We start from the raw sequence: 54986 nt of genomic DNA on the forward strand, positions 1-54986 counted from the left end.
GCTCGGCGTCGCAGAGCGTCGTCAACTGGACCCAGTCCGACGTCAACGACCAGTTCATGGCCGGCAAGACGGCGATGATGATCAACGGCCCGTGGCAGATCCCCGCGCTCACCGAGTCGGGCGTCGACTACGGCATCGCGAAGCTCCCCGCTCCCGAGGCCGGTGGCACCGCCGTCGCCCCGCTCGGCGGCGAGGTGTGGACCGTGCCGCAGACGGGCGACAAGGAGAAGCAGGCGACGGCCGCGAAGGTCGTCGAGTGCCTCAACTCCGACGAGAACCAGCTCGACATGGCCACCAAGCGCTTCACCATCCCGTCGAAGACGGCCGTCGCGACCGCGTTCGGCCAGCAGGTGCCCGCGGAGCAGGTGTTCGTCGACCTCGTCGCCGACGCCCGCGCGCGCACCGGCGAGCTCGGGGCCGAGTGGCCGAAGGCCGCCACGAAGATCTACACGGCCGTGCAGTCGGCGCTCACCGGGCAGTCGTCGCCGGAGGACGCGCTGAAGAACGCCGAGCAGGGCTGATGGCGACGACCGCCGTCCCCGCCCGCCCGACCGCGCAGGCGGCCGGGCGGGCCCGGGGCGCCGGGGACGCCGCCGTCGCGCGGGGTCCCGTGCGCCGCCGTCCCCGCTTCCGGTGGGAGCGCTTCTTCCAGGTGATGTTCCTGGTGCCGGCGGTCGTCTACCTCGTGCTCTTCTTCGGCTTCCCCGTCGTGAAGAACATCGTCATGAGCTTCCAGGAGTACACGACGACCACCTTCTACACGGGCGAGGCGCCGTGGGTCGGGTTCGCGAACTACGCGTCGGTGCTCTCGTCGGGGATCTTCTCGACGGCGCTGCTCAACACGTTCCTGTTCACGGCCGGGTCGATCGCCGGGCAGTTCGTGATCGGGCTCGTGCTGGCGCTGTTCTTCCGCCGGTCCTTCCCGCTCAACGGCCTGCTGCGGGCGCTGCTGCTCCTGCCGTGGCTGCTGCCGCTCATCGTCTCGAGCGCGGTGTGGAAGTGGATCCTCGACCAGGACTCCGGCGTGCTCAACCAGGCGCTCCTCGGCTCGGGCCTCGTGCAGGACCCGGTGCCGTGGCTCACGAGCCCGGCCTTCGCGCTGATCACGGTGATCGCCGTGAACGTCTGGATCGGGATCCCGTTCAACACGACGATCCTCTACGGCGGCCTGCAGGACATCCCGCCCGAGCTGTACGAGGCCGGATCCCTCGACGGGGCCACCGGCTGGCGCGGGTTCAGGTACATCACCTGGCCGCTGCTCCGTCCCGTGGTGGGCGTCGTGCTCGTGCTCGGCGTGGTCTACACGATCAAGGTGCTCGACATCATCCTCGGCCTCACGAACGGCGGGCCCGCGAACTCGACGCAGACCATCGCGACGCAGTCGTACACGCTCTCGTTCCAGCAGTTCGACTTCGGGTCGGGTGCCGCCCTCAGCAACATCCTCATCGCCATCTCGGCGGTGTTCGCGGTGGTCTACCTCCGCGCGAACAGGAAGGCCGTCGATGACTGACACCGCCGAGCGCCTCGCGCGACCCGCGCCGCGCCGCCTGCCGCACCCGGTCGGCTCCCGCCGCCCGCGCGCCGACCGCAGCTGGATCGGCACGGTCGTCGGGATCCTGCTGCTCGCCGTGATGCTGTTCCCCGTCTACTGGATGGTCAACATCTCGCTGCAGCCCGCGGGACCGGCGATCCAGGCCGCGTGGTTCCCGTTCGAGGCGCAGTTCGACGGCTACGCGACCGCGCTCTCGGAGCAGGGCCGGGCGCTCGGCACGAGCCTCGTGATCGCGCTCGGCAGCGTGGTGCTCAGCCTCGCCGTCGCGACCCCGGCGGCGTACGCGCTGGCGCAGTTCCCGTTCCGATGGATCGACGTGGTGCTGTTCGGGATCCTCATCTCGCAGATGATCCCCGGCATCGTCGTCGCGAACGCGCTCTACGCCGCGTACAACGACCTCGGGCTGCTCAACTCGATCCCGGGCCTGATCCTCGCGGACTCCACGGCGGGCATCCCGTTCGCGATCCTCATCATGCGGGCGTTCATGGCGGGCATCCCGCCGTCGATCATCGAGGCCGCGAAGGTGGACGGCGCCGGGGACTTCCGGGCCTTCCGCTCGATCGTCCTGCCCGTGAGCGTCAACGCCGTGATCACGGCCGGGCTCTTCACGTTCCTCTTCACCTGGAGCGACTTCCTCTTCGCGCTGACGCTCACGACGACCGACGACGTGCGCCCCATCACGCTCGGGATCTACCAGTACATCGGGACGTACACCGCGGACTGGAGCACGGTGATGGCGACGGCGGTGCTCGCGTCGCTGCCGGCGATCGTGCTGCTCCTCGCGGCGCAGCGCTTCATCGCGGCGGGTGCGACGGGCGGCGCGGTCAAGTGATCCGGCCCGTCAGCATCCGGGCGCCCGACCCCGACGCGGCCCGCGCCCCATCCGACCCTCCGCACGACCCCTCCGAGAGAGAGACAGCATGACCGACACCGCATCCCCGCTCCGCGTCACCGTCTGGGGCGAGAACCGCCACGAGCAGATCGAGCAGCACGTCCGCGACCGCTACCCGACCGGGATGCACGGCGCCGTCGCCGAGGGCGTGCAGGAGAACCTGCCCGAGGCGCACGTCGAGGTCGCGACCATGGACCAGCCCGAGCACGGCCTCACCGAGGAGCTGCTCGCCCGCACCGACGTCCTCACCTGGTGGGGCCACGCGGCCCACGCCGAGGTGGACGACGAGATCGTCGCGCGCGTGCACCGCCACGTGCTCGACGGGATGGGCCTCATCGTGCTGCACTCCGGGCACTGGTCGAAGATCTTCACGAAGCTGATGGGCACCACGTGCACGCTCCGCTGGCGCAGCGAGCACGACCGCGAGCTGGTGTGGACCGTGAACCCGCAGCACCCCATCACGCGCGGGGTGCCGAACCCGATCGTCATCGACGAGCAGGAGATGTACGGCGAGTACTTCGACGTTCCCACGCCCGACGAGCTGGTCTTCATCTCGGGCTTCACGGGCGGCGAGGTGTTCCGCAGCGGCATGACCTACCGCCGCGGCTTCGGCCGGATCTTCTTCTTCTCGCCCGGCGACCAGGACTTCCCCGTGTACCACCACCGCGACGTCCGCCGCGTGATCGCGAACGCGTGCGAGTGGGCGCGGCCCGACCGCCGCGAGACGCCCACGCTGCTGCGCTACGAGCTCGGCGAGTACTACGACGGCACCGACTACGCCGGGGCACTCGAGCGATGACGGCCATCGAAGAGCGCACGGGCCCGGCTCACCGGATCGTCGCGCCCGCCGACGGCGCGCGCCTGCGGGTCGTGCAGGTCGGCGCCGGCGGCATGGGACGGCAGTGGCTGCAGACCATCGCGGAGGATCCCGACGTCGAGCTCGTGGGCGTGGTCGACCTCGACGAGGAGGCGGCTCGGGCGGGCGCGTCCGCGCACGGGGCGTCGGCCGAGGCGTCCACCGACCTCGGCGAGCTCATCGCGCGCGTGCGACCGGATGCGGTTATCGACGTCACGATCCCGCGCGCCCACCACCCCGTCACCACGCAGGCGCTGTTCGCGGGGATCCCCGTGCTCGGCGAGAAGCCCGTCGCGCTGACGGTCGCCGAGGGGCTGTCGCTCGCGGCGGCAGCGGAGATCACGGGCGAGCTGTTCATGGTCAGCCAGTCGCGCCGGTACAACGACCACCTCGTCGCCCTCAAGCGGCGGGCGGCCGACCTCGGCGGCGTCGGCATCGTCACGACGGAGTTCTTCAAGGCGCCGCGCTTCGGCGGGTTCCGCGAGGAGATGGACGACGTGCTCCTGCTCGACATGGCCGTGCACCAGTTCGACGCGGTGCGGTACCTGCTCGACGCGGATCCCGTGAGCGTCTACTGCGAGTCGTACGACCCGGCGTGGAGCTGGTACCGCGGCGACGCGGGCGCCACCGCGGTCTTCGCGTTCGAGGGCGGCGTGCGCTACGTCTACACGGGCAGCTGGTGCAGCCCGGGCGCGGAGACGTCGTGGAACGGATCCTGGCGGCTGAGCGGCGCGCACGGCACCGCGCTCTGGGACGGCGACCACGACCCGACGAGCGAGATCCCGGACGCACCAGGCGGCCCGCCCGCGGAGCCCGCCCCGGAGGAGTCGGTGGGCGTGGAGATCGCCGGCTCGCTGCGCGCCTTCGTCCGCGCGCTCCGCACGGGCGAGCGACCGCACGGCGAGGTGCACGGCAACGTGATGAGCCTCGCGATGGTCGAGGCGGCGATCGAGTCCAAGGACACGGGCCGACGGCTCGTGATCGACGACGTGCTGGAGCGCGCCCACGCGACCGCGCTCGCCGACGAGCGGCGCGACGACGTGCGCGCGCGGCTCGAGGCGTGGCGCGAGCGCGGGGTGCGGGAGGCGCTCCAGGGGCCGTCGACGTCCGCGGGCGTCGTGGGCGCCGCGGCCGTCGCCCGCCCGGCCGCCGCCGGGTAGCCTCGTCGGGTGGGGATCCAGTGACCGGCGACGAGGCGGGCGACGCCGCGCGCGCGCCCGAGCTGCCAGCCCCGGTCCCGGGCCCCGCCCGGTCCGTCCCCCTCGCGCCGGATCCCCGCTCCCGCGGCACCACGCCCGACCACGTCCGCCGCTCCAACCTCGCGACCGTCCTCCAGATCGTGCACGAGACCGGCCCCGCGTCCCGCTCCGAGCTGACGCGCGAGACGGGCCTCAACCGATCCACCATCGCCGCGCTCGTGGGCGAGCTGCAGGAGCTCGGCCTCGTCGTGGAGTCCGAGCCGCCCGGCACCAACCGCGTGGGCCGGCCGAGCCCCATCGTCTCCGCGGATCCGCGCGTGGTCGTCTTCGCCGTGAACCCCGAGATCGACGCCGTGACGGTGGGGCTCGTCGGCCTCGACGGCGTGGTGCAGGAGCGCGTGCGCCGCGACACCGACGGCGTGCCCACCGCCGCGCAGGCCGCCGAGCTCGCCAGCACGATCATCGCCGAGCTGCGGGCGGACCTCCGCGCCACCCGGCCCGACGCGCGCGTGCTCGGCATCGGCGTCGCGGTCCCCGGCCTCGTCCGCTTCGACGGCGGGCTCGTGCGCCTCGCGCCGCACCTCGGCTGGGTCGACGAGCCGTTCGCCGCGCTGCTCGCCGAGGCCACCGGGCTGCCGGCGCTCGCCGCCAACGACGCGAGCCTCGCGGCCGTCGCCGAGGGGCGGTTCGGATCCGGCCGGGATGTCGACGACCTCGTCTACCTCAACGGCGGCGCGTCGGGCGTCGGCGGAGGCGTGCTCATCGGCCGGCGCCCGTTCGGCGGCGCGGAGGGCTACGGCGGCGAGCTCGGCCACACCCTCGTCGACTCCGGCGGCGAGCTCTGCCACTGCGGCGCGGTCGGCTGCCTCGAGACCACGGTCGGCCAGGACGCGCTGCTCGCGGTCACGGGCCTCGAGCGCGCCCGCGCCGACGAGCTGGGCGAGGTGCTCGCGGCGGCGCTCGCGGCGGGGGATCCGGCCGTCACCGCCGAGGTCGAGCGGCAGATCGACAACCTGGCGGTCGCGCTGCGCAACGTCGTCAACATCTTCAACCCGTCGCTCGTGGTGCTCGGCGGGTTCCTCGGATCGCTGCACGCGGCGGATCCCGACCGCATCCTCGCCCGCGCCACGGCCCAGGCGCTCCCGGGCGCGCGCGAGGCCCTGCGCATCCGCCGCGCTGCCCTCGGCCCCGACCGCCTCATGATCGGCGCGGCCGAGCTGGCCTTCGCCCGCGTGCTCGTGGATCCGTCCGCCGTGATGCGCGCCGCCGCCGACGCGGAGCGCACGACGGCGTGAGCGCACCGGTCGACCTCGTGATCCTCGACTGCGACGGCGTGCTCGTCGACAGCGAGGTGCTCGCCGTCGAGGTCGACAAGCGCGTCCTCGCCGAGCTCGGCTGGGACATCACGACGGAGGAGATCGTCGAGCGCTTCGTCGGGAAGTCGCACGCGACGTTCACGGCGGAGGTCGCCGCGCACCTCGGCCGCGACCTCGCCGACGACTGGGATGCGCCCTACGTGCACTGGTACGCGGATGCCTTCGCGGCGCACCTGCGCCCGGTCGACGGGATCGCGGATGCGCTCGACGCCATCGCCCTGCCGACGTGCGTGGCGTCCAGCGGCGGGCACCCCAAGATCCGCGCGAACCTCGCGCGCACGGGCCTGCTCCCGCGCTTCGACGGTCGGATCTCGAGCGCCACGGAGGTCGCGCACGGCAAGCCCGCGCCCGACCTCTTCCTCCTGGCGGCGTCGCGCATGGGCGTGGATCCCGGGCGCTGCGTCGTCGTGGAGGACAGCCCGTACGGCGTGCAGGGTGCGCTCGCCGCGGGCATGCGCGCGCTGGGCTACGCGGGCGGGCTCACGCCGGCCGACCGCCTGCGCGACGCCGGTGCCCTCGTCTTCGACGACATGCGCGACCTGCCGCGGCTGCTGCGCGACCTCGCGGCCTAGGCCGGACGAGCGCCGGCGCGCCTAGGCTGGATCCCATGACGACCCCGACCCCGGGGCCCGCGCCGGAGCGCCGGCGCCGCATCTCGCTCCTCCTCCTCGCCGGCGTGTTCGCGTTCATCGCCGTGGCGAACGCCGTGCGGGCCGCCATCGACGGGACCGCGGGCGCGAGCTGGGTCGTCGCCGGCCTGTTCGCCCTCGGGGCGATCTGCTTCCTCGCCGCCCACCTCGTCGAGCGTCGGGCGGCCGCGCGCGACGGCGGCACGCGCGGCGACGGATCCCCTCGCGTGCGGGGATGACGGCCGCGTCGCGCGCCCGCTGGAGCGCCGCCGCCGCGGTGCTGCTCGTCGTCGGCGCGCTCGCGATCGGCGTCTGGTCGGGCACGTGCGTCGACTACGCGGCCTTCCCGGGGGAGTGCACGTCCGAGCCGGCCCTCGGCTGGCCCGGCGCGATCCTCGCGGCCGTCGTCTGCGCCGCCGCCGCTGTCCTGTGCCTCCGCCGCGCGGCCCGGCGGGGCGTCCCTCGCGGCGGTGCGGCCGCCGATCGTGACCGGTCGGCCGACGAGGATCCGGTCACCCCGCTCTGACGGCCCGCCGCCGCACCAGGCGGACGACGAGCGCGCCGAGGATCCCGACCAGGACCAGCACCGCGAGCTCCGGCAGGACGCGCGTCCACGGGCCGAGGGCCGCGACGAAGACTGCGCTCGCGAAGTCGGCCAGCTCGAGCGGGTAGCGGAGGAGGGCGCGGGAGCCGAGCGCCGAGGTCACGCCTGTGACGGCGGCCTGCCCGAGCCAGAGGAGGACGGCCGCGAGAACCGCGCCGACGATGCGGCCGACGCTGCGGAGCCCCGTCGCGGCGATGGCGAGGCCGAGCACGACCGATGGGATCCAGCGCGCGACGACGAGCAGGGTCGTCCCGGGTGGCCGGACGAAGCCCTCGACGGGCGGGACGGCGCCCAGGATCCACGCACCCATCAGCACCGCGGGCAGGGCGACCGCGACCACGGCGACCCCGGCCGGCGCGAGCGCCAGGAGGAGGGCGACGACCGCGGCCACGAGGATCGCGGCGATCGTGCCCGCGACGAACGCCACGAGGTAGACCTGCGCCTCGCTGATGCCGGCACCCGTGCGGTCGACGCCGGCCGGCTGCGGGTCGTCGACGCCGAGCCCGTCCGCCGTGACCGCCGCGGTCTGCACGAGCGCGACGACCTGCACGAGGAGCAGCCCCGCGAGCACCAGCCAGGCGCCCGCGCGGGGGAGCCGCGGCCGTAGCAGGCGCGCGGCGGTGCCGGCGATGCCGCCGCCGACCACGATGACCGCGGCCAGCAGCCCGGCCGTGTACGGGTCGAAGGGCAGCAGCGCGATCGGCATGTCGGCCGCGGACGCGACATCCTCCGCCCACAGGTCCGTCGGCAGCACGCGCACCCCGGCGATGATCCACGGCAGCAGCCCGAGCACCGCGGCGGCGATGCCGACGACCAGGGCGAGGAGCGCGCCGCGCACGCCGGGGATCGCACGATCCGCGGGCCGGTCGAGGGTCGTGCCGGGCGCGGTGTCGGGCGTCGTCATCCGCCCACGCTAGCGACGCGGTCGTCGCGGGCGCGCGCCCCCGATCGGGACGGCCTGTGCACTCCGGGGTCCGCCCGGGCGCGTCGTCTGCCTATGCTCGCGGCACCCGACCGACCGACCCGATCGCCTGACCCGATCGCCGCGCCCGACCCCATCCGCCCGCTCCTGAAGAACGGATCCGCCATGCCCCGCCGTGCCCTCCTCACCACGTCCGCGTTCGCCGTCACCCTCGCCGCGCTCCTCGGCGCGGCCGCCCCCGCCCAGGCGTGCCCGCGCGACCCGGCGGAGCAGCAGGCGGTCACCGCCGTCGCGTCCGCCGCGCTCGACCGCCTCGAGATCGCCGACGACGTGGCCGCGTCGAAGTACCTGTCGGGCAAGGCCGTGGCGGATCCCGCGCGCGAGCAGGCCGTCGTCGACGCGACGATCGCCGCCGCGAAGGCCGACGGGGTCGACCCGGTCGCCGCCGAGCGCATCATGCGGGCGCAGATCACCGCGAGCAAGCAGGTGCAGAACGCGCTCATCGCCTACTGGCGCGCGAACCCCGCGCAGGCGCCGACGACCGCGCCCGACCTCACCACGAGCGTCCGCCCGCGCATCAACGCGGTGGATGCGCGCCTCGTCCCGGCCATCGGCGCCGCGTCCGCCGCCCTCGCCGACCCGGCGTGCGGCCACCTCGTGAAGGACGCCCGCGGCGAGCTCGGCCAGGGCCTCGACGACGCGCACCGCAAGGCCTTCCGCACGGCTCTCGCGACCGTCTGCACTCCGGAGTCCTGAGCCGCCCCACCGACCCGGTCGGGCCAGCTGCCCCGATGCGCTGACCCGGCCGACCCACGTGACGCGCGCGTCCGCCCACAGAGGCGGACGCGCGCGTCTGCGCGTGGTCCGCGTCAGGCGCCCTGCCCGCGCGGGCCGAACATGATCACGGCGACGCCGAGCAGGCAGACGACGGCGCCGATCACGTCCCACCGATCCGGACGGTAGCCGTCCACGACGGCGCCCCAGACGAGCGAGCCCGCGACGAACACGCCGCCGTAGGCCGCGAGGATCCGCCCGAACGACGCGTCCGCCTGCAGCGACGCGATGAAGCCGTACGCGCCGAGCGCCATGACGCCGAGCCCGGCCCACCACCAGGGCCTGCCCTCGCGCACCGCCTGCCAGACGAGCCACGCGCCGCCGATCTCGGCGACCGCGGCGAGGGCGAACAGGATCACGGTGCGCAGCAGCATGCTCCGAGCATGGCGGAGCCGGACGCGGATGCGGACGCGCGGGTCGGTCCGTCGGGCCGCCGTCAGGCGGTCGATGCGATGTCCGCCGCGAACGCCGCCACCCGGTTCCGCAGGTCGTCGATGAGCTGGGCCGTGGCCGCCGCGGGGTCGAAGCCGAGGTAGGGGATCGGCCGGGGCTTCCGCACGTTCGCGTTGCACTCGAAGTCGGTGCAGACGAGCGTGCCGACGGTGTTGCCGTTGCGGCCGGCCGCGCCTGCCCGCCGCGCGCCGTAGAACACGACCGGGTTCGGCAGGCGCACGTCCTGGCACCACGTGCACTGGGCGCGGGATCGCGGCGCGGTCGCGGACTGCTGCAGCAGCACGCCGATCAGCTCGTCGCCGACGGGCGCGACGACGATGCCGCGCTGCGGCGCCTTGGGGTCGCGCCAGCCGAGGAAGTCGAGGCGGTCCCAGGCGAGGTCGGCGAAGCCCTCGGGGAGGTGGATGTCGCGCTTCTCGCGCTGCGAGGCGTTGACGAGGGAGTCGCGGATGTCGGATTCGGTCAGGGGGAGCATGTGGTGCCCTTCGTGCGGGGTCGCGGCGGTGCCGCGGGAACGGGTGTCGGGGGTGCGGCCGGATCCTCGGGATCGACGGCGCGCCGGGTGCGGCCGGCCCTCGCGGGGCACGGCGACGGATCCGGTGGCTACCTGGTGCCGACGGACGTGCCGCCGACGACCTCCCCACGCCCCGAGGGCGCCGTGCTGCTCGTGATGCTCACGCGGCAACGGTACCCCGGGCGGGGGAATCGATCACGCGCTGGCGACCGGCCACACGTAGTCGAGGTCGTCCGGATCCCCCGGGAACGCCGGCCGGTACAGATCCGGCGCCTTCGCCAGCAGCTTCGAGCGGTGGGAGAGGTGCAGCTCCGCGCGGCCCCACCACGGCGGCCGGACGATGCGGCCCTCCGAGTAGGCCGCGAGGTCCGCCGGCACCTCGGCGATGATCGCGAGCGTCTTCTCGAAGCACGTGTCGGCGAACCCGCGCCGCATCCACTCGGCGCACGTCGCCTCCTGATACTCCATGAGCGCGGGGCGGTAGCCGCGCCACATGCGCGTGACGGGGTGGCTCTGCCAGCCGTAGCCGGCGACCGTCACGGCCTTCATCACCTGCAGCGTCTCGACGCGCTGCTTCCCGAGCCGCTTGTCGTCGAGCACGGCCATGCTCGCGTCGAGCTCGGGGTAGGGGAGGAACGTCTGCACCCGGCCAGTCAACTCCGACGGGCGCGGGGAGGCCGGCGCGGAGCGGTCAGCGCGACCAGGCGTACGGCGTGGTCGTGGAGCAGGCGATGAGGCCGGAGCGCTCGAGGATCGGGCGGGAGTAGTCGGTCGAGTCGCTGTGCATCAGGGTGCGGCCGGCCGCGAGGGCCGAGCGCGCGCGGGCCGCGGTGAGGGCGCGGTAGATGCCGCGGCCGCGCCACTCCGGCAGGGTCGCGCCGCCCCAGAGGCCGGCGAAGTCGGATCCCGCGACGGGCTCGAGCCGCCCCGCGGAGACGATCCGCCCGTCGGCCTCGGCCACCCAGAGCTCCATGCCGTCGTCGAGCCGGAGGCGGCGGAGGATCGCGTCGGCGTGGTCGGAGGAGACCTGGTCGCCGAAGACCTCGTCCTGCATGGCGCTCATCGCCCGCACGTCGGCCTCCGCGGTGATGCGCCGGAGCGTCACGCCCGCGGGCAGCGGCACGTCGACCGCGAGCGTCCGGGCCTCGCCCAGCATGATCGACTCGCGCTCCTCGGGCACGAAGCCGTTCTCCCGCAGGATCCCGTCGAGCCCGGGCGCGTGGTCGTGTCCGCGGGTCTTCCACTCCACGGTCGTGATCGCGGGGTCGTCGCGGAAGCGCGCGAGCGCGGCGGGGACGAGCTCCCGCAGGCCGGCCTCGTCGAGGCCGCCGAGGTCGGCGTACGTGATGAAGCCGCGTCCGCCGAGGAAGACGATGAGGCGCAGCGGTCCGAGCAGCCGCACGTCGAGCGCGCTCGGCGTCTCGGCGTCGGTGCGGAGCTGGGCGTCGTAGGCGGCGAGGAGGGCGGCGGCGGATCCGGCGGCGGGGGTCACGGGGTTCACCGTACGGGCTCGTGCAGCCACGCGAGGTCGACGCGCACGGCGTCCTCGCCGAACGCGATGCGCTCGGCGGCGTGGTGCTCGCGCCCGTCCACGCGCACCGACGCCGCCCGCGGCAGCCGCAGCGCAGTCCCGCCCGCGGGCGCCAGCCACTCCGCGCCCGGCACGCGCCGCACGACGAGCGAGGCGCCGTCGGCATCCCAATCGAGCCGGTCGACGACCAGCCCGCCGCGCGCGCGGAGCCCGGTGGCGGATCCTCGCGCCCACGCCGCCGGCAGCGCAGGGAGGACCGCGAGCGCGGCGGCATCGGAGCCGAGCAGCATCGCCGCGACGAGCGCGGGCAGGCCGCCGCTCGCGTCGAGGTTGAAGAGGCGACCGGCGTCGTGGCGGCTCGTGAGGGCGGGGCTCCAGTGGTCGACGGCGAGCCACTCCACGCACGTGAGCGCCGCCTCGCCGTCGCCGAGGGCCGCGGCCGCGAGCCCCACCTGCACCAGGCCGAACGCCATGCCCATGCGGCCGGGCGGCGGGGTCGGATCCTCGGCGCGCCAGGCGATCTTGGCGGCGACGGTCCGCGCGGCCGCGGCGCGGAGGCGGACGGACTCGTCCCCGTCGCCGACGAACGCCGGATCGATCTCGTCCCAGAGCGGGTGGAGCTGCGAAGCGTGGCGGTGCTGGATCCGCTCCGGCCAGCGCGGATCCAGCCACTCGGCGAGCGTGCCGTCGTCGGCCACCCGGTAGGGCGGCAGGTCGCGGATCACGGCGGCCCAGCGCGCGTCGAGCGAGGAGTCGCCGCGGGCCCGGCCGAGCAGGGCCGTGGCGCGGGCGGCGTCGCGGAGGATCGCGACGTCCATGGTCGCGTCGGTCGCGGCCGGGACGCGCTCGCCGGCGGGCGTGTTCTCGGGCGAGTAGGAGGGGACGAGGCGGCGCACCCCGTCGACCAGCACGGTGGCTGTCTCGGCGAAGCGCAGCACGCCCTCGGCGAGCTCCCACAGCCGGTCGTCGACGATGCCGCGGTCGCCCGTGGTGGCGACGGCGTCGGCGGCGACGCGGAGGATCCAGCCGCCGCAGCCCTGCCAGAACGGCATCGGGTAGTCGGCGTCGAAGTGGTCAGCCCGGCCGTGCGTGGACATGCGCGCGGGCAGCAGCATCCCCTCGGCGCCGTGGACGCGGCGCGCGTTCTCGCGGAAGTCGTCGAGGTGGGGGAGCACCAGCTCGAGCAGCGTGCGCGCGAGCTCGGGCGTGCCGGTGGGGATCAGGCTCGCGATGCCGCCGTTCTGCACGTTGCCATCGAGCGTGTAGTCCGCCGACCAGGCCGGGCGCCAGGTGCCCTGCCACACGCCCTGCAGCGTGGCCGGCAGCTCGCCGGTGGAGGAGATGATCGCCGCGCGCCCGCTGAGGTACGCGATCTCGACGACGCGGCGGCGGGCGGCGGGGTCGCCCGCGCGGGCGGCGGCCCAGATGTCCTCGGTGGTGGGGCGGGGGTCCGCGTCCGCGTCGCGCGCGGGCGCCTGGCCGTGGAGGTCGAGGGCGGATGCGGCGACGAGCCGGCCGTGCGTCGCGCGCTGGGCGTCGCGCAGGTCGTCCCATGCGGGCGTCGTCGCCGGAGTGGCGTCGGGCGTCGGTGCCGCGGATGCGGGTCCGACGGCCACCGCGAGGCGCAGCAGCGGGGTCGCGCCCGGGCCGGTGCGGACGATCGTGCGCGCGGATCCGCCGTCGACGTCCCACGCGCCGCTCGCGTCGCCCGCGCCGCTCGTGCCGCCCGTGCCCAGCGCGTCGACCGCCGTGACCGACCGCAGCGCGTCATCGCCCGCGCCGGCCTCGGCCGTGAGGATCCCGCGCGCACCGCCCGCGACGGACGCGCGCACCGCCGCGGAGGCGTCGGGCCCGCCCGTGTGCAGCGCCGTCGTGTCTCCCGCGCCGAGGCCGAGCTCGACGGCCGTCACGGAGTCCCGGTCGGACTCGAGCGCCAGCCAGCAGGCGGATCCGTCGCGCGGCGCGACGAGGCGCAGCGCGTGCCGGCCGCCCGCGAGATCCGTCCACGAGATCGCGGACTCGCCGCCGGCCGGGTCCATGGTGCGACGCATGTCCGCCACGCCACCCGGCGTGCGGATCACGAGGGTCGCGCAGATGCCCAGCGGATCCGTCCAGACGAGGTCGTCGCCGTAGCCGCTGTCGCGCGCGCCCGCCATGAGCTCGGCGCTTGCCGTGTCGGGGTCGCCCGCGAGGAGGGCGCGGCGGATCGCGTCGAGTCGGGGCCGGAGGTCGGGCGCGTGCGGCCGCGGGTTCACCGGCGGGAACCAGCGCTCGTGCGCGAGGGAGACGGTGATCGCGTCGGCCGGCCCGTGCGCGACGGCGCCGACGCGCCCGCTGCCGACGACGATCCCCTCCTCCCAGGTCGGCGCCGCGGTCGCGGTCGTGAATGAGTGGGTGAGGTGCGCGTCGTCGCGCGAGATCGAGCGGATGATCGGGTCCTTCCGGTCGGTCGGTCGGCCGTGCGTCGTGGGCGGTACCACGGTAGCGAGCGGCGCCGCGGCGGCGGGCGGGCCGTCCCGGGCGGAGGGCGGGGGCGGATCCCGACGGCGCCCTCCCCGCTCGCCCTAGGATCGCGGGATGCTCGGACCTCTCCAGCGCCTCGATCCCCCCGCCCGGCGCATCCTCATCGGCGCGCCGGCGGGAGCGGGCAAGACCACGCTGGCCCGGCGGATCCAGCAGCGCACGGGCCTCCCGCACACCGAGATGGACGCCCTCTTCCACGGTCCCGACTGGACCGAGCTGCCCACCTTCCGCGACGACGTCGAGGCCTTCTCGTCGCGCGACGCCTGGGTCGCCGAGTGGCAGTACACGACGCAGCTCGGGCAGCTGCTGCCGTCGCGCGCCGACACCCTCGTCTGGCTCGACCTGCCCGTGGCGGTGCAGATGGGGCGGCTGATCCGCCGCACGGTCGTCCGCCGCTGGCGCCGCGAGCGGCTGTGGCACGGCAACGTCGAGCCGCCGATGCGCACCGTCCTCACCGATCCGGACCACATCGTCCGCTGGGGGTGGCGGGGGCGCGCGAAGACGCGGAAGCGCGTCGTGCTCGCGGCCGTCGAGCACCCGCACCTCCGGATCGTGCGGCTGCGGTCGACCCGCGAGGTCGACGTGTGGTTGCGCGGGCTGCCGGGCGCGGGTCAGCCGCCCGTGCCGCCGTCCGCCGCGGGGTAGAGGTCGCTGCAGCTGAGGCCGATCGGACCGGGGCCGTCCATCGTCAGGGGCGGGAACGACTCCAGCGGTGGCGCGGCGGAGACCATGTCGGATCCGTTGACCGCCGCCCAGATGGTGCCGGCGAAGTCCTCGCGCGTCGGATCCTGGTCCGTCGCCCACAGCGCCACGAACCGCTCCGGCTGCACGCCGTCCTCGATCGGCGGCACCACCTGCCCCGCCAGGGTCCAGACCTTCTGGTCGTCGTCCCAGACGGTCTCGAGACCGTCGAGCTGGAGGTCCGGATAGGGCCCCGGATCCGCCGCGATGCTGGCGTTGACGGCCGCGAGCGCGGCGGGGGAGGCGTCCGCGCAGTCCGTGACGCCGCCCGCGTCGGGGTCGGCCGTCGGCGTCGGCGTCGCGACGGACGTCGGCAGGTTGATCGGCGGCTCCTCCGGCGCGAGCCCGCCCGCCCCGCCGGGCACCGCGCACCCGCTCAGCGTGAGGACGGCGGCGGCGCACAGTCCCGCCCAGGCGACGGTCGTCCGCGGAGCGCTCATGCCCCGACGCTAGGGGGTCACGCGGCGCGGACGGAGGGCTCGCGGCGATCCGCACCCGGACTGGGGTGGTCCGCGTCGGACGCCGCGCCCGCCCGCCGCCCCTCCGTCACCAGCACCGCCGCCACGCCCGCGCCGCACAGCACGAACCCCGCGAGCGTGACCGGCGTGATCCGCTCCCCGAGCAGCAGCGCGCCCGCTGCCGCGGTCGTCGGCGCGACCAGGAACAGCAGCGCGTTGAGCGCCGTGATCCCGACCCGCTCGAGCAGCCACCAGTACAGGCCGTAGGCGCCGAGGGTCGGCACGAGCGCGGCGACAACTGTCGTGATCCAGAACACGGCATCCGCGGGCGGCACCAGCGTCCCGGTCGCGACCGCGGCCACCACGAGCGCCACCGTCGTGACGTCGACGTGCACGGTCAGCGTCACGAGCGCGGGAGGCCGTCCGTGCGAGCGGCGCTCGAGGAACGTCCCCGCGACGAGGCACGCCATCGCCGCCGCGGGAAGCAGGTAGGCGACCGGATCCGCGTCCGCCGCCCCCGCCTGCGACCGCACCACGAGCACCACGCCGACGGCGCCGAGCGCGAGCCCGGCCCACTGGGCGCCGCGCACGCGCAGCCCGAGCAGCGGCCCGACGAGCGTCGCGACGACGAGCGGCTGCACCGCGTCGATGAGCGCCGTCGTGCCGGTCGCGATGCCCGCGCCGATCGCCGCGTACACGAACGCGCAGTAGCCGAGCTGCGCGAACGCGCCGATGAGCGCCTGCCGCCCGAGCGTCCGCGGCGCGATCCCCCGGGCCGCGCCGGTCGCGCCGACGAGCCCCACGAGCAGCACGGCGAGCGGCGCGAACCGCCAGACGAGCAGCGTCGTCGCGGGCACCTCGACCGTGCCGACGGCCGCGATGAGGAACCCCGAGCTCCACGCGAGCACGAACCCGGCGGCCGCCACGACGGTCACGAGCGGTCGAGGTAAACCGATCTGTCTACTGCGCATGGGCCCGACTATACAGAACGGTATAGTCGGCGTGTGAAGACCCCCGTCCCCGACCTCGCCGCGCTCACCCCCGGCGCCCGTCGCGTGCTCGACGCGGCGTCCGAGCTCTTCTACGCGCGGGGGATCCACGTGGTCGGCGTCGACGCGATCGCCGCGGCCGCGGGCGTCACCAAGAAGACGATCTACGACCGCTTCGGCTCCAAGGAGCAGCTGGTGGTCGCGTACCTGCAGCACCGCGACGCGCGCTGGCGCGAGCACCTCGCGGCGCGGCTCGCGGGCACGCCGGAGCCCGGGATCGACCGGGTGCTCGCGGTGTTCGACGCGGCGATCACGTGGGCCGTCGCGAACACGCCCAAGGGCTGCAGCGCGATCAACGCGCGCGCGGAGCTGGGCGCGGGCCACCTGGGCGACGAGGAGGACGGCCATGACGTGCTCCCCGAGGTGATGCGGCAGAAGGCGTGGCTGCACGAGCTGCTGCGCGACCTGTGCCGCGAGGCCGGGATCCCGGATGCGGCGTCCACCGCCCGAACGCTGATGCTCGTCTACGAGGGCGGCCTGGTGACGCTCGGCATGGGCACCTTCGCGCACCCGATGGCGGTCGCGCGCGATGCGGCGCGCGCGCTGCTCGAGGCGTCGTCGTCGATGGGAGCGGGACGGTGAGCGAGGAGGCGCCCTGCCCCTTCTGCGCGCTGCTCCGCGACGAGCCGCTGGTCGCGCCGCTGCCGCAGGACGTCGTCGCCGAGCGCGATCGCGCGGTCGCCGTCATCGCGCCGCGCTGGTGGCCGCGCAATCGCGGGCATGCCCTGGTGATCCCGCGGGCCCACGTCCGCGACCTCTACTCCGTGACGCCCGACGACCTCCACGCCGTGATGGACCTCGTGCAGGAGGTGGCCGTGGCGATGCGCGCGGCGTACGGCTGCGCGGGCATCTCGATCCGGCAGCACAACGAGTCGGCGGGCGGACAGGACGTGTGGCACCTCCACGTCCACGTCTTCCCGCGCGCGGAGGGCGACGACCTGTACGGATCCGCGCCGCTGCCCGGCTTCGCGTCGCCCGAGGAGCGCCTGCCGTTCGCGCGCCTGCTGCGCGAGGAGCTGTCCGCTCGTCGGCGGGGAGATCCTGAGACCCGGACGCCGCAGCCCGACCCGGCCTAGCGTCGGAGGCACGAGCCGAGCGCGCACCCGACGCCCGGCCGCCCATCCGTCCGATCCGCAGGAGGAGAACCATGACCACCATCGCCATCGTGGGGGCCGGTGCCGGCCTCGGCGCCGCCGTCGCCCGCCGCTTCGGAGCCGAGGGCTTCGCCGTCGCGCTCATCTCCCGCAGCCAGGAGCGCGTCGACGAGCTCGCGCGCACCCTCGCCGACGAGGGGATCACCGCCCGCGGGTACGTCGCGAACGTCCGCGACCACGCGGCGCTCGCCGCCGCGCTCGACCGGGCGGCGCAGGAGCTCGGCCCTGTCGAGGTGCTCCAGTACAGCCCGCTGCCGCAGAAGGAGTTCCTGCGGCCGGTGCTCGAGACCACCCCCGGCGACCTCGTCGGCGCGTTCGAGTTCTCCATCCAGGCGCCCGTCGCCGCGGTGCACCAGGTGCTGCAGGGCATGCGCGTGCTCGGCCGCGGGACCGTCCTCTTCATCAACGGCGGCACCGCCGTGCAGCCGCTGCCGAAGTACGCCGGCACGTCCATCGCCTTCGCGGGCGAGAGCGCCTACGGGCAGATGATCCACGAGGCGCTCGCCGGCGACGGGATCCACGTGGGCCAGCTGATCATCCCGGGCGCGATCATCCCGGGCCACGAGAAGAAGGACCCCCGGGTCCTCGCGGACACGCTCTGGTCCATGCACGAGGAGCGCGGCGACTTCCGCCGCTTCGCCGCCGACATGGACGACGAGTAGGCAGCGACCGGTCGCGTGAGTCGCCCTGACGGGGGCCTGCGCGATCGACGCCCGGCTGGGATGCTCGGAGCATGGACGCCACCGCACCCCTGCTGACCTGGACCCTGGCCGCCGAGATCCCCGTCCCCGCCGACGTGCACGAGCTGCTCGTGGAAGGAGAGCAGGCGGTTGCCTCGTTCCGCACCTTCCGCGACTCGGCCACCTTCACGACGAAGCGCCTCATCGTGCGCGACGCCCAGGGGATCACGGGCAAGAAGGTGGAGCTGTACTCGCTGCCGTACAGCGCCATCAACATGTGGTCGACCGAGAACGCGGGCACCTTCGACCTCAACGCGGAACTCGAGCTCTGGACCCGCGCCGGTCACATCAAGGTGAAGCTCGGCAAGGGCGCCGACATCCGGCGCATTGACGGCCTCATCGCCTGGGCCGTACTGCACGCGCACTGACCCGGGCACGACGAAGGGGAGGGGGAGCGACCCGGATGCGCTCCCCCTCCCCTCGGCCGTGCGGCCCCGAGGGCCGCGACGACGCCTACTTGGTCGGCGTGGCCTTCACCAGGAACTCGACCGTGCCCTGGTCCTCGACGCTCACGAAGCCGAGGCTCGGGGCCTGGACGCCGTAGTCCGAGAAGGTGACGGGGATGGATCCGCTCACCTGCACGCCGTCGCCCGAGAGCGCGGCCTGCAGCGGCACGGTGACCGTCTGCGTGACGCCGTGCATGGTCAGCTCGCCGGTCGCCTGGACCGTCGCGACCTGGCCGTCGGCGGGCACGGCCGCGTCGACCGGCTGGGTCAGCGTGAAGGTCGCGTCGGGGTACTTGGAGACCTCCATCGCGGTGCCGCGGAAGTACTCGTCGCGCGGTGCCGCGTCGGTGGCGATGCTCGCGACGTCGACCTTCACGGTCGCGGCCGAGAGGGTGGATCCGTCGACCGTGATGGATCCGGTCACGTCCTCGGTCTTGCCGACGACGGTCACGTCGGTGCCGTTGAGCACCTCGGCGACGCGGTAGCCGGCGGTGCTGCCGGTGCCGATCTGCCACTCGCCGGACAGGTCGCTCGTGTCGAGCGTGGAGTCGGCGGGGGCGGCCGAGACGGACGGGGCAGCCGCGGGGGCGCCGACGATCACGTCGCGGTAGAAGGCGGGGCCGAACGCGGCGGCGCTGACACCGAGCACGACCACCACGGCCGCGCTCGTGCCGAGGATGATCTTGGTCTTCTTCTGCATGGGGGTCTCCTGATCCGGATGGTGCTCATCTGATCGCCGCGAGAGGCTGCGCCGACATCAGGGACGACGGACCAGCGAGGAGGATCGTTCACGGGCTCAGCGTCCTGCCAGGTTCGCGGCCTCGGCGGGCGCGTCAGCGGGTGCGCTCCCCACGCACGGGACCGCCCGCCGACGTGCGTCGGCGGGCGGTCCCGGTCGTGCTCGCGAGGCTCCGCGGATCAGCGGCCGGTGGGATTCCAGCCGTCCGTGCCCGCGAGGTAGCGCTGCGTCGTGAATGCCGCCGCGTCCGCGTCCGACAGCTGCGGGCGCGTGGCGGGATCCACGATCGCGGCTCCCGCGCCCGTGTTGCGGTGCTCGGAGAAGCGGCCGGCGGTCCAGAGCGTCACGGCGTCCCAGTCCTTCCAGGGCCGGGCCGTGTTGATCCCGGCGCCGAGGACGGTGTCCCGCACCACGACCTGCGCCTTGCCGGTCGTGGAGTACGGGCGACCGAGGGCGATGGATCCGGCGGCGCCGTCCGTCACGATCTCGCTGTCCGCGATGAGGAACCCGTACGTCGAGCCCGCCGCGATGGACGAGTCCGTCAGCGATGCGCCCGGGCGGTCGAGCACGTGGATCGTGCTGCGCTCCACCACGGTGACGGCGCGGCCGAGGATCAGGTCGGCCCCGCCCTCGAGGTACGAGTCCTTCACGTACACCCGGCTGTAGGTGGTGACGTTGGCGGTGGAGACGAGCAGGGTCTGCTTGTCGCCGAGCAGGCGCACGTGGTCGAGCACCTGCTTGTCGCCCGACTTCACCTGCACCGCGGTCGCCTGCGCGCCCGCCGCCGTCGCGACGCTCTGGAGCGTCACGTCGCGGAGGGTCCACAGCGGGGCCGAGATGGTCAGCGTCGCGACCGCGCCGCCGGGAGCGGTGAGGACGACGTCGGCCGGGTCGCCCGTCGCGCCGACGACGTTGACGCCGTAGCGGTTGCCGGACACGACGGCGCCTGCGTAGGTGCCGGGCTTCACGAGGATCGTGCGGAAGCCCTGCACCGAGTAGTCGGCATTGTTCGGCAGCGTGCCGGTGGCGGGATCCGTGGATCCGAGCACCTGCGCGAGGCTCGTGGCGTCGCCCGAGCCGTCGGCCGCCACCACGATGTCGACCTTGATCGGCGTCGCCCTCGCGACCGCGGAGGCCGCGGAGGAGTTGGCGGAGCCGTCGGTCGCGACGACCGTGTACGCGTACGCGGTGCCGATCGTGACCGCCGAGTCGGTCCAGCTCGTGGTGCCCGGGCCGACGGTGCCGACGACACCGGGGGCGCCGTCGCCCGTCGAGCGGAGCACGTCGTAGCGGGTCACGTCGTCGTCGGGCGACGCGGTCCAGCGCACGGTCACGGATCCGCGGCCGAGCTCGGTCTGGACCTTCGCGGGCACGGCCGGGGCCACGGCGTCGCCGGCGCGCGGGGTGCCGGTGGCGACCGCGGAGGCCGCCGAGACGAGGCCGGTGTCGTCGATCGCGGTCACCGTGTACGCGTACGCGGTGTCGTTGACGAGGCCCGTGTCCGTGAAGGCGGGAGCCGTGAGCGGGGTGCTCGTGAGCTTCTCGCCGTCGCGGTAGACGTCGTATCCGGCGATGTCGGCGTCGGCGTTCGGGGTCCAGGAGAGGAGGACCTTGCCGTCGGCGCCGGTCGCTAAGACGCCGACGGGTGCCGCGGGCGGCGCCGTGTCGACGGGGCGCACCTCGGCGGTGGCGGGTGCGGAGGCGTTGCCCGCCGCATCCACCGCGACGACCGCGTACCGGTACGTCGTCCGGTTCGCGAGGTCCCGGTCGGCGAAGGCCGGCGTGGTGCCGACCGTGCCGACGAGGTTCGCCGCTGCGATCGAGACCGTGGCCGATGTGGAGCGGTACACGCGGTAGCCGGCGATGTCGGCGGCCGTCGACGCGGTCCAGGCGAGCGACGCCGAGGCGTCCCCTGCCGTGGCGACCAGGTCGGCGGGCACGCCGGGGGCGGTCACGTCCGCCGGGGCCGCGGGATCCGCGACCGCCGGGTACCACGTGGGCGCCCCGAGCCACTGCGCCACGGTCGCACCGAGCGACTCCGCGGGGGAGAGCTGCGGGCGGGTGGCGTCCTGCGCCGCGCCCTCGCCCGTGTTCGCGTATTCAGCGAAGCGGCCGAGGGTCCACGGCTCGCCGGACGGGCCGGTGCCCCAGGGCTGGCTCGTCTTGACGCCGGATCCGAGCACCGTGTCGCGCACGACGGCCTGGCCGATCGAGCGCGGCGTGAACGTGTCGGCCCACGCGCGGTACGGACGTCCCAGCTGCACGTTGGTCGCGCCGGTCGTGTCGACCCGGCTGCCGATGAGCAGGAAGCCCTTCGCGTTCTCGGCCGTGCTCGGGGTGAGGACCGTGCCATTTGTGCGGACGGAGATCGTCGTGTCGTGGACCACGAGGGATCCGCGGCCGAGGATCACGTCGTTGCCGCCGGCGATGGTGGAGCCGGTGATCATCTGCCGTGCGGCGACGGTGTAGGTCGACGTGTCGGCGAAGACCGTTCGGCCAGCGGAGCTCGAGATCGCGGTGCCCGCGAGGAGCACCTTGTCGCCGGTCATCGACACCGCGGGGGCGTTGCCGGTGGCCGTCGTGTTCGCGATCGAGAGGTTCCGAACGGTGACGCTCGAGCCGGTGATGCCCAGCGTCGCGGTCGCCGTGGCGTTCGTCAGCACGGTGTCGGCTGCGGTCGCGCCGGATCCGACGATCGTGACGTTCGACTTCGCGACCGTCGTGGTGCCGGCGTAGGAACCGGGATCCACGCTCACGACCCACTCGCCGTTCCCGGGAGCGGCGTCCACGGCCTTCTGCAGCGTCGGGTAGTCGCCGCTGCCGTCGGCGTGCACGGTGGCGTCGACCTTGAGGGCCGGCGTCGCGGAGGCGCTCGCGGAGGCGGGCGACTCCTGGCCGGCCGCGTCCACCGCGCGCACCGTGAAGGCGTAGGCGGTGCCGTTCACGAGGCCCGTGATGGTCGCGGAGGAGGTGGCCGTCGTGGCGACGAGCTGCCCGTCCCGATAGACGCGGTAGGCGCGCACGTCGGACTCGGTGCTCTCCGCCCAGTCGAGCGACACCTGCGCGGCACCCGGCGCGGCGACGAGGCCGGCGGGCGCGACGGGGGCCGCATCCATGGCCGGGGCGCCGGTCGGGTCCCAGCCGTCCGTGCCGCCGAGGTAGGCGGCGGGCGTCTGGGCGAGGGCGTCGGAGGCGCTCAGCTGCGGGCGCTTGTCGTTGACCGTCGCCGCGGGTCCGGTGTTGCGGAACTCGGCGAGGCGGCCGTCGGTCCACACGTTGGGCGCGAAGTCGGTCCACGGCTGCGCGACGGCGATGCCGCCGTCGAGCCAGCTGTCCCGGATCACCGTCTGGCCGCGCGAGGTGTCGGCCTGCGTGCCGTCGCCCCAGCCGCGCCACGGGCGCCCGAGCGCCATGGTGGGCGCGTCGTTGTCCGCGGTGATGCGGCTGTCGACCACGAGGTAGCCGCGGCTCTTCGACGCGGTGCTCGGGGCGAATACGGTGCCGCCGTTGCGGGTGGTGGCGTGGATCGTGACCCGGTCGAAGACCGCGGCGGCCCGCCCGAAGACGAAGTCGACGTTGCCCGCGATGTAGCTGTCCACGTAGTACTGGCGCGGGTAGCCCGCGCCGTCGGCGGTGATGTTGCCCGAGGCGTCCGCGTTGAGCGTGTCCTGCGTGCCGAGGAGGCGCACGTGGCGGTACGTCTGGCGGTCGCCGAGCGCGCGGAGCGCGACGGCCTGCGTGTTGTTCGGGCCGATCTCCGGGTGCGCGGCGCTCGAGAACGAGTTCTCGATGGTGAGGTCGCGCACCTGGACGCCGGATCCCGAAAGGGTCGCGGTCGCGCTGCCGGCGGTGCCGCACGTGGCGGCGACGACGGCCGGGCACGTGGTCGCGCCCTTGGCGGTGCCGTTCGCGTTGTCGTACGTGATGACGACGTCGCGCGGCTCGCCGGTGGTGCCCGCGATGACGATGTTCGCCTTGGCCGACGACACCGCCTCGCGGTACGTGCCGGGCTTCACGAGGATCACCTTCGGCGCCGCGGCGGTGCCGGCCGGGATGGCCGCGAGGGCCGCCTGCAGGGTCGTCACGTCACCGGATCCGTCTGCCGCCACCGTGATGTCGGCGACGAGCGGCTTCACCGCGGGCGTGCCGGTCACGACGGCGGACGGGGCGGACGCGTTCCCGGCCCGGTCGACCGCGACGACGAGGTAGCGGTAGGCGGTGCCGTCGACGAGGCCGCGGTCGAGGAAGACGGGCTTCTGGACCTCGGCCACGAGGTGCGCGGCGTCGGCGACGAGCGCGTCGGATCCGGTCGCCCGGTGGACGCGGTACCCCACGACGTCGCTCTCCGCGCCGGTCGACCAGGAGAGGCCGACCTGCTTCTCGGCGCCCGTGGCGACGAGGCCGGTCACGGCGGCGGGGGCCGCGTCGGCGTCGAGCGGGGCGACGGGGTTCCAGCCGTCGGATCCCGCGAGGTAGGCCGCCGACGTGCTCTCGGCCGCCTGCGCGTCCGTCAGCTGGGCGCGGTCCGCGCCCGTGCTCGCGCCCGGGCCGGTGTTCGCGTACTCGGCGAAGCGCGCGGACTGCCACTTCGTCGTCACTCCGCTGTTGACCATGTCGGTCCACGCGGTCTTGCTCACGACCGGGCCGAGCCAGGTGTCGCGCACGACGACCTGAGCGTTCGCGTCCGGGTCCGCGATGGATGTGCCGTCGGCCTGCTTCTTGCCCGGCTGCCAGGGGCGGCCGAGGTTCTGCGAGCCGTCGGGCGCGGTGCCGATGATCCGGCTGCCCGTGATGAGGAAGCCGTGCGCGTTGCTCCGGTCGGTGCTCGCCGCGGTGACCGCGCCGTTCGGGGTGGTGCCGTGGTCGAGCGCGTTGAGCGTGCTGCGGTCGATGACCACGGTGCCGCGGCCGAAGACGAAGTCGACGTCGCCCTCGATCCAGCTGTCGTGGAAGTACGAGCGGGCCGGGACGGCGGCGCTCGGGCTGTTGGCGTAGAGCGTGTCCTGGTTGCCGAGGAGGCGCACGCCGTCGTAGACGAGCCGGTCGCCCGTGGTGCGGAGCGCGACGGCCTGGCCGTTGGCGTAGGTGCCCTCGACGTAGGCGTTCTCGACCGTGAGGTCGCGGAGCGAGACGTCGTTCCCCGTGATCACGAGGGTCGCGCTGCCCGAGGTGCCGTACGTGTCTGCGACCCCGTCGGTGGTCGTGCCGGTGGGCGTGCCCGCGGCGCGGTCGCCCGTGATAACGACGTCCTGCGCGGTGCCGGTGGCGCCCACGAGGATCGTGTGCTGCTTCGCGATGGTGGCGTACTCGGCGTAGCGGCCGGCGACGAGGGAGATGACCGTGGGGTCGGTCGCGGTGCCGGCGGGAGCTGCGGCGAGGGCGGCGGTCAGCGTCGGGAAGACGGTCGCGCCGTTCGCCTCGGCCCGCGGATCCACCGTGATGTCGACGACGATGGCCGCGGCCTGCACGGTCACCTCGACGGCGTCGCTCGGCGCGGAGGAGACGCCCGTGCGGGAGTCGGCCGTGATCGCGTAGCGGTACCGCGCGCCGTTCACGACGGTCGTGTCGCTGTACGAGGGCGAGTCGGTCGAGGCGATCCTCGCGAACGCGCCCGTGGCGTCGGCGCGGTAGACGGTCCAGCCGGTCACGCTCGCCGACGTGTCGTCGCCCCAGGTGAGGTGGACGACGCTCGAGTCGGCAGCCGCGACCACGTTCGCGGGCACGGCGGGCACGGCGGCGGAGGCGGCGACGACCGGGTTCCAGCCGTCCTTGCCCGCGAGGTACTTCTCCGGCGTCGCGTTGGCGGCGTCCTTCGCGGTCATCTGCGGGCGGTTCGCGTTCACGGTCGCGCCCGGGCCGATGTTCTGCGACTCGGCGAAGCGCGCGTCCTGCCAGGCGAAGGGGACCTTCACGCCGGAGGAGTTCGTGGAGGACATGTCGTCCCACGGCGCCGCGGTGTCGATGGCGGAGGGGAGCCAGGTGTCCTTGATCACGACCGAGCCGAGCGCCTTCGGATCCGCGCTCGGGTGCCACGGACGACCGAGGTTGACGGTGCCGTCGGCCGCGTCGCTCACGATCTTGCTGCCCGTGATGAGGAAGCCGTACTTGCTGCCCTCGTCGGTGCTGGCCGCGGTGAGGTAGCCGTTGTTCGCCTTGCCGCGGTCGAGCGAGCGGAAGGTCACGCGGTCGAACACCGCGGTGGCGGCGCCGAACAGGTAGTCCACGTCGCCCTCGATGTAGCTGTCCACGTAGTACTGGCGGATGCGCGTCGTGGGCTTCGGGGTGTCGGCGAGCAGGGTGTCCTGGTTGCCGAGGAGGCGCACGCCGCGGGCGATGAAGCGGTCGCCCTCGACGCGGAGCGCCACGGCCTGCGCGCTCGTGATCTCGGGGTGCGCCTTCTCGTCGAACGCGTTCTCGACGGTCAGGTTGTCGAGGGTCACGTCGGTGCCGGTCACCCGGATCACCGCGCTGCCGGCCGTGCCGAGGGTCTCCTCGGGCTCGTCGGGGTCGGTGGATCCGCTGGCCTGCGCCGCGGAGATCACGACCTGCGACGGGTCGGTGCCGAGTCCGTGCAGCATCACGTTCGACCGGTCGAGGGAGAACGACTCGCGGTACGTGCCCGGGTCGATGTCGATGCGGTGGTTCGCGAGCGCGGTCTTCGGGATCGACGCGACGGCCGCGGCGATGGTCGGGAACTGCTTGCCCGCGCCGACCGTGAGGACCGTGTACTCGACGGGGATCGCGACGGGCGCGGTGGTGGAGGTCCCGGAGACGGTGCTGGAGACCTTGGAGACGTTGCCCACGAGGTCGCGCGCGGTCACGCGGTAGAAGACGGGGACGCCCTGGGGCGCGCTCGTGTCGGTGAAGCGGGGCGGGGATCCGGCGGCCGCGGTCGTGATGGTGGAGAGCAGCACGAAGGTGCCGTTGCTCGTGGTGCTGCGCGAGACGCTGTAGCCCGCGACGTCGGTGTCCTTCGGCGCGGTCCACGTGAGGTCGAGGCCGGCGGCGGGGCTCGCCTTCACGGCGAGGCTCGACGGCGCGGCGGGCGCGACGTTCGGGTTGTTCCCCGTGACGGCGACGTACGCGGACGTGTTGCCTGCGTGGTCGACCGCGCGGATCCGGTAGTAGGTCGTGGTGCCCTCGGTCGCGGAGGGGTCCGTGAAGGTCGTCGTCGCGTACGCGGGGGTGCCGGCGGCGGGGAGGAGCTGGCGGTAGACGTCGTCGGATCCGCGCTTGGACACGATGTAGCCGGCGAGGTCGGCCTCGGCGTTCGCCTTCCACGAGATCGTCATGCCGCCGCCGTTCGCGACCACGACGGCCTTGGGGCTCGACGGGGTCTTGGGCGCGGTCTTGTCGACGGGGATCGCGACGGACGCGGTGGCGGCGGCCGAGGATCCGACGGCGTTGACCGCGGTCACCTGGTAGTACGCGGTCGCGCCGGCGGGCGGCAGATCCGTGTACGTGGTGGCGGTGAGGGCGGATCCGCTGACGCGCGTGAAGGGACCGGCCGCGCTCGTGCCGCGCGCGACGACATAGCCCGTCGCGCCGGTCGCGGCGCTCCAGGTCAGCGTGACGGCGCCCGTGGAGGAGGAGGCCTTGGCCGTGAGCGAGCCGGGCGCCGCGGGGGCGGTCGGCGCGCCCGCGGGCCGCTTCGCGGATGCGGTGGACGCCGACGAGGCGTTGCCCGTGAGGTCGACCGCGGTGATCCGGTAGTAGGAGGTGACGCCGCCCGGCGCCTGCGCGTCGGTGAACGCGGAGGCCGCGATCGGCGAGGCCGTGAGCGTCGTGTAGGTCCCGCTCGATGACGTGGACCGCGCGACGACGTAGCCCTTCAGGTCGATCTCGTCGGAGTCGGCCCAGTCGAGCGCGACGCCCGAGGCGGAGGCGGTGGCCTTCACGCTCGACGGCGAGTCGGGGGCGTCCTGGTCCTTCGCGGTGACCTGCTTCACGCTCGACGGCTTCGACTCGTTGCCGGTCGTGTCGTAGGCGGTGACGGCGTAGTAGCCGGTGGATCCGCCCGCGATGGCCGCGTCCGTCGCCGTGAGCGAGGTCGTGGTGGCGACGCGCGACGCGGCGGACGCCGTCACGGTCTTGGTCGCGCTCCGGTACACGCGGTAGCCGGCGAGGTCGGATGCGGAGACCTTGCCCCACTTCATGACCGTGCCGACGCCGCCCGAGTACTCGGCCGAGACGCTGCCCGGCGTGGAGGGTGCGCTGGTGTCGGCCGCGAAGGCCGACGAGGCGGGGATGACGGTGCCGGCGATGACGGCTCCGGCGACGACGACGGCCGCGGCGCGCAGGCGCGAGCGGGTCGACGTGAGCGGGCCGGATGCGGCCGCGCGGTGCTTCGGGTTCGGACGGGTGACGGCGAGCGGAGGCTCGTTGGAGGAGCGCGACATGCGGGTGCGGTGCCTTCGGGTGAGGCGCGACCTCACGCCGGTGGCCGCCACGCGGGAACGTGGGAGAGCGGCTCGGATCGGGAGAGCGCGGGGGAGGGCCGACAATCGGGTAAGAGCCGGCCAAGGACAATCATGCACACGCATGTGCATCGCGCATAGTCCCGGAGGCGTTCTCGGAACGGTCGACCCGAACGGGGGGTGCGCGGCGTCTCCTGAGATGATCTCCCCATCGCGATGAACCATCCGGCCGTCCATCTCGTCGTGGAGGGAGGAGGCACGGATGACCACGGAGAGCACGGCCCGCATGCGGGCGCTGCACGATGCGCACGCACCCGCGTTGCAGCGGTACGCGCTGCGGCTCACGGGGGATCCGGCGCTCGCCGAGGACGTCGTGCAGGAGGCGCTGCTGCGGGCCTGGCGCTCGCCCGCGATCCTGGCGGAGGACGACGAGTCCGCCCGCCGCTGGCTCTTCACCGTCGTGCGGAACCTCGTGATCGATGACAGGCGCAGCGCCTGGCGCGGCCGCGAGACGCCGACCGACGTGCTGCCGGAGGATCCCGTCGCGGATGCGTCCGACGCCATCATCGACCGCCTGCTCGTGGCCGAGGCGCTCGCCTCGCTCTCCGCCGAGCACCGCCGTGCGGTCGTCAGCTGCTACCACCTGGGCCGCACCGTCGTGGAGACCGCGGAACGCGAGGGCGTCCCGCCCGGCACCATCAAGTCCCGCCTCCACTACGCGCTCAAGGCGCTCCGGCTCGCCCTGCAGGAACGAGGAGTCACCCGATGAACGACCGCGCCGACGACATCCACGAGTGGGATGCCGCGTACGTGCTCGGCAGCCTGAGCGCCACCGACCGCGCGCTCTTCGAGGCCCACCTCGAGGGCTGCGACGCGTGCATGCGCTCCCTCGCCGAGCTCTCCGGCCTGCCCGGCGTGCTGCGGATGCTGCCCGTCGAGGAGGCGATCGCGCTCATGGACGAGCCCGAGGCCCCCGCCGTGCCGCAGCCGGTCGCGCCGGCGCAGGACGCGCCCGGCCACCGGGTGCCGCGCCGGGGCCGTCGCCCCCTCTCGGGTGCCGCGCGCGCACCGCTGTCCCGTCGCACCGGCGGGTGGCTGCTCGCGGCCGCCGCCGTCGTGCTCCTCGTCGGCGGCGCGGGCCTCGGCTCCGCGCTCCGCGCCGGCGTGAGCGCGCCCGTCGCGGATCCGTCCCCGGCCTCCTCCTCGCCCGCCGGGGACACGTCCGGGGATCTGTCCGAGGGCCTGCCCGCCGACGCCGTGAGCATGCGCTCCGATCTCGACGAGGGCGTCACCGCGAAGCTCGCCCTCACCTCGCAGCCGTGGGGCACGCGCTTCGACTGGAGCTGCGAGTACGCGGGCGGCGGCGTCGGCCAGGGCGCCTACGACCTGGTCGCGATCGAGGACGACGGCACGCGCACGGTCGTCGCCACCTGGGGCGCTGGACAGGCGGAGTCGCGGCTGCTCGCCGCCACCTCGAGCCTCCCGATGGATCGGATCCGCACGGTGCAGATCACGCCCTCCGACTCCGACGTGGTGCTGGCGAGCAGGGACCTCTAGTGCTCATCCTGATAGCATCCGCCATGTCAGAGGGGGGTGCATCATGTCCATCAGTGAACTGGTTCATGCCGCACGGCGGAGCCGCGGATACACGCAGCGCCAGCTGAGCGGACGTTCCGGCGTCGCGCAGTCGACGCTGTCGGACCTCGAGTCCGGGAAGCGGAGTCCCAGCGCCGAGACCGTCGATCGGCTCCTGCTCGCGACCGGTCATCAGCTCATCTCGATCCCGACCCGACGGCACACGGCGGCCAGCGCGACGGCCGAGATCGCCTCGCGACTGGCCGAAGGGGACCGCGAGCGCGCCGTCCGTCACTTCATCCAGCTCGCGGACGACCTGGCCGCGGTCCACGACGAGGTCCGGTTCGCGCTGACGATCGCGGAGCCGCCTCGGACCGGGGAGAAGCGTTGGGATGCGGCCATCGCCGGTCTCGTCGAGCACCGGCTCGAGGAGGAGGGCTTCCCCCTCCCGTCGTGGGTCGGCTCCGATGATCGCCGGCTGCGGAGGAGCTGGATCTTCGGAGACGGCGTCTACGACCTGCCGGTGGAACCCGACCGCGCGGTCCCTGCCTTCCGCCGTCATGGCGTGCTCCTGGACCCCGCCACGCTCGCGAGCGTCTGATGCACGCACTCGACCGGAGCGCACTGATGGCCGCGCTATCCGAGCTCATCGCCGAGCTGCGGCTCCGTGGTGTCACCGGACGGATGCAGATATTCGGGGGCGCGGCACTCACGCTGTGCCACTTCGATCGTGGGACGACGGTCGACATCGACGCCAGGCTGCGATTCGATGCGGACGTGCGGGACTCCGTCACCCTCATCGCGGAGAGGCACGGCTGGGGCTCGGACTGGGTCAACGACGACGGGGCCTTCTTCCTCCCGGCGTATGGCCGCGATGTGGAATGGACCTCGATCTTCGAGGAGGACGGCCTGGCGGTCGAGATCGCGTCGGCCGAAGCCCTGCTCGCGATGAAGCTTCGCGCCGGGCGCCCCGGACGCGACGGGCAGGACATCGCCCGTCTCATGGTCATCTGCGGGCTGTCGTCGGTCTCCGAACTGGAGGACGTGCATGAGGCGTACTACCCGGGAGACGGCCTCTCTCCACGGGCCGAGAGGCTCGTCACGAGGATCATCGAGGTCGGGCTCCCGGACCGCCCGGAGACCCCGCCCCGGCCGATGATCGGCTGACGGAGGGAAGTCCCCGTCGCACCCCTGGCGCGCCGCCCGCGCCGCGCCGTAACCTGGCGTCCCACACCTGAGGAAAAGCAAGCGGCGAGGACCCGATGAGCGACCCGGCAGCGCAGGCAGACGCGCCCGACGTGCCCGCGATGAGCGACGCCGACGCGGCCGTCGTCGCCGCCCGCTGGAAGCGCAACGCGACCCTCTTCCTCAGCGGCCAGACGGTCTCGCTCTTCGGCTCGATGCTCGTCCAGTACGCGGTCATGTGGTACGTCACCTTCGAGACCCGCTCGGGCCTCGCGGTCGCGCTCTACGCGGTCTGCGCGTTCCTGCCGCAGGGCATCGTCTCGATCTTCGGCGGCACCCTCGCCGACCGCATGAACCGCCGCGTGCTCGTCATCGCGTCCGACAGCACCATCGCGATCGTCACGCTCGCCCTCGCCCTGCTCATGATGAACGGGGTCACCGACCTCTGGATCATCCTGCTCGCGGTGGCCGTGCGCTCCGTCGGCGCCGGGTTCCAGACGCCCGCGGTGCAGGCGATGATCCCGCAGATCGTGCCGCCCGAGCAGCTGCTCCGGATCAACGGCATCTTCGGCACCATCCAGTCGGCGATGGCCCTGCTCGCGCCAGCCGCCGCGGGCGCGATCTTCGCCGCCTACGGCCTCGTGCCCCTCTTCTTCGTCGACGCGATCACGGCCGCGATCGGCATCGCGTTCCTGCTCTCGGTCGCGGTGCCGACCCTCGCGTCCATCGCCGACAAGACGTCGACGTACCGCGAGGACCTCGTCGAGGGGATCCGCTACATCGGCGGCAACCCGGTAGTGCGCTGGCTGCTCGTGGTCTTCGCGATCATCTTCCTGCTCACGGTCGCGCCGTCGTTCATCACGCCGCTGCTCGTGGCCCGCACCTACGGCACCGAGGTGTGGATGGTGACGGTGCTCGAGATCGCCTTCAGCGTCGGCATGCTGGGCGGCGGCGCGCTCGTGTCGACGCTGTTCGCGAAGTCCGACCGCATGACGCTGATCCTCGTGAGCTGCTTCGGCTTCGCCATCTTCACCGCGGGCCTCGGCCTCAGCCCCAACCTCTGGGTCTTCTACGGCTTCATGTTCGCGATCGGCCTGTTCGTGCCGCTGTTCTCGGCGCCGTTCATGACGCTCGTGCAGGAGACCGTCGCGCCCGAGATGCACGGCCGCGTCTTCAGCTACGTCGGCATCGTGATGGCCCTCGCGACCCCGATCGGCGCGGTCGCGTTCGGCCCGCTCGCCGACGTGTTCAGCGTCCAGACGCTGCTGGTCGCGGCGGGGATCATCACGGTCGTGGTGATCACGGTCGCCATCTCGCTGCCGTCGGGGCGTGCGGCGATCCGCATCGCCCGCGAGAAGAAGGCGGAGGCGGATGCGGGGGATGCGGATCCCGATGCCGACGGACCCGCCACGACAGCGGTCGACTCGGCGCGCGTGACGCCCGGCTCCTAGCCCGCCGCCGGATCCGTCCCGTCGCGCTCGGTGAGCTCGTCCGCGTACGCCGCGACGGCCCGGCCGTACTCCGGCAGCGTCGGCGCGAGCCGGCGCAGCGCCACGGCCAGCGCCTCCGTCGGACGGCCGGCGTCGTGCAGCGCGAGCGCGAGGAAGGCGTCGCGGCCGGGCCCGTGGACGTCATCGGGCATCGCCTCGAGCAGAGCGACGGCCTCGGCGGCCTCGCCCACGTTGCGCAGGGAGCTCGCGAGCTGGATCACCGCGAGCGGCCGGTGCTCCGGATCCAGCCCGCCGTCGAGCGCGGCGCGGTACAGAGGCACGGCCTCGGCCTCGCGGCCCACGAAGTCGTGCGCGCTGGCCAGCTCGTAGAGCGCCCGCGGATCGTCGGCCGGGCGCTCGGCGACCAGCGCGCGCATCCCGGCGACGGTCTCGTCCGCCTGCTCGTCGTCGGCGCTCGCCCAGAAGGCGGCGACCCGGGCGTCCCAGTCGTCGTGGTGATCCATGCGCCCAGCCTGGCAGGCCCGGGTCAGTCCTCCGCGGCGGGCGGCCGCGGATCCGGCGCGGCCGCAGCCGCGCGCTTCCGACGCGACGATCGTGTGGCGCGCAGCACGAGCCACACGGAGAACCCGATCACCACGAGTGCCACCCACGCGCTCCGGATCGGGCCGGCCGGCAGGAAGATCGCGACGACCATCAGCGGGATCAGCGCGTAGAACTGCACGATGGCCGTGTCCGTGCGGACCTCGTCGCGCTCCCGGGCCTCATCCGGCGTCGACCGCCGCATCCAGTGCGACACCGGGATCTCGGGTCGCTCCGGCTGCTCCGCAACGTCATCACCCATGCGTCGAGCCTGCCAGTCGGGCGGCCCGCCGCTCACCGCGTCCGCGTCGGCGGCGGCCCCGTCGTCGCCCGGCGCACGAGGCGCGTCGGCAGCTGCACGTGCATCGCGTCGGGCCCGGTGCCGCCCATGAGCGACATGAGCAGGTCCACCGCGGTCGTGCCGAGGCGCTGCATCGGCTGGCGGATGGTGGTGAGCGCCGGGGTCATCTGCGACGCCTCGGGGATGTCATCGAAGCCGATGACGGAGAGGTCCTCGGGCACGCGGATCCCGAGCTCGGCCGCCACCTGCAGGATCGCGATGCCCGAGAGGTCGTTGGCGGCGAAGATCGCGGTCGGCCGATCCGGCATCGACAGCAGGGCGCGCGCCGGGTCCCGCGCGGCCGCGGTGAGGAAGAGGCCCGCGCGGACGAGCGCCGGGTCGAACGCGATGCCCGCGTCCTGCAGCGCGCGCCGGTAGCCGGCCTCGCGCAGGCTCGCGGATCGGAGGTCGGGCCGGCCCGCGAGGAAGCCGATCCGGCGGTGCCCGAGCTCGAGGAGGTGCCGCGTCGCCTGGAGCGCGCCGCCGAGGCTGTCGGACTCGACGCTCGGCAGGTCGGCGGGACCCGTGTGCGGGTCGATGGAGACGACGGGGATGTCGGTCTGCGCCGTCACGACCGTCGGCGTCACCATGATCGCGCCGTCGATGAGGGTGCCGCTCAGCCGGCTGAGCGACCGGCGCTCCCAGCCCGTGTTGTCCACCTGCCGGGAGCCGCTGTAAGCCAGGAGGTCGTAGCGCGAGTTCCGGAGGGCCGCGCCCACGCCCTTGAGGATCTCGGCGCTGAACGGCTCGAAGCCCGCCACCAGCACGCCGATCACGCCGGTGCGGTGGGACCGCATGCTGCTCGCGACGAGGCTCGACTCGTAGCCGAGGCGCTCGACGACCTCCATCACGCGGCGCGACGTCTCGGCCGAGATCCCGTAGCGCCCGTTCACCGCCTTGGACACGGTGGACACCGAGACGCCGGCGGCAGCGGCGACGTCGTGGATGGTGGGGCGGCGGGACATGGACTGGACCCTACGCCCGGAGAAAAGGATTTCGAAAACGTTTGACGAAGATCCGGCCGCGACCGAGACTGGCCCGACCGGCCCCCCGTCACGACGAGGCGACGACGCGACGACGCGACAGAGGGCCCGGACCGAGTCGCACCCCACAGCACCAGGCACGCGGCTCGTGCACGTCCCCCCCCCGACACCCGCCAGGGTGCGCTCAATGAAGAGACAGGTAGAACGACATGAAGGCACGGAAGATCCTCACGGGATCCGCGGCCCTGCTCGTGGGGGCCCTCGCCCTCACCGGCTGCAGCGGCAGCGGATCCGGCAGCGGCGACGACGGCGGCCCCGTCGAGATGACGCTGTGGCACAACTCCACCACCGGCCCGGGCAAGGCGTTCTGGGACAAGACGACCGCGGACTTCAACGCCGCGAACCCGGGCGTCACGGTCACGCCCACGTCGGTCCAGAACGAGGACCTCGACGGCAAGCTCCAGACCGCGCTCAACTCGGGCGACGCGCCCGACATCTTCCTGCAGCGCGGTGGCGGCAAGCTCGCCGCCACGGTCGCGGCGGGACAGGTCATGGACATCACGGACGGCATCTCCGCCGACGCGAAGGCCGGCATCGCGCAGAGCGCGTTCGACGCGAACTCGATCGACGGCAAGGCGTACGCCATGCCCGTCGCCGTGCTCCCGAGCGGCATCTTCTACAGCCAGGACCTCTTCACGGCGGCCGGCATCACGGAGACGCCGAAGACCATGGACGAGCTGGACGCGGCCGTCGACAAGCTCAAGGCCACGGGAGTCGCCCCCATCGCGCTCGGCGCGAAGGACGCGTGGCCCGCCGCGCACTGGTACTTCAACTTCGCGCTCCGCGAGTGCAGCTCCGCCACGCTCGAGAAGGCCGCCACGGACAAGGACTTCAGCGACGACTGCTGGATCAAGGCGGGCCAGGATGTCGAGGACCTCGTGGGCACGAACCCCTTCAACGACGGCTTCCTCACCACCGCGGCGCAGCAGGGCGCCGGCTCGTCGGCCGGCCTCATCGCCAACAAGAAGGCGGCCATGGAGCTCATGGGCGCCTGGGACCCGGGAGTAATCGCGGGCCTGACCCCGGACACGAAGCCGCTGGCCGACCTGTCCTGGTTCCCCTTCCCGGAGATCTCCGGCGGCAAGGGCGAGCCCGGCTCCATCATGGGCGGCATCGACGGGTACTCCTGCTCCGCGCAGGCCCCGAAGGCGTGCGTCGACTTCCTCAACTACATCGGCACCGCCGACGTGCAGAAGGAGTACTACGCGGCCTTCAACGCCCCGCCCGTGAACACCGAGGCGCAGACCGCGGTCACCGAGCCGTACCTGAAGGAGATCATCGCGGCGTACAACGACGCGCCCTACGTCTCCCAGTGGCTCGACACGGTCTACGGCCTGAACGTCGGCAACGCGATGAACGTCGGCGTGGTCGACCTCATGGCGGGCGACGGCAGCCCGGAGAAGCTCATCCAGACCGTCGGCGACGCGGCCAAGAAGGCCTAGGCGCACCGACATGGCCATCCGCGAGAGCTCGCTCGACGAGCAGCGTCCCGCGGCTGATCCTGCACACCCCGAGGGCGGCGTCGTGACGACGCCGCCCTCGGCGGTCCGTGCGCGACGCCGCGGCCTCGGCTGGTCCGGTCGCCTCGAGGTCCTGATCCTCGTCGGCCCGGCCCTCCTCTTCTTCCTGGGCTTCGTCATCTACCCCGTGGTGATGGCGGCCTACTACGGCTTCTTCAGCTGGCAGGGCTTCGGCCCGCCCACGGTGTTCGTGGGCTTCCGGAACTACATCACGATCCTCCAGGACCCCACGTTCCACGAGGCGCTGATGCACAACGCCGTCATCGTGATCCTGTCGCTCGTGCTCCAGGGCCCGGTCGCGATCCTCGTGGCGCTCCTGCTCAACCGGAAGCTGCGCGGCCAGTCGATCATCCGCGTGCTGATCTTCGTGCCGTACGTGATCTCCGAGGTCGTCGTCGGCACCGGCTGGAGCCTCATGCTCCAGGGCTCCGGCGCGCTCAACGGCTTCCTCGCGAATGTCGGCCTGGGCGACCTCCGGCAGGACTGGCTCGCCAACCCGGACATCGCGATCTGGTCGCTCATGACGATCATCACGTGGAAGTACATCGGCTTCGCGGTGATCCTCTTCCTCGCGGGCCTCCAGGGCATCCCCGAGGAGCTGTCCGAGGCGGCCGCCATCGACGGCGCGTCGTACTGGCAGATCCAGCGGCGCATCACGCTGCCGCTGCTCGCGCCGACGCTGCGCATCTGGGCGTTCCTGTCGATCATCGGCTCGCTGCAGCTGTTCGACCTCGTGTACATCATCTGGGGCCAGTACATCTCGGCCACCGCGGGCACCTCGACCATGGCCACGTACCTCGTGGCGAACGGGCGCGGATCCGGCAACTACGGGTACGGCAACGCCGTCGCCGTGGTGCTGTTCCTCATCTCCCTGGTCGTCGCGCTGATCTACCAGCGGTTCGTCCTCAACCGCGACACCGCCGGCGCCCTCACGGGTGCGGGAAGGAAGAAGAAGTGACCGCCGTCACCGCGGCTCCGCGCAACGCGGACCTCGATCCCACCTACTCGGCGAAGACGCCGAAGCCCAAGCGCGCCAAGGTGCCCGGGCAGGGGAACAACCCCGTCCCCTACCTCGTCGCGGTCGTGCTGATCGCCCTGATGCTGACGCCGGTGGCGTACATCATCCTGGGCGGGTTCCGCACGAACGCGCAGATCACGACCGATCCGGCGGGCTTCCCGTCGCCGTTCCAGATCCAGAACTACCTCGACGTGCTCGGCGGCTCGATGTTCTGGCGGCAGGTGGGCAACTCGCTCATCGCGGCGATCGGCACCACGGTCGGCGCGGTCGTCCTCGGGCTCATGGCGAGCTACGTGCTGGCGCGCTACACGTTCTTCGGCCGGGGAGCGCTCTACGCGCTGTTCGCGTCGGGGCTCATGTTCCCCATCACGGTGGCCATCACGCCGCTGTACATCGTGATCCGCTCGCTCGGCCTCACGAACTCGCTGCCGGGGATCATCCTCCCGCAGATCGCGTTCGCGCTCCCGACGACGATCATCATCCTGGTGCCGTTCCTCCGGGCGATCCCGGACGAGATCCAGGAGGCCGCGTTCATCGACGGGTGCAGCCGCATCGGGTTCTTCTTCCGCATGGTCGTGCGGCTGTCGATGCCGGGCGTCATCACGGTGGGCATCCTCGCGTTCATCGGCAGCTGGAACAGCTACCTGCTGCCGCTGTTCCTCCTCAGCGACGCGTCGATCTACACGCTGCCGCTCGGCGTGCAGTCGTTCTCGTCGCAGTACTCGGTGGACACGGCCAAGGTGCTCGCGTTCACGTCGCTGTCGATGATCCCGGCGCTGATCTTCTTCTCGATCTTCGAGCGCCGCATCGTCGGCGGCCTCACCGGCGCGGTGAAGGGGTGACCGGGGCGGAGACGTCCCCGGCGCCCGGCGCCGTCGCGCTGCCCGAGGTCTCGGCGCGCGTGCGCGAGCTGCACGCGCGCATGACCCTCGAGGAGAAGCTCGCGCAGATCGTCGGCTACTGGGTCGACCAGGGCGGCGAGGTGGTCGCGCCCATGCAGGGCGAGATGGCGACGACCGGCCGCTACGAGGAGGCGACCGAGCACGGCCTCGGGCACCTCACCCGCGTGTACGGCACGCGTCCGGTGGATCCCGTCGAGCGCGCGTCCTGGCTGTGGGCCGAGCAGCGCCGCCTCCAGAAGGAGACGCGGCTCGGGATCCCGGCGCTCGTGCACGAGGAGTGCCTCACGGGGCTCGCCGCGTGGCAGGCCGCGACCTTCCCCACGCCGCTCGCGTGGGGCGCGTCCTTCGACCCGGGTCTCGTGGAGGAGATGGCCGCGCTCATCGGCGGGTCGATGAAGGAGCTCGGCGTGCACCAGGGCCTCGCGCCCGTGCTCGACGTGATCCGCGACGCCCGCTGGGGCCGCGTCGACGAGTGCATCGCCGAGGACCCGTACGTGGTCGGCACGATCGGCACGGCGTACGTGAAGGGGCTGCAGTCGGCCGGGATCCACGCCACGCTCAAGCACTTCGTCGGCTACTCGGTCTCGCAGTCCGGCCGCAACCACGCGCCCGCGCACGTGGGCCCGCGCTTCGTGGAGGACGTGCTGCTGCCGCCCTTCGAGATGGCGGTGCTCGACGGCGGCGTGCGGTCGGTCATGAACTCGTACGCGGAGATCGACGGCGCGCCCGTCGGCGCCACCCCCGAGTACCTCACCGACGTGCTGCGCGGCCGCTGGGGCTTCGACGGCGTCGTGGTCTCCGACTACTTCTCCGTCGCGTTCCTCCAGGTGATGCACGCCGTCGCGGGCGACCGCGGCGAGGCGGCGGCGCTGGCCCTCGCGGCCGGCATCGACGTGGAGCTGCCCACGGGCGACGCGTACCTCGCGCCGCTGGCGGAGCGGATCCGCGCCGGGCTCGCCGACGAGTCGCTCGTCGACCGCGCGGTGCTCCGCGTGCTCGACGAGAAGGAGGAGCTGGGGCTGCTCGACGCGACGTTCGAGGATCCGCCCACGTCGATCGATCTCGACACACCGGCCCACCGGGATGTCGCGCGCCGGCTCGCGGAGGAGTCCGTGGTGCTGCTCGCGAACGACGGCACGCTGCCGCTCGCGGGCGCCGGCCGCACGGCGCCCGGACGCATCGCGCTCATCGGCCCCAACGCCGACAGCGCCGAGGCGCTCATGGGCTGCTACTCGTTCGCGAACCACGTGCTCGCGCACCACCCGGGCACGCCGCTCGGGTTCGCGATCCCGACGGTCGCCGAGGCGCTGCGCGTCGAGCTGCCCGACAGCGAGCTGGTGCTCGTGGCGGGCGCCGAGGTCGAGGGCGACGACCGCTCGGGCTTCGCCGCCGCGGTCGAGGCCGCGCGCGGATCCGACCTCGCGGTCGTGGTCGTCGGCGACCGGGCGGGCCTGTTCGGCCGCGGCACGGTCGGCGAGGGCAACGACGTCGAGAGCCTCGAGCTGCCGGGCGTGCAGCGCGAGCTGGTCGAGGCCGTGCGCGCCACCGGGACCCCCGTGGTCGTGGTGCTGCTCACCGGCCGGCCGTACGCGGTGGCGTGGGCGGTCGAGGGCGATGCGGCTCCGGCGGCCGTGCTGCAGGCGTTCTTCCCGGGCGAGGAGGGCGGATCCGCGATCGCGGGCGTCCTCTCCGGCCGGGTGTCGCCCTCGGGTCGCCTGCCCGTCTCGCTCCCGCGCTCCGCGGGCGCGCAACCGTTCTCGTACCTGCACCCGATCCTGGGCGGCCCGAGCGAGGTGACGAGCGCGGATCCCACGCCCGTGCTCCCGTTCGGGCACGGCCTGTCGTACACGACGTTCGCGCGCACGGATCTCTCCGTGACATCGGCCGAAGTGGCGGCGGGGGAGGCCTTCACCGCGACCGTCGAGGTCCGCAACACGGGCGACCGCGACGGCACCGACGTCGTGCAGCTCTACGCGCGCGACGTGCAGGGCAGCGTCACGCGGCCCGTCGCGCAGCTGCTCGGCTACCTGCGGCTGGATCTGGCCGCGGGCGAGTCCGCGCGCGTCACGTTCCGGGTGCCCACCACCCGCCTCGCCTTCACCGACCTGCGGTACCGCCGCGTGGTCGAGCCGGGCGCGGTCGAGCTGTGGGTCGGCCCGTCGAGCTCGGTGAAGGAGACGGAGGCGGCGATCGAGGTCACCGGATCCGCGCACCACGTCACGATCGCCGACGAGCGGTACGTGGGCACGTCGGTCGAGCGCGCCGGGGTCACCGCGGACGCGTCCGCGGTGCCGGAGCGGGTGCTCGAGCCGAGCTGATCCCGCCCACGTCCGACCGGAGCCCCGGCCGCCGCGCCCTCGACGCGCGGCGGCCGGGGCTCTGTCACGCGGCGGGCCGGCGCGCGGATTCAGGCCCCCGCGACCTCGACGGGCGCCGTCGTCAGCGCCTGCAGCCCCGTGACCCGCAGCAGATCCAGCCGCGCCTCGTCCGTGCTGCCGGGCTCGGCCGTGTAGACGACGATGCGGAGGTCGCTGCCCGGCACGGAGAGAGTGTCGCAGTCGATCGTGATGGGGCCGACCGCGGTGCTCGTGACGGTCTTGCGGCTCGACCGGTGCTCGGCGACGCGCGCCTCGCTCCAGCGGCGTTCGAACTCCGGCGCCTCGGCGCGCAGTCGGGCGACGAGGCGGGCGAGCGCGCGATCCGCGGGGTAGCGTCCGACGGCCGTGCGCAGGTCCGCCGTGAGGTCGCGCGCGAACTCCTCCTCGTGCACGGCGTCGAAGTCGGTGCCCCCGTGGCCCTGGGTGAAGTAGGTCCAGACGAGGTTGCGGTCCCAGCCGGTGCGCGTCGACGGATCCCCGTTCAGCGCCGCCCATAGCGGGTTCCAGAGGAGCATGTCGTGCGTCGCCGTGAACACCGCGATGGGCACGTCGCCGAGCCGGTCGACGATCCGGTGCACGCCCGGCGTGATGTGCCGGGGCACCTCGCCGCGGCCGGGCGGGGCGACGCCGGCGACCCGGTGCAGGTGGTCGCGCTCGTCCTCGGTGAGGCGGAGCGCGCGGGCGAGCGCGCCGAGCATCTGCGGCGACGGGTTAACCGACCGGCCCTGCTCCAGCCGCACCACGTAGTCGACGCTGACGCCCGCGAGCGCTGCCAGCTCCTCGCGGCGGAGGCCCGCGGTGCGGCGGTGGGATCCCGCGGGCAGGCCCACGTCGGCCGGCTGCACGCGCTCGCGCCAGGAGCGGAGGACGCTCGCGAATTCGGTCATGCCCCCATCCTCCGCGTCGGCGGGCGGATCACCCTGGTACCGCCGGTCCTCCCGTCGACCGGTGCCTGGGCGATGCGGCTGCCGGGGCGCAGGCTCGACCCATGACCACGACACTCATCACCGGATCCAACCGGGGCCTCGGCCTCGAGACCGCACGCCGCCTCGTCGAGGCCGGCCACACCGTCCACGCCGGCATGCGCGACACCGCCGACGGCGACGCCGCCCGTGCCGTGGGCGCCCACCCCGTGCAGCTCGACGTCGATGACCAGGCGAGCGTCGACCGCGCCATCGCCTCGCTGCCGGACCTGGACGTGCTCGTCAACAACGCCGGGATCCTTGGATCCTCGCAGGGCGTCGACGACCTCACGCCGGAGGCGATGCTCGCGGTGCTGCAGACCAACGTCATCGCCGTGGTGCGCGTGACGCAGGCCGCGCTGCCGCTGCTGCGCGCATCCGCCGCCCCGGTGATCGTCAACGTCGCCTCGGGCGTCGGCTGGCCGCGCGCCCTCCGCGGCGAGGACACCGATGAGCGCCACGTGATGACCGTGCCCTACGCGACCTCGAAGGCCGCCCTCATCACCGCGACCGTGCAGTACGCCAAGAACCTGCCCGGCTTCCGGATCAACGCGACCGACCCCGGCTACACGGCGACCGAGTTCAACGGCAACACCGGACACCAGACCGTCACCGAGGGCACCGACGCGACCGTCGCGATGGCGCTCGTGGGGCCGGACGGGCCGACGGGCGAGTTCCACAGCCGGCACGGGCGGATCGAGTACTGAGGCCGGCGCGCGCTGGCAGGGTGGGGGCATGACCGGCCCCCGCCTCCGCCCCTGGACCGTCGCGGACGCCCCCGCCCTCCGCGACGCGTTCCTCACGACGCCGGATCTCGTGGCGCAGCTCGGCGGCGCCGACCTGTCGAGCATCGCGGCGGCCGAGGCGCACATCGCCGGACCGCTCGCCTCCGACGACGCGCACCGCGTCTGGGCGATCGTCGACGCGGGGGTCGCGGTCGGCAGCGTCGGCGTCTCCGCGATCGACCGACGGCACGACACGGCGTGGCTGCACTACTGGCTGGCGGGATCCGGTCGGGGCCGCGGCCTCGCTACGCGGGCGCTCGCGGGCGCGGCGGCATGGGCCTTCGCCGATGGCCTGTTCCGCCTCGAGCTCGGGCACCGCGTGAACAACCCGGCGTCGTGCCGGGTCGCGACGCGCGCGGGCTTCGCCGCCGAGGGGATCGAGCGCGCCAAGCTCCGCTACGGCGACGAGCGGTTCGACGTGGAGACGCACGCGCGGTTGGCGACGGATCCGGTTCCGGCGGTCGTGTCGCTCCCCGGGTAGCGTCGGAGCGTGACCTGGCCCGCGCTGCACATCACCCGTTCCGTCGACGCCGACGTGGCGTCCGTAGTCGCCGTGGCGGGGGATCCCGCGCGGCTGCCCGAGTGGGCGGCGGGCGTGAGCTCAGGGATCCGGCTCGAGGGCGGGCGCTGGCTGTCGGACTCGCCGATGGGCGCGATCGAGATCGCGTTCACGGGCCCGCGCGAGCTCGGGATCCTCGACCACGACGTGACGCTCCCCGACGGCACCGTGGTCCGCAACCCGCTGCGCGTCCTCCCGAACGACGACGGCAGCGAGGTCGTCTTCACGCTCTACCGCCGACCGGGCACGACCGACGTCGCGTTCGCGGAGGACGCGGCGCTCGTCGCGGAGGACCTCGACCGGCTCGCGGAGCTGGTCGCCCGCGGCTGATCCGCGCGGCCGCTACCGTCGACGCATGCCGTCCGACCGCCGCGCCGAACCCGCCCCCGAGGACCGCACGGCCCGGCTCGACCTCCACCGCCCGTCGCCCGACGACGCCGCCGAGGTGCACGCGATCCTCGCCGACCCCGCCGTCTGGACCCACTACCCGTCGCTGCGCGTGACGGACCCCGCGCAGACCGACCGCTTCCTCCGCACGCGGGCCGAGGGCTGGGAGCGCGACGGCCTCGGCACGTGGATCGTGCGCGAGCGGGACGCCCATGCGGTCGTGGGGTTCGGCGGCTGCAACATGGCGAACGACGCGTTCTGGAACCTCGGCTACCGCTTCTCGCCGACCGTGCACGGCCGCGGCTTCGCGACCGAGATGGCGTCGCGGGCGATCGCGCGGGCACGCATCCTCCGCCCTGCGCTGCCCGTCGTCGCGTACCTCGTCGCCCACAACCGCGCGTCGGCGGCCGTGGCGGAGAAGGCCGGCCTGACGCTCGTGCACCGCGGGCCGGATCCAGGCAACCCCGATCCGGGTGTGATGCGCCTCGTCTACGCCGACCGCGCCCTCACCGACGCGCAGCGGGACGCGACGATGCGCTGATCCCGTCCGCGACCGGCGCGCGACGGGCCCGGCACGCGCCGGCCTCCGCCACGAGGATCCGCGTCCCCGCCAGCAGCACCAGCGCGACCGCGGTCACCACGATCAGCGGCGGCAGTGCGAAGCCGAGGCCGATGGCCCAGTGGTCCATGCCGAGCGGGGGCCAGCCCATGTCCTCGGACCGGTCGGCGATCACCAGCAGCACCGCGAGGGCGACGAGCTCCGCGGCCAGGATCCCGATGGTGATGCGCGTCGCGAGCCTCATGCCGTCCCCTACCGTGTGCCGAGCCGCCACCCTCGCACGGTTCCCCCGGCCGGGGAAGGGGCGTGCCCCCGCCGGGCCGCGCGCCACACTGGATCCATGAGCACCGCCGCCGACGCCCTCGCCCGCCTCGTCGAGGGGATCGACCGGGAGCGGCTGAGCGCGTACGGCGTCGTCGTGCGGATCGGCGCCGACGAGGTTGCGCACCGCTGGCGCAGCGACGACCGCGAGAACCTCTACTCGGTGTCCAAGGGCGTCTGCGCGCTTGCCGTCGGCATGGCGGTGGACGCGGGGATCCTCCGGCTCGGCACCCGCGTCCCCGAACTGCTGCCCGACCTCGACCTCGGCGCGGGCATCGACGAGGTCACCGTCGAGCACCTCCTCACCATGACCAGCGGCATCGACTTCGCCTGGTTCGGCGACGAGCCCGTGCCCGGCCCCGACCTCGCGCAGGCGATGCTCGGGCGGCCGAGCCGCGGCCGCGGGACCGCCTTCCAGTACAGCGACGCGAGCCCCTACGTCGCCATGCGGATGCTCGCCGCGGCGGTCGGCGACGTGCGCGACTGGCTCCTCCCGCGCCTCTTCACGCCGCTCGGCATCGAGAACCCCCAGTGGCACCGCTGCCCGCTCGGCTTCATCGTGGGCGGCAGCGGCCTGGAGCTCCGGACCGGCGAGCTCGCGCGCATCGGCCGGCTGCTCCGCGACCGCGGCGCGTGGGAGGGCCGGCAGCTCGTGAGCGCGGAGTGGATCGACCGGATGCACGGATCCTGGGTCCCGACCGGCGCCGACGACCCCGCCGCCCCCTTCGCCCGCTACGGCCTCGCGACCTGGGACGGACCCGGCGACGCCTGGCGCCTCGACGGCCGCTACGGCCAGTACGTGCTGGTCGACGGATCCCGCGACGCGGTCGTCACCGTCACGGCCCACGAGGAGGAGCGCGACCACCGGCTCGCCGAGCTGGCCGTCGAAGCCGTCGCGGCCGTCGCGGACGCGGCGTCTGCCGCCGGCTGACGGGCAGGCTCAGCTGACCAGGGGCGTCACGCCACCGGCGCCGTCAGCGGATCCGGCTCCCGCCGCGTCCGTCCGGCGTCCGTGGCCACCGCGAACCCCTCGCGCGCCCAGTACTCGAACCCGCCGATCAGCTCCTGCACGCGCGTGTAGCCGAGCGTCGCGAGCGTGAGGGCCGCGCGCGTGCTGCCGTTGCAGCCGGGGCCCCAGCAGTAGACGACGATGCGGGCGTCCCGGTCGGGCAGCTCGGCGGCGGCACGTGCGGCGAGCTCCGCGCCGGGGATGTGGGCGGCTCCCGGGATCCGCCCCTGCGCCCAGGAGGCGTCCGAGCGGACGTCGACCAGGAGCGGCGCGGCGCCGCTCGCCCGGTCGGCGGCGAGGTCAGCGGGGTCGGTCTCGTAGGTCAGCTTGGCGGCGAGGAAGTCGATGGCGGAGAGGCTCGTCTGCATGCCTCCATCGAAGCGCCAGGGCCGGGGGCCGGAGAAGGGCTGTCGCGCGGCATCCGGGCCGTCGCGCCGCGGATCGCCCGGTAGGTTCGGCCGCATGCCGACGAATCCGCCGCTGACGCTCGACGCCACCGATCACGCGATCATCGCCGAGCTCCAGGGCGACGGCCGGATGAGCGTCGCGCAGCTCGGCCGGGCCGTCTCGCTCTCCGCGAGCGCGACCGCCGAGCGGGTGCGTCGCCTCACCGAGGCCGGCATCATCACCGGCTACTCCATCACGGTGGATCCCGAGGCCCTCGGCTGGGCCGTCACCGCCTTCGTGCGGCTCGCCTACCCGTCGGGCGACTACCGCCCGTTCCACGCGCTGGTGGCGGAGATGCCGGAGATCGTCGAGGCGCACCACGTCACGGGCGCCGACTGCTTCATCATCAAGGTCCACGCCCGCTCGATGCGCGACCTCGAGCGCATCACGGGCCGCCTCGCCGCCCTCGGCGGGATCACGACCCACGTCGTGTACTCGAGCCCGGTCCCGGGGCGGCACATCGGGCCGGCATAACGCTCAGTGTCACAGCGCCTTGATAACTTTATCAGCGCATGAGTGGCTTGATAAAGTTATCAGCATGCGCGATTCGACGGACAACCCCTTCAGCCCCGGCTCCGACACGGTCCCCGAGGTCTGGGCCGGCCGCACGGAGCAGCTCAGCGACTGGCGCGACGTCGTGCGCCCGCGCATCTCCAGGGGGCTCCCCGAGCGGGGCCGCACGATCCTCGGTGAGCCAGGGCTCGGCAAGTCGTCGCTGGTGCGACGCATCGCGCAGACCGCTGCTCGAGACGGGGACTGGGTCACGCCGCAGCTGCGCATCCCGCTCGGCGCCGACCCGTTGAAGGCGGTGGCGACGGCGGTGCTCGAGCTGGCCGACACCGCGGGCCTGGCCGCCGCGCGGGAGAGGCGGATCAAGGACGCCATCAGCCGCGTGGAGACCGTGGCGGTCCACGGCATCTCGCTCACGCTGGGTGGGTCGGCGGCTGGTTCCGGGCCGGAGCCCTACGCGGCGCTGACCGAGCTGGTCGTCGAGGTGGGGCGCGCGGCGATGCGCCATGACCATGTCGCCCTCATCCACGTGGACGAGATCCAGAACATCACCGACGAGAGCACGCTCTCCCAGCTCCTCATCGCTCTCGGCGACGCCAACACCCACGAGGAGGCGGTCACTCTGCCAGGTGGCGCGAAGGTCGCGAGGTCCCTGCCCATCGCGGTCTACCTGACCGGCCTACCCGACTTCGAGGACCGGGCCGGAGCGCACAAGGGGGCGACCTTCGCACGGCGCTTCAGGACCACCGTTCTCGCGGCGATCGACGACGACGACATCCGCGCCGCACTGCAGGACTTCGTCGTGCCGGGATGGGAAGTGCCCGACGGGCGCGGCGGCACGCGACGGATCCGGATGGAGGCGGATGCCGCTTCCGCCATCGTCGACGTCTGCCGGGGAGAGCCCTTCCTGTTCCAGCTAGCCGGAGAGCGGGCCTGGTACACGGGCGCGGGCGCGGTCATCACGCGCGAGCACGTCCTCAGCGGCTGGCGGGGCGCCCAGCGGGAGGCGACCGCGCACGTGGAGCGGATCCTCGACCGGTTGCCCGATCGGGAGCGCGCGTTCGTCGAGGCGATGGCGGGACTCCCCGCCGAGGAGAGGACGCTCACCCGCATCGCCGCGGAGGCGGGTCACGCCAAGGCCACCGAGGCGGGCACCACCGCGCGGCGTCTCGACACGGTGCGGGGGATCATCCATCGCGGCACGGTGTACGGCTTCCGGCACCGGGCGATCGAGGCGTACCTCACGAGCGGGTGGCCGCGGATCGGCTGAGTCCTCCGGCCCTCATCACGTGCTGCCGGTGTGCCGCCATCAGCTCGGAATCCACCCGCTGAGCGCCACCACCTCCGCCGCGATCTCCGCGACCGTCCGCCCGTCGGTCGCGACGCGGTGCACCGCGTCGGCGGAACCCGCCTCCAGCCGCGGCGCCGCCGACGCGCTCCGCGCGATCGCCTCCGCCAGCCCCGACCCGATCTCGCGCCCGGCCAGCCGCGCAGATGCCGTGGCGTCCTCCGCCGTGAGCAGCACGCCCACCGCCTCGACCTCGCCGCCGAGTGCCGCCGTGAGCCCGGGCAGCTCGAGCACGCTGACGGTGTTCGTGTAGATCACGCGCGTCCAGCCCGCCTCGCGGTAGTTCCGCCACATCGCGGCCAGGTTCCGCTCCGCCAGCGGGATCCCCTGCCGCCACGGCTCCGGGTGCGCCTGGTCGAGCGCGTCGCCCTCGATGAGCGCGTGGGCGACGTCGGCGGCCGTGAGGATCCGCGCCACCTCCGTCGCCACCGTCGACTTGCCGACGCCCGAGCGACCGCCGAGGAAGAGGGCCTGCGTGGGGGATCCGGAGTCCATCCGGCCAGCGTCGCACGCGTGCGCCTCGATCGGCCCAGGACCGGGCACCCTCGCACGCCGCTCGCGTCGCCGGCGACCTCACGCCCCGGGCAGCAGCGCTCCTCGCAGCGCCGCGGCCTGCGCGCGCCAGAACCGCCGCGAGACCTCGCGGGCAGGGAGCACGGTGTCGAAGCCATGGAACGCGCCGTCGACGACCTCGAGCTCCACCTCGGATCCGGCCGCCCGCAGCCGCTCGGCGTACCGCACGTCCTCGTCGTGGAACAGGTCGAGCGTGCCGACGCCGACCCAGGCGGGCGGGAGGCCGCTGAGGTCCTCGCGACGGGCCGGCGCCGCGTACGGCGACACGTCGTCGCCGCCGGGCGCGCCGCCGAGGTAGGCGGTCCAGCCCACGCGGTTGCTCCCGGGCGACCACATGCGCGCGTTCGAGGTGTCGAGGTCGGTGCGCGTGACCGTGCGGTCGTCGAGCATCGGGTAGACGAGCAGCTGGAACGCCGGGGCGGGCGTGCCGCGGTCGTGGGCGAGGAGCACGGTCGCCGCCGCGATCCCGCCGCCCGCGCTCGCGCCGCCGACGGCGATGCGGCCCGCGTCGATCCCGCGCTCCTCGGCATGGGAGAGCAGCCAGAGCAGCGCCGCGTGGGCGTCCTCGACCGCGGCGGGTGCGGGATGCGCGGGGGCGAGCCGGTAGCGCACGGACGCGACGACGATGCCGAGGGTGCGGGCGAACGCCATGTTCGACGCCTCGTCCTGGAGGTGGTCGCCGACGATCATGCCGCCGCCGTGGATCCAGAGGAGCGCCGGCACAGCCCCGACGGCCGTCCGCGGACGGTAGACGCGCAGCTCCACCGCGGGCGCCCCCTCGGGGCCGGGCACCCGCACGTCATCGACGATCAGGTCCTCGGGTGCGGGCCTCCGCTTCGGCGGGACCCGCGCGAGCAGCGTCGCGAGCGGCAGGGGCAGCGTGAAGCGCGGGATGAACCGCGCCGAGGCGAGGTCGGGATGGAAGGCGGACATGGGGCTCCCGGGTGGTCGAGGTGGGTCGCGGCGGGCCGGGCCAGCGCGCCGTCCGCGCGGATGAGGTGACCGTACGGCCGGAGGTTGGGGGCCGCCTGCGGCGCTGCCGCCCGTCCGATCCGTCGCGCCTCCCCTCGCGTTGACACGTCCCCCGCGCCCCCGGGACAATGGGGTGACGTTGCTCTTACAACGTTGTAATGGCATCAGATCCCGCCGGCGGAAGTCCGGCGTCGATCGGCCCCGCTCCCGATGAAGTGAAGGACCACTCCATGACCGACGCCCGCCCCGCGGCCGACGCCCGCCCCGCACCCGACGCCCGGATCGCCATCGACCGCACCGCCGTCGTGGCCCCCGTCAACCGCCGCACCTTCGGCTCGTTCGTCGAGCACCTCGGCCGCTGCGTCTACGACGGCATCTACGAGCCCGGCCACCCCACCGCGACCGCGGACGGCTTCCGCGGCGACGTCGTCGACCTCGTCAAGGAGCTCGGCACCAGCACCATCCGCTACCCCGGCGGCAACTTCGTCTCCGGCTACCGCTGGGAGGACGGCGTCGGCCCGCGCGCCGAGCGCCCGAAGCGCCTCGACCTCGCCTGGCACTCGCTCGAGACCAACGAGGTCGGCCTCGACGAGTTCGCGCGCTGGTGCGAGCTCACCGGCAGCGAGCTGATGATGGCCGTCAACCTCGGCACGCGCGGCGTGCTCGAGGCCCTGGACATCCTCGAGTACTCCAACCACCCGGGCGGCACCGCCCTCTCCGACCAGCGCATCGCCAACGGATCCCCCGAGCCCCACAACGTGAAGATGTGGTGCCTCGGCAACGAGATGGACGGCCCGTGGCAGGTCGGCCACATGACCGCCGACGACTACGGCAAGCTCGCGAACCGCACCGCCGGCGCCATGAAGATGGTGGATCCCACGCTCGAGCTCGTCGCCTGCGGCAGCAGCGGATCCGGCATGCCGACCTTCGGCGAGTGGGAGCGCACCGTGCTCGAGCACGCCTACGACAACGTCGACTTCATCTCCGCCCACGCCTACTACCAGGAGCGCAAGGGCGACCTCGGCAGCTTCCTCGCCTCCTCGCTCGACATGGAGTACTTCATCCGCACGGTCGTCGCGTCGGCCGACCAGGTCAAGTACCGCCGCAAGAGCGACAAGACGATCAACATCTCGTTCGACGAGTGGAACGTCTGGTACCTCGACGAGCACCAGGAGTCCGGTGTCATCACCGAGGGCTGGCCCTACGCGCCGCACCTGCTCGAGGACGTCTACTCGGTCGCCGACGCGGTCGTGCTCGGCAACCTCATGATCACGCTGCTCAAGCACAGCGACCGCGTCACGTCGGCCAGCCTCGCGCAGCTCGTGAACGTGATCGCGCCGATCATGACGGAGACCGGCGGCGGCGCCTGGCGCCAGACCACGTTCTTCCCCTTCTCGGTCACGAGCCGGCTCGCGCAGGGCGAGGTGCTGCGCCCGCGCATCGACGTGGGCACGTACGAGACCGAGGTGCACGGCACCGCGCCGCTCGTCGACTCCGTCGCGACCTTCGACGAGGCCACCGGCCGCGCCGCGGTCTTCCTCGTGAACCGCAGCCTGTCCGAGGCCCTCACCATCGAGGTCGACGTCGCCGGGCTCGCGGTCTCCGAGGTGCTCGAGGCCGTCGGGATCCACGACGACGACGTGTACGCGAAGAACACGTTCGAGGACCGCGAGCGCGTGGGCCTCACGCCGAACGCCTCGGCGTCGCTCGTCGACGGCACCCTCACGATCACGCTGCCGCCCGTGTCGTGGACGGCCGTGTCGCTCGGCTAGTCGCATCGCGCATCCGCACCACCACGCGCCCGTCGCGCCGCATCTGCGGCCGGCGGGCGTCGTGCTGTCCGGCGTCAGCCCCGCGGATCCGACCGCAGCACCGCCATCACGATCACGTCGACCGGTTCGCCGTCGAAGCGGAAGGCCGCGCGCAGACGGCCCTCCTCGACGAAGCCCGCGCGCTCGTAGACGCGGCGGGCGCGGGGGTTGAACGCGATGACCTCGAGGGAGACGCGCTCGAGGTCGGTCGCGGCGAACGCGTGGTCGACCAGCAGCCGCACGGCCTCCGAGCCGAGGCCGCGGTCGCGGCCGGCGGGACCGATGAGGATGCGGAGGTTCGCGCTCCGGTCCTCGGGGCTCCACTCGTTGAGCACGGCCTCGCCCACGCACGCGTCGGTCGCGCGGTCGACGAGCGCCAAGTCGAGGCGGTCGGGCTGGTCGGCGCGCGTCGCGTACCAGGTGCGCGTGCGGTCGTCGAGCTCGGGGCGCGCGGCCATCTCCGCGACCTCGGCGCTCGTGTGCGCGGACCCGGTGAGGCGGATGACGTCGGGATCGGCGAGGACGGGCCCCATCGCGTCGACGTCCGCGGGGGAGAAGGGGCGAAGGATCACGCGCTCGCCCTCGAGGCGCGGGACGGCGGGGGACAGGCGGGGCTCGGCGCTCATGGATCCATCGTGCCGCGCGCAGGCGGCGACCGCCGCGTCCGGATCAGCGCCCGTCGCGGCCCCGGTACAGCGTCATGAGCGTCGCCGAGATGCGGCCGCCAGGACCTAGCTTGTGGCCGTTCGCCTCGAGCCAGGCGCGGGCCGCGGCGCGCTCGCCGGTCGGGGCGGCGCCGGTTGCGGGGCGCGCGGGCTCGTCGCGGATCGGCGTGATGGTCACGGTCGTGCGCCGCCCGGCCGCGACGTACGGCGCGAGCGCCGCGCGGAGGGCGCGTGCGCCGACGGGGTCGAGGTCGATCTCGTGCACGATGCCGTCGAGGCCGAAGCGCACCGGCTCGGTCGCGCCGGGTGTCGCGCCGCCGGTCGCGCCGCGCGTCGCGTCGCCGCGCTCGTCGTCGTCGCGCGGATCCACGTCGTCGGTCATGCCGTCTCCTCGAGCTCTCGATCCCCCTCCGGCAGCCTAGGTCGCCGCACGGACATCGCCCGCGGCGCAGATGAGAATCATTCTCTTCTAGGCTGGGCGGATGGATCCCCACCGGAACGCCCGCCCGTCCGTCGCCCGCGGCGGCCTGGCCGTCACCCTCGTCTCCGCGAGCGGCCTCGAGGCCGCCTCGCGCGTCGCCGCGGCCGCGGTCGGCGCACCCGCGTCGGACCGGCCCGCCGTCGTCGAGGCGCCGGGCAGCGACAGCGGCGACCTCGGCGCGGACCTGGCGGACGGCCTCATCGCGGACGTCGACGACGGGCGCCGCGGGCTCGCGGTCGTCGCGCTCGAGCCGGCGGCGGATCCGCTCGAGGTCGCGCTCGTGCTGGAGCACGTCGTCGAGGCGAGGCATCCCGGATCCACGCCCATCGGCATCCTCGACGTGATCGCCGTCTCCTCCGTCGCCGAGATCCACGAGCTGCTGCTCGATCCGGGCGATGCCGACGCGACGCCGTTCGACGCGGCCGAGCGGCTGGCCGGGCGGCTCGAGTGCGCGAGCGTCGTGGTGCTCCCCGACCTGGATCCCGACCTCCCCACCCCGGACGCCCGTCGCGCCGTCGCCCTGCTCGCGCTCCTGGCCCCGGACGCCCGCGTCGTCGCCACGGCCGACCGCGCGTCGCTCGCGCCTGCGCCCCTGCGCATCGGCCGGGGGCGTGCTCGTGGGCTCGCCGCGGGCATGGGCTGGCAGGTCGCGCTCGCGGGCGAGGCCGCGCCGACCTCCGCCGACGGGATGGGCGTGCACGTGTTCCGCGACCCCCGCCCGTTCCATCCCGGGCGCCTGCACCGAGCCGTCGCGCACGACCTCGTCCCGGGCCCGGTAGGACGGATCGTCCGCTCCCGCGGGCTCGTGCGCCTCGCGACCCGGCCCGCGACAGTCGGCGCGTGGGCCACCGCGGGCGACGTGCTGAGCCTCGACCCGACCGCCATGCGCAGCTGGGACGCCGACTCGCCGGCAGGGCAGGAGATCGCGCTCGTGGGCGAGTGCCTCGACGGCGCCCTGCTCGACGAGATCCTCGGCGCCTGCCTCCTCGAAGCGGCCGAGCTGGTCGCGGGGCCCGCCGAGTGGCACGGCTACGCGGATCCGTTCCCCGTCTGGGACACCGAGCACCGGCACTGACGCGCCTCGTCCGCCTCGTCCGCGGCCTTGCCGTTCTCGCAAGGAGCCATGCGTCGCGCGACCGGACGCGACAGGCTCGGACCATGGACATCACGCAGCGCAACGAAGGTCAGCACGAGTGGGACGCGGTCGTCATCGGCGGCGGCGTCGCGGGATCGAGCGCGGCGCTCATGCTGGCGCGCGCCCGCCGCAGCGTGCTCGTCGTCGACGCGGGCCAGCCCCGCAATGCGGTCGCGTCGCACATGCACGGCGTGCTCGGTCACGACGGGAAGCCGCCGCGGCAGCTCGTCGCGGAGGGGCGCCGCGAGGTCGAGGGCTACGGCGGCGTCGTGGTCGACGGGCGGGTCGAGGGGATCGTGGCGCTCGACGATCCCGCGGGCCCGCGCTTCCGCGTGACGCTCGACGGCGGGGCCGAGGTGATGGCCCGCCGCGTGATCCTCGCGACCGGACTCGCCGACGTCCTGCCCGAGATCCCCGGCCTCGCCGCCCACTGGGGCGCGGGCGTCGTCGTCTGCCCGTACTGCGACGGCTACGAGGTGCGCGACCGGCGCATCGGCGTGCTCGCGACCGGACCCGGCAGCCTCCACCACGTGCAGATGCTGCGACAGTGGTCCGCCGACATCACGTTCCTCGTGGCCGGCGGCACGGCGGATGGCGCGCCCCTCGCGATCGACGAGGCGACCCGCGCCGGGATCGACGCCCGCGGGATCCGCGTCGAGGAGGCCGCGGTCGTGCGCGTGCTCGGGGAGCGGGGTGCGCTCGAGGGCGTGGAGCTCGCCGACGGGCGGAACCTCCCGCTCGACTCGCTCTTCGCGATGCCCGGCGTCGCGCCCCGCGACGGCCTGGCCCGCGAGCTGGGCGCCGCCATCGAGGACACGCCCTGGGGTCCCTTCGTCGCCGTGGATCCGATGGGCCGTACGAGCGTGCCCGGCCTCCTCGTCGCGGGCAACGCGGCCAGCGCGTCCGCGAACGTGCCGGTGGCCATGGCAGCCGGCACCATGGCGGGCGCGATGGCGAACGCCGACCTTGTCACCGAGGACGTGGCGATCGCCGTCGCGGCGATGCCGGCCGCCGCCGCCCGGTAGCGCTGAGTCGCATCCCGAAGTAAACTTGAGCCAGCACGACTCAAGTACGACCGAAGGGAACGCAGTGGCCAACATGCAGGGCGCACCCGCCACCGACGAGAACGCGAAGACCGCGCTCGAGCAGTACGGGGTGAACCTGACCGAGATCGCGAAGAGCGGCAAGCTCGACCCGGTCATCGGACGCGACGCGGAGATCCGGCGCATCAGCCAGGTGCTCACGCGGCGCACCAAGAACAACCCGGTGCTCATCGGCGAGCCCGGCGTCGGCAAGACCGCCGTGGTCGAGGGCCTCGCGCAGCGCATCGTCGCGGGCGACGTGGCCGACTCGCTCAAGGGCAAGCAGCTCGTGTCGCTGGATCTGGCGGCGCTCGTCGCGGGCGCGAAGTACCGCGGCGAGTTCGAGGAGCGGCTGAAGGCGGTGCTCAAGGAGATCGACGACGCCGACGGCGAGATCATCACGTTCGTCGACGAGCTGCACACGCTCATGGGCGCGGGCGGCGGCGAGGGATCCGTGGCCGCGTCCAACATGCTCAAGCCCATGCTCGCGCGCGGCGAGCTCCGCCTCATCGGCGCCACCACGCTCGACGAGTACCGCCAGTACATCGAGAAGGACGCCGCGCTCGAGCGCCGCTTCCAGCAGGTGTACGTCGGCGAGCCGAGCGTCGAGGACACCGTCGCGATCCTCCGCGGCCTCAAGGGCCGGTACGAGGCGCACCACCAGGTGCCCATCACGGATGCGGCGCTCGTCGCGGCCGCGTCCCTCTCCAACCGCTACATCCCGGCGCGACAGCTGCCGGACAAGGCCATCGACCTCATCGACGAGGCGGCCTCTCGCCTGCGGATGGAGATCGACTCGTCGCCCGTGGAGATCGACGAGCTGCGGCGCGCGGTCGACCGGATGCGGCTCGAGGAGCTCGCGCTCAAGCGCGAGAAGGACGAGGCGTCGAAGGCGCGGCTCGCGAAGCTGCGCGAGGACGTCGCCGCGCGCGAGCAGACCCTCGGCGAGCTGCAGCGGCGCTGGGAGGCGGAGCGCGCGAGCGTCAACCGCGTCGGCAAGCTGAAGGACGAGCTGAACGAGCTGCGGATCCGCGCCGAGCGGGCCCAGCGCGAGGGGAACCTGGAGAAGGCATCGCGCCTGCTGTACGGCGAGATCCCAGTGATCGAGCGCGAGGTCGCGCAGGCGGAGGCCGCCGAGTCGGTGCCGTCGGCCGAGGACCGCATGGTGAACGAGCAGGTGACCGCCGAGGACGTGGCGGCGGTCGTCGCGGCGTGGACGGGGATCCCCGTCGGCCGGCTGCTCCAGGGCGAGACCGAGAAGCTGCTGCACCTCGAGCAGGAGCTCGGCAAGCGCCTCATCGGCCAGAAGCCGGCTGTGCGGGCCGTCGCGGACGCGGTGCGCCGGACGCGCGCCGGCATCTCGGATCCCGACCGGCCCACCGGGTCCTTCCTCTTCCTCGGGCCCACGGGCGTCGGCAAGACCGAGCTCGCGAAGGCGCTCGCGGAGTTCCTGTTCGACGACGAGAAGGCGATGGTGCGCATCGACATGAGCGAGTACGGCGAGAAGTTCGCCGTCTCGCGGCTGGTGGGCGCGCCTCCCGGGTACGTCGGCTACGAGCAGGGCGGCCAGCTCACCGAGGCCGTGCGGCGGCGCCCGTACTCCGTGGTGCTGCTCGACGAGGTCGAGAAGGCGCACCCCGAGGTGTTCGACGTGCTGCTGCAGGTGCTCGACGACGGCCGGCTCACCGACGGCCAGGGCCGCACGGTCGACTTCCGCAACGTGATCCTCGTGCTCACCAGCAACCTCGGCTCGCAGTTCA

General features: G+C 73.7%; 55 protein-coding genes (2 of these 55 only partly in view). 35 read left to right on the forward strand and 20 right to left on the reverse strand.

The genetic code is table 11. From position 1 onward, the window contains the following. The 9 genes from KYT88_RS01085 to KYT88_RS01125 all read left to right on the forward strand — a co-directional run. Nucleotides 1-521, forward strand: the 3' portion of a protein-coding gene (locus KYT88_RS01085; protein WP_043583065.1) for a sugar ABC transporter substrate-binding protein. The gene continues 721 nt to the left of window position 1, outside the view; the window shows 521 of its 1242 coding nt (coding positions 722-1242); its start codon lies off the left edge, out of view; its stop codon occupies nucleotides 519-521. Then, nucleotides 521-1510 carry a carbohydrate ABC transporter permease gene (locus KYT88_RS01090; protein ID WP_043583066.1) on the forward strand — a complete coding sequence of 330 codons (990 nt, stop codon included), beginning with the start codon at nucleotides 521-523 and terminating at the stop codon, nucleotides 1508-1510. Before KYT88_RS01085 ends, KYT88_RS01090 begins: the two co-directional genes overlap by 1 nt. Next, nucleotides 1503-2384, forward strand: a complete 882-nt coding sequence (locus tag KYT88_RS01095) for a carbohydrate ABC transporter permease (protein WP_119374180.1) — start codon at nucleotides 1503-1505, stop codon at nucleotides 2382-2384. Before KYT88_RS01090 ends, KYT88_RS01095 begins: the two co-directional genes overlap by 8 nt. A gap of 88 nt (nucleotides 2385-2472) precedes the next feature. Continuing rightward, nucleotides 2473-3243, forward strand: a complete 771-nt coding sequence (locus tag KYT88_RS01100) for a ThuA domain-containing protein (protein ID WP_043583067.1) — start codon at nucleotides 2473-2475, stop codon at nucleotides 3241-3243. Beyond that, nucleotides 3240-4460, forward strand: a complete 1221-nt coding sequence (locus KYT88_RS01105) for a Gfo/Idh/MocA family protein (RefSeq protein WP_043583068.1) — start codon at nucleotides 3240-3242, stop codon at nucleotides 4458-4460. Before KYT88_RS01100 ends, KYT88_RS01105 begins: the two co-directional genes overlap by 4 nt. Before the next feature lie 20 nt (nucleotides 4461-4480). Beyond that, nucleotides 4481-5794, forward strand: coding sequence for an ROK family transcriptional regulator (locus KYT88_RS01110; RefSeq protein WP_043583069.1), 1314 nt, complete (start codon nucleotides 4481-4483; stop codon nucleotides 5792-5794). Beyond that, nucleotides 5791-6447: an HAD family hydrolase gene (locus KYT88_RS01115; RefSeq protein ID WP_043583070.1), complete on the forward strand. Its 657-nt coding sequence runs from the start codon at nucleotides 5791-5793 to the stop codon at nucleotides 6445-6447. The genes KYT88_RS01110 and KYT88_RS01115 overlap by 4 nt, the downstream gene beginning before the upstream one ends. Nucleotides 6448-6482: 35 nt before the next feature. Then, nucleotides 6483-6743 (forward strand): hypothetical protein, encoded by a 261-nt coding sequence (locus KYT88_RS01120; RefSeq protein ID WP_043583074.1) that lies wholly within the window; start codon nucleotides 6483-6485, stop codon nucleotides 6741-6743. After that, the gene (locus tag KYT88_RS01125) at nucleotides 6740-7030 is read left to right on the forward strand and encodes a hypothetical protein (protein ID WP_043583079.1); all 291 of its coding nucleotides are present in this window, start codon (nucleotides 6740-6742) and stop codon (nucleotides 7028-7030) included. The genes KYT88_RS01120 and KYT88_RS01125 overlap by 4 nt, the downstream gene beginning before the upstream one ends. Here KYT88_RS01125 and KYT88_RS01130 read toward each other — a convergent pair. Continuing rightward, a complete protein-coding gene (locus KYT88_RS01130) occupies nucleotides 7017-8012 on the reverse strand; it encodes a hypothetical protein (protein ID WP_043583081.1) in 996 nt (331 codons plus the stop codon). The two genes, KYT88_RS01125 and KYT88_RS01130, sit on opposite strands and share 14 nt — an antisense overlap. Nucleotides 8013-8195: 183 nt before the next feature. Here KYT88_RS01130 and aroQ point away from each other — a divergent pair, with 183 nt between their 5' ends. Further along, nucleotides 8196-8786: a gamma subclass chorismate mutase AroQ gene (gene aroQ, locus KYT88_RS01135; protein WP_043583239.1), complete on the forward strand. Its 591-nt coding sequence runs from the start codon at nucleotides 8196-8198 to the stop codon at nucleotides 8784-8786. A gap of 113 nt (nucleotides 8787-8899) precedes the next feature. On the opposite strand, the gene KYT88_RS01140 is transcribed toward aroQ, so the two are convergent. The 5 genes from KYT88_RS01140 to KYT88_RS01160 form a co-directional block, all read right to left on the reverse strand. Then, on the reverse strand, nucleotides 8900-9238 hold the full coding sequence (locus KYT88_RS01140) for a YnfA family protein (RefSeq protein WP_011931499.1): 339 nt from the start codon (nucleotides 9236-9238) through the stop codon (nucleotides 8900-8902). A gap of 62 nt (nucleotides 9239-9300) precedes the next feature. Then, complete coding sequence (locus KYT88_RS01145; RefSeq protein WP_043583083.1) at nucleotides 9301-9792, reverse strand: FBP domain-containing protein; 492 nt, start codon at nucleotides 9790-9792, stop codon at nucleotides 9301-9303. Between the two features lie 234 nt (nucleotides 9793-10026). After that, nucleotides 10027-10476 carry an MSMEG_6728 family protein gene (locus tag KYT88_RS01150; RefSeq protein ID WP_043583086.1) on the reverse strand — a complete coding sequence of 150 codons (450 nt, stop codon included), beginning with the start codon at nucleotides 10474-10476 and terminating at the stop codon, nucleotides 10027-10029. A 46-nt stretch (nucleotides 10477-10522) separates the two neighbouring features. Further along, on the reverse strand, nucleotides 10523-11323 hold the full coding sequence (locus KYT88_RS01155) for a GNAT family N-acetyltransferase (protein WP_043583241.1): 801 nt from the start codon (nucleotides 11321-11323) through the stop codon (nucleotides 10523-10525). 5 nt (nucleotides 11324-11328) lie between these two features. Continuing rightward, the gene (locus KYT88_RS01160; RefSeq protein ID WP_051629166.1) at nucleotides 11329-13842 is read right to left on the reverse strand and encodes a glycosyl hydrolase family 95 catalytic domain-containing protein; all 2514 of its coding nucleotides are present in this window, start codon (nucleotides 13840-13842) and stop codon (nucleotides 11329-11331) included. A gap of 97 nt (nucleotides 13843-13939) precedes the next feature. On the opposite strand from KYT88_RS01160, the gene KYT88_RS01165 reads away from it, so the two are divergent. Next, entirely contained in the window at nucleotides 13940-14530 is a 591-nt protein-coding gene (locus KYT88_RS01165) for a P-loop NTPase family protein (protein WP_043583088.1), read from the forward strand. Here KYT88_RS01165 and KYT88_RS01170 read toward each other — a convergent pair. Continuing rightward, nucleotides 14497-15066, reverse strand: a complete 570-nt coding sequence (locus KYT88_RS01170) for a hypothetical protein (RefSeq protein WP_043583093.1) — start codon at nucleotides 15064-15066, stop codon at nucleotides 14497-14499. The genes KYT88_RS01165 and KYT88_RS01170 overlap by 34 nt on opposite strands. 17 nt (nucleotides 15067-15083) lie before the next feature. Continuing rightward, on the reverse strand, nucleotides 15084-16055 hold the full coding sequence (locus KYT88_RS01175; protein WP_237583731.1) for a DMT family transporter: 972 nt from the start codon (nucleotides 16053-16055) through the stop codon (nucleotides 15084-15086). Between the two features lie 33 nt (nucleotides 16056-16088). Here KYT88_RS01175 and KYT88_RS01180 point away from each other — a divergent pair, with 33 nt between their 5' ends. The 4 genes from KYT88_RS01180 (at nucleotide 16089) to KYT88_RS01195 (ending at nucleotide 18395) form a co-directional block, all read left to right on the forward strand. Then, nucleotides 16089-16715 carry a TetR/AcrR family transcriptional regulator gene (locus KYT88_RS01180; RefSeq protein WP_043583098.1) on the forward strand — a complete coding sequence of 209 codons (627 nt, stop codon included), beginning with the start codon at nucleotides 16089-16091 and terminating at the stop codon, nucleotides 16713-16715. Beyond that, nucleotides 16712-17209 carry an HIT family protein gene (locus KYT88_RS01185; protein ID WP_043583099.1) on the forward strand — a complete coding sequence of 166 codons (498 nt, stop codon included), beginning with the start codon at nucleotides 16712-16714 and terminating at the stop codon, nucleotides 17207-17209. Before KYT88_RS01180 ends, KYT88_RS01185 begins: the two co-directional genes overlap by 4 nt. Before the next feature lie 71 nt (nucleotides 17210-17280). Further along, the gene (locus tag KYT88_RS01190; protein WP_043583101.1) at nucleotides 17281-17949 is read left to right on the forward strand and encodes an SDR family NAD(P)-dependent oxidoreductase; all 669 of its coding nucleotides are present in this window, start codon (nucleotides 17281-17283) and stop codon (nucleotides 17947-17949) included. Between the two features lie 71 nt (nucleotides 17950-18020). Beyond that, a complete protein-coding gene (locus tag KYT88_RS01195) occupies nucleotides 18021-18395 on the forward strand; it encodes a PH domain-containing protein (RefSeq protein ID WP_043583103.1) in 375 nt (124 codons plus the stop codon). Between the two features lie 85 nt (nucleotides 18396-18480). Here the strand turns inward: KYT88_RS01195 and KYT88_RS01200 are convergent, their stop codons facing one another. Together KYT88_RS01200 and KYT88_RS01205 are read right to left on the reverse strand one after the other, a co-directional pair. Continuing rightward, nucleotides 18481-19173: a YceI family protein gene (locus KYT88_RS01200; protein WP_043583105.1), complete on the reverse strand. Its 693-nt coding sequence runs from the start codon at nucleotides 19171-19173 to the stop codon at nucleotides 18481-18483. A gap of 218 nt (nucleotides 19174-19391) precedes the next feature. After that, the gene (locus KYT88_RS01205) at nucleotides 19392-27611 is read right to left on the reverse strand and encodes a pectinesterase family protein (protein WP_051629167.1); all 8220 of its coding nucleotides are present in this window, start codon (nucleotides 27609-27611) and stop codon (nucleotides 19392-19394) included. Nucleotides 27612-27891: 280 nt separating this feature from the next. Here KYT88_RS01205 and KYT88_RS01210 point away from each other — a divergent pair, with 280 nt between their 5' ends. The 5 genes from KYT88_RS01210 to KYT88_RS01230 all read left to right on the forward strand — a co-directional run bounded on the left by KYT88_RS01210 (nucleotide 27892) and on the right by KYT88_RS01230 (nucleotide 31840). Then, a complete protein-coding gene (locus tag KYT88_RS01210) occupies nucleotides 27892-28398 on the forward strand; it encodes a sigma-70 family RNA polymerase sigma factor (protein ID WP_011931510.1) in 507 nt (168 codons plus the stop codon). Next, nucleotides 28395-29186: an anti-sigma factor family protein gene (locus KYT88_RS01215; RefSeq protein WP_043583107.1), complete on the forward strand. Its 792-nt coding sequence runs from the start codon at nucleotides 28395-28397 to the stop codon at nucleotides 29184-29186. Before KYT88_RS01210 ends, KYT88_RS01215 begins: the two co-directional genes overlap by 4 nt. Nucleotides 29187-29229: 43 nt before the next feature. Next, entirely contained in the window at nucleotides 29230-29805 is a 576-nt protein-coding gene (locus KYT88_RS01220) for a helix-turn-helix domain-containing protein (protein WP_043583109.1), read from the forward strand. After that, nucleotides 29805-30371 (forward strand): DUF6036 family nucleotidyltransferase, encoded by a 567-nt coding sequence (locus KYT88_RS01225; RefSeq protein ID WP_043583111.1) that lies wholly within the window; start codon nucleotides 29805-29807, stop codon nucleotides 30369-30371. The genes KYT88_RS01220 and KYT88_RS01225 overlap by 1 nt, the downstream gene beginning before the upstream one ends. Before the next feature lie 95 nt (nucleotides 30372-30466). Further along, a complete protein-coding gene (locus tag KYT88_RS01230; protein WP_043583113.1) occupies nucleotides 30467-31840 on the forward strand; it encodes an MFS transporter in 1374 nt (457 codons plus the stop codon). Here the strand turns inward: KYT88_RS01230 and KYT88_RS01235 are convergent. The 3 genes from KYT88_RS01235 to KYT88_RS01245 are packed head-to-tail and all read right to left on the reverse strand — an operon-like array spanning nucleotide 31837 to nucleotide 33724. After that, nucleotides 31837-32343 (reverse strand): tetratricopeptide repeat protein, encoded by a 507-nt coding sequence (locus tag KYT88_RS01235; protein ID WP_043583115.1) that lies wholly within the window; start codon nucleotides 32341-32343, stop codon nucleotides 31837-31839. The two genes, KYT88_RS01230 and KYT88_RS01235, sit on opposite strands and share 4 nt — an antisense overlap. A gap of 23 nt (nucleotides 32344-32366) precedes the next feature. After that, nucleotides 32367-32681 carry a hypothetical protein gene (locus KYT88_RS01240; RefSeq protein ID WP_043583117.1) on the reverse strand — a complete coding sequence of 105 codons (315 nt, stop codon included), beginning with the start codon at nucleotides 32679-32681 and terminating at the stop codon, nucleotides 32367-32369. A gap of 32 nt (nucleotides 32682-32713) precedes the next feature. After that, complete coding sequence (locus tag KYT88_RS01245) at nucleotides 32714-33724, reverse strand: LacI family DNA-binding transcriptional regulator (protein ID WP_043583119.1); 1011 nt, start codon at nucleotides 33722-33724, stop codon at nucleotides 32714-32716. 227 nt (nucleotides 33725-33951) lie between these two features. On the opposite strand from KYT88_RS01245, the gene KYT88_RS01250 reads away from it, so the two are divergent. From KYT88_RS01250 to KYT88_RS01265, 4 genes are read left to right on the forward strand one after another with little or no spacing between them, the layout of a single operon-like run. Next, a complete protein-coding gene (locus KYT88_RS01250) occupies nucleotides 33952-35244 on the forward strand; it encodes an extracellular solute-binding protein (RefSeq protein ID WP_043583121.1) in 1293 nt (430 codons plus the stop codon). A 10-nt stretch (nucleotides 35245-35254) separates the two neighbouring features. Beyond that, entirely contained in the window at nucleotides 35255-36280 is a 1026-nt protein-coding gene (locus tag KYT88_RS01255) for a carbohydrate ABC transporter permease (RefSeq protein ID WP_043583123.1), read from the forward strand. Continuing rightward, nucleotides 36277-37182, forward strand: coding sequence for a carbohydrate ABC transporter permease (locus KYT88_RS01260; RefSeq protein WP_043583125.1), 906 nt, complete (start codon nucleotides 36277-36279; stop codon nucleotides 37180-37182). The genes KYT88_RS01255 and KYT88_RS01260 overlap by 4 nt, the downstream gene beginning before the upstream one ends. Next, the gene (locus KYT88_RS01265; RefSeq protein WP_043583127.1) at nucleotides 37179-39560 is read left to right on the forward strand and encodes a beta-xylosidase/alpha-l-arabinosidase; all 2382 of its coding nucleotides are present in this window, start codon (nucleotides 37179-37181) and stop codon (nucleotides 39558-39560) included. The genes KYT88_RS01260 and KYT88_RS01265 overlap by 4 nt, the downstream gene beginning before the upstream one ends. Nucleotides 39561-39649: 89 nt before the next feature. Here KYT88_RS01265 and KYT88_RS01270 read toward each other — a convergent pair whose 3' ends face one another. Then, nucleotides 39650-40507, reverse strand: coding sequence for a helix-turn-helix transcriptional regulator (locus KYT88_RS01270; protein ID WP_043583129.1), 858 nt, complete (start codon nucleotides 40505-40507; stop codon nucleotides 39650-39652). Between the two features lie 101 nt (nucleotides 40508-40608). Between KYT88_RS01270 and KYT88_RS01275 the strand changes: the two genes are divergently transcribed. From KYT88_RS01275 to KYT88_RS01290, 4 genes are read left to right on the forward strand one after another with little or no spacing between them, the layout of a single operon-like run. Next, a complete protein-coding gene (locus KYT88_RS01275; protein ID WP_043583131.1) occupies nucleotides 40609-41289 on the forward strand; it encodes an SDR family NAD(P)-dependent oxidoreductase in 681 nt (226 codons plus the stop codon). 28 nt (nucleotides 41290-41317) lie between these two features. Next, complete coding sequence (locus KYT88_RS01280; protein WP_043583133.1) at nucleotides 41318-41848, forward strand: GNAT family N-acetyltransferase; 531 nt, start codon at nucleotides 41318-41320, stop codon at nucleotides 41846-41848. Between the two features lie 9 nt (nucleotides 41849-41857). Then, nucleotides 41858-42256, forward strand: coding sequence for a polyketide cyclase (locus KYT88_RS01285; protein ID WP_043583135.1), 399 nt, complete (start codon nucleotides 41858-41860; stop codon nucleotides 42254-42256). A gap of 25 nt (nucleotides 42257-42281) precedes the next feature. Then, nucleotides 42282-42854 (forward strand): GNAT family N-acetyltransferase, encoded by a 573-nt coding sequence (locus tag KYT88_RS01290; RefSeq protein ID WP_043583138.1) that lies wholly within the window; start codon nucleotides 42282-42284, stop codon nucleotides 42852-42854. Here the strand turns inward: KYT88_RS01290 and KYT88_RS01295 are convergent. Next, entirely contained in the window at nucleotides 42820-43116 is a 297-nt protein-coding gene (locus tag KYT88_RS01295; RefSeq protein ID WP_043583140.1) for a hypothetical protein, read from the reverse strand. The genes KYT88_RS01290 and KYT88_RS01295 overlap by 35 nt on opposite strands. A 96-nt stretch (nucleotides 43117-43212) precedes the next feature. On the opposite strand from KYT88_RS01295, the gene KYT88_RS01300 reads away from it, so the two are divergent. Continuing rightward, on the forward strand, nucleotides 43213-44124 hold the full coding sequence (locus KYT88_RS01300; RefSeq protein WP_043583142.1) for a serine hydrolase domain-containing protein: 912 nt from the start codon (nucleotides 43213-43215) through the stop codon (nucleotides 44122-44124). 26 nt (nucleotides 44125-44150) lie between these two features. On the opposite strand, the gene KYT88_RS01305 is transcribed toward KYT88_RS01300, so the two are convergent. After that, nucleotides 44151-44570, reverse strand: a complete 420-nt coding sequence (locus KYT88_RS01305) for a rhodanese-like domain-containing protein (RefSeq protein WP_043583144.1) — start codon at nucleotides 44568-44570, stop codon at nucleotides 44151-44153. Between the two features lie 94 nt (nucleotides 44571-44664). Here KYT88_RS01305 and KYT88_RS01310 point away from each other — a divergent pair, with 94 nt between their 5' ends. Further along, nucleotides 44665-45123 carry an Lrp/AsnC family transcriptional regulator gene (locus KYT88_RS01310; protein ID WP_043583146.1) on the forward strand — a complete coding sequence of 153 codons (459 nt, stop codon included), beginning with the start codon at nucleotides 44665-44667 and terminating at the stop codon, nucleotides 45121-45123. 64 nt (nucleotides 45124-45187) lie between these two features. After that, complete coding sequence (locus KYT88_RS01315) at nucleotides 45188-46429, forward strand: ATP-binding protein (RefSeq protein WP_043583148.1); 1242 nt, start codon at nucleotides 45188-45190, stop codon at nucleotides 46427-46429. A 39-nt stretch (nucleotides 46430-46468) separates the two neighbouring features. Here KYT88_RS01315 and KYT88_RS01320 read toward each other — a convergent pair whose 3' ends face one another. Both KYT88_RS01320 and KYT88_RS01325 read right to left on the reverse strand, forming a co-directional pair. Next, nucleotides 46469-47002, reverse strand: a complete 534-nt coding sequence (locus KYT88_RS01320; protein WP_043583150.1) for a nucleoside/nucleotide kinase family protein — start codon at nucleotides 47000-47002, stop codon at nucleotides 46469-46471. 78 nt (nucleotides 47003-47080) lie between these two features. Further along, entirely contained in the window at nucleotides 47081-48013 is a 933-nt protein-coding gene (locus KYT88_RS01325; RefSeq protein WP_043583152.1) for an alpha/beta hydrolase, read from the reverse strand. A gap of 269 nt (nucleotides 48014-48282) precedes the next feature. Between KYT88_RS01325 and arfA the strand changes: the two genes are divergently transcribed. Then, on the forward strand, nucleotides 48283-49824 hold the full coding sequence (gene arfA / locus KYT88_RS01330; RefSeq protein ID WP_051629168.1) for an arabinosylfuranosidase ArfA: 1542 nt from the start codon (nucleotides 48283-48285) through the stop codon (nucleotides 49822-49824). A gap of 74 nt (nucleotides 49825-49898) precedes the next feature. Here the strand turns inward: arfA and KYT88_RS01335 are convergent, their stop codons facing one another. Both KYT88_RS01335 and KYT88_RS01340 read right to left on the reverse strand, forming a co-directional pair. Beyond that, nucleotides 49899-50489, reverse strand: a complete 591-nt coding sequence (locus KYT88_RS01335) for a GNAT family N-acetyltransferase (protein ID WP_043583154.1) — start codon at nucleotides 50487-50489, stop codon at nucleotides 49899-49901. A gap of 43 nt (nucleotides 50490-50532) precedes the next feature. Further along, entirely contained in the window at nucleotides 50533-50910 is a 378-nt protein-coding gene (locus KYT88_RS01340) for an Lsr2 dimerization domain-containing protein (protein ID WP_043583156.1), read from the reverse strand. A 100-nt stretch (nucleotides 50911-51010) separates the two neighbouring features. Here KYT88_RS01340 and KYT88_RS01345 point away from each other — a divergent pair, with 100 nt between their 5' ends. The 3 genes from KYT88_RS01345 to KYT88_RS01355 all read left to right on the forward strand — a co-directional run. After that, nucleotides 51011-52084: a CobW C-terminal domain-containing protein gene (locus tag KYT88_RS01345; RefSeq protein WP_043583158.1), complete on the forward strand. Its 1074-nt coding sequence runs from the start codon at nucleotides 51011-51013 to the stop codon at nucleotides 52082-52084. A gap of 83 nt (nucleotides 52085-52167) precedes the next feature. Next, nucleotides 52168-53169, forward strand: coding sequence for an NAD(P)/FAD-dependent oxidoreductase (locus tag KYT88_RS01350; protein WP_043583160.1), 1002 nt, complete (start codon nucleotides 52168-52170; stop codon nucleotides 53167-53169). 64 nt (nucleotides 53170-53233) lie between these two features. After that, nucleotides 53234-54986: the 5' portion of an ATP-dependent Clp protease ATP-binding subunit gene (locus tag KYT88_RS01355; RefSeq protein ID WP_119374080.1), read on the forward strand. It continues 440 nt past the right edge of the window; only the first 1753 of its 2193 coding nucleotides appear in the window; its start codon is at nucleotides 53234-53236; its stop codon lies beyond the right edge, outside the window.

The organism is Clavibacter sp. A6099, from assembly GCF_021919125.1.
In the GTDB taxonomy this organism is placed as follows: Bacteria; Actinomycetota; Actinomycetes; order Actinomycetales; family Microbacteriaceae; genus Clavibacter; species Clavibacter seminis.

What these genes read in the sequence shown, in the direction of transcription:
- KYT88_RS01235 (WP_043583115.1), bottom strand. Translation starts at nt 32,343, where the DNA reads ATGGATCACCACGACGACTGGGACGCCCGGGTCGCCGCCTTCTGGGCG.
- arfA (WP_051629168.1), top strand. Translation starts at nt 48,283, where the DNA reads ATGACCGACGCCCGCCCCGCGGCCGACGCCCGCCCCGCACCCGACGCC.
- KYT88_RS01295 (WP_043583140.1), bottom strand. Translation starts at nt 43,116, where the DNA reads ATGAGGCTCGCGACGCGCATCACCATCGGGATCCTGGCCGCGGAGCTC.
- KYT88_RS01245 (WP_043583119.1), bottom strand. Translation starts at nt 33,724, where the DNA reads ATGTCCCGCCGCCCCACCATCCACGACGTCGCCGCTGCCGCCGGCGTC.
- KYT88_RS01275 (WP_043583131.1), top strand. Translation starts at nt 40,609, where the DNA reads ATGACCACGACACTCATCACCGGATCCAACCGGGGCCTCGGCCTCGAG.
- KYT88_RS01175 (WP_237583731.1), bottom strand. Translation starts at nt 16,055, where the DNA reads ATGCGCAGTAGACAGATCGGTTTACCTCGACCGCTCGTGACCGTCGTG.
- KYT88_RS01090 (WP_043583066.1), top strand. Translation starts at nt 521, where the DNA reads ATGGCGACGACCGCCGTCCCCGCCCGCCCGACCGCGCAGGCGGCCGGG.
- KYT88_RS01215 (WP_043583107.1), top strand. Translation starts at nt 28,395, where the DNA reads ATGAACGACCGCGCCGACGACATCCACGAGTGGGATGCCGCGTACGTG.
- KYT88_RS01205 (WP_051629167.1), bottom strand. Translation starts at nt 27,611, where the DNA reads ATGTCGCGCTCCTCCAACGAGCCTCCGCTCGCCGTCACCCGTCCGAAC.
- KYT88_RS01350 (WP_043583160.1), top strand. Translation starts at nt 52,168, where the DNA reads ATGGACATCACGCAGCGCAACGAAGGTCAGCACGAGTGGGACGCGGTC.
- KYT88_RS01340 (WP_043583156.1), bottom strand. Translation starts at nt 50,910, where the DNA reads ATGACCGACGACGTGGATCCGCGCGACGACGACGAGCGCGGCGACGCG.
- KYT88_RS01290 (WP_043583138.1), top strand. Translation starts at nt 42,282, where the DNA reads ATGCCGTCCGACCGCCGCGCCGAACCCGCCCCCGAGGACCGCACGGCC.
- KYT88_RS01165 (WP_043583088.1), top strand. Translation starts at nt 13,940, where the DNA reads ATGCTCGGACCTCTCCAGCGCCTCGATCCCCCCGCCCGGCGCATCCTC.
- KYT88_RS01140 (WP_011931499.1), bottom strand. Translation starts at nt 9,238, where the DNA reads ATGCTGCTGCGCACCGTGATCCTGTTCGCCCTCGCCGCGGTCGCCGAG.
- KYT88_RS01225 (WP_043583111.1), top strand. Translation starts at nt 29,805, where the DNA reads ATGCACGCACTCGACCGGAGCGCACTGATGGCCGCGCTATCCGAGCTC.
- KYT88_RS01270 (WP_043583129.1), bottom strand. Translation starts at nt 40,507, where the DNA reads ATGACCGAATTCGCGAGCGTCCTCCGCTCCTGGCGCGAGCGCGTGCAG.
- KYT88_RS01125 (WP_043583079.1), top strand. Translation starts at nt 6,740, where the DNA reads ATGACGGCCGCGTCGCGCGCCCGCTGGAGCGCCGCCGCCGCGGTGCTG.
- KYT88_RS01145 (WP_043583083.1), bottom strand. Translation starts at nt 9,792, where the DNA reads ATGCTCCCCCTGACCGAATCCGACATCCGCGACTCCCTCGTCAACGCC.
- KYT88_RS01240 (WP_043583117.1), bottom strand. Translation starts at nt 32,681, where the DNA reads ATGGGTGATGACGTTGCGGAGCAGCCGGAGCGACCCGAGATCCCGGTG.
- KYT88_RS01325 (WP_043583152.1), bottom strand. Translation starts at nt 48,013, where the DNA reads ATGTCCGCCTTCCATCCCGACCTCGCCTCGGCGCGGTTCATCCCGCGC.
- KYT88_RS01250 (WP_043583121.1), top strand. Translation starts at nt 33,952, where the DNA reads ATGAAGGCACGGAAGATCCTCACGGGATCCGCGGCCCTGCTCGTGGGG.
- KYT88_RS01120 (WP_043583074.1), top strand. Translation starts at nt 6,483, where the DNA reads ATGACGACCCCGACCCCGGGGCCCGCGCCGGAGCGCCGGCGCCGCATC.
- KYT88_RS01335 (WP_043583154.1), bottom strand. Translation starts at nt 50,489, where the DNA reads ATGAGCGCCGAGCCCCGCCTGTCCCCCGCCGTCCCGCGCCTCGAGGGC.
- KYT88_RS01130 (WP_043583081.1), bottom strand. Translation starts at nt 8,012, where the DNA reads ATGACGACGCCCGACACCGCGCCCGGCACGACCCTCGACCGGCCCGCG.
- KYT88_RS01100 (WP_043583067.1), top strand. Translation starts at nt 2,473, where the DNA reads ATGACCGACACCGCATCCCCGCTCCGCGTCACCGTCTGGGGCGAGAAC.
- KYT88_RS01305 (WP_043583144.1), bottom strand. Translation starts at nt 44,570, where the DNA reads ATGCAGACGAGCCTCTCCGCCATCGACTTCCTCGCCGCCAAGCTGACC.
- aroQ (WP_043583239.1), top strand. Translation starts at nt 8,196, where the DNA reads ATGCCCCGCCGTGCCCTCCTCACCACGTCCGCGTTCGCCGTCACCCTC.
- KYT88_RS01170 (WP_043583093.1), bottom strand. Translation starts at nt 15,066, where the DNA reads ATGAGCGCTCCGCGGACGACCGTCGCCTGGGCGGGACTGTGCGCCGCC.
- KYT88_RS01315 (WP_043583148.1), top strand. Translation starts at nt 45,188, where the DNA reads ATGCGCGATTCGACGGACAACCCCTTCAGCCCCGGCTCCGACACGGTC.
- KYT88_RS01095 (WP_119374180.1), top strand. Translation starts at nt 1,503, where the DNA reads ATGACTGACACCGCCGAGCGCCTCGCGCGACCCGCGCCGCGCCGCCTG.
- KYT88_RS01105 (WP_043583068.1), top strand. Translation starts at nt 3,240, where the DNA reads ATGACGGCCATCGAAGAGCGCACGGGCCCGGCTCACCGGATCGTCGCG.
- KYT88_RS01200 (WP_043583105.1), bottom strand. Translation starts at nt 19,173, where the DNA reads ATGCAGAAGAAGACCAAGATCATCCTCGGCACGAGCGCGGCCGTGGTG.
- KYT88_RS01320 (WP_043583150.1), bottom strand. Translation starts at nt 47,002, where the DNA reads ATGGACTCCGGATCCCCCACGCAGGCCCTCTTCCTCGGCGGTCGCTCG.
- KYT88_RS01280 (WP_043583133.1), top strand. Translation starts at nt 41,318, where the DNA reads ATGACCGGCCCCCGCCTCCGCCCCTGGACCGTCGCGGACGCCCCCGCC.
- KYT88_RS01300 (WP_043583142.1), top strand. Translation starts at nt 43,213, where the DNA reads ATGAGCACCGCCGCCGACGCCCTCGCCCGCCTCGTCGAGGGGATCGAC.
- KYT88_RS01190 (WP_043583101.1), top strand. Translation starts at nt 17,281, where the DNA reads ATGACCACCATCGCCATCGTGGGGGCCGGTGCCGGCCTCGGCGCCGCC.
- KYT88_RS01220 (WP_043583109.1), top strand. Translation starts at nt 29,230, where the DNA reads ATGTCCATCAGTGAACTGGTTCATGCCGCACGGCGGAGCCGCGGATAC.
- KYT88_RS01210 (WP_011931510.1), top strand. Translation starts at nt 27,892, where the DNA reads ATGACCACGGAGAGCACGGCCCGCATGCGGGCGCTGCACGATGCGCAC.
- KYT88_RS01255 (WP_043583123.1), top strand. Translation starts at nt 35,255, where the DNA reads ATGGCCATCCGCGAGAGCTCGCTCGACGAGCAGCGTCCCGCGGCTGAT.
- KYT88_RS01230 (WP_043583113.1), top strand. Translation starts at nt 30,467, where the DNA reads ATGAGCGACCCGGCAGCGCAGGCAGACGCGCCCGACGTGCCCGCGATG.
- KYT88_RS01345 (WP_043583158.1), top strand. Translation starts at nt 51,011, where the DNA reads ATGGATCCCCACCGGAACGCCCGCCCGTCCGTCGCCCGCGGCGGCCTG.
- KYT88_RS01310 (WP_043583146.1), top strand. Translation starts at nt 44,665, where the DNA reads ATGCCGACGAATCCGCCGCTGACGCTCGACGCCACCGATCACGCGATC.
- KYT88_RS01195 (WP_043583103.1), top strand. Translation starts at nt 18,021, where the DNA reads ATGGACGCCACCGCACCCCTGCTGACCTGGACCCTGGCCGCCGAGATC.